The sequence below is a fragment of the Weissella sagaensis genome (assembly GCF_010306265.1).
In the GTDB taxonomy this organism is placed as follows: domain Bacteria; phylum Bacillota; class Bacilli; order Lactobacillales; family Lactobacillaceae; genus Weissella; species Weissella sagaensis.
In genome coordinates this window covers 57672-115342 of sequence record NZ_BLKA01000005.1, presented here as the reverse complement: position 1 = coordinate 115342, position 57671 = coordinate 57672, and the positions used below count along the sequence as shown (strand labels likewise).

General features: G+C 37.5%; 52 protein-coding genes, 1 pseudogene and 2 riboswitches (2 of these 55 cut by a window edge). Of the genes and pseudogenes, 7 read left to right on the top strand and 46 right to left on the bottom strand.

Translation table 11 applies throughout. From position 1 onward, the window contains the following. From wecB to G7Y65_RS06720, 15 genes and pseudogenes are all read right to left on the bottom strand, one after another. Positions 1 to 71, bottom strand: a pseudogene (gene wecB / locus G7Y65_RS06790) (non-hydrolyzing UDP-N-acetylglucosamine 2-epimerase) (its annotated part extends 442 nt beyond the left edge of the window); the annotation flags it as partial. A 118-nt stretch (positions 72 to 189) separates the two neighbouring features. Then, complete coding sequence (locus G7Y65_RS06785; RefSeq protein ID WP_042492854.1) at positions 190 to 1137, bottom strand: diacylglycerol kinase; 948 nt, start codon at positions 1135 to 1137, stop codon at positions 190 to 192. Between the two features lie 100 nt (positions 1138 to 1237). Beyond that, positions 1238 to 2683, bottom strand: coding sequence for an Asp-tRNA(Asn)/Glu-tRNA(Gln) amidotransferase subunit GatB (gatB, locus tag G7Y65_RS06780; protein ID WP_137600676.1), 1446 nt, complete (start codon positions 2681 to 2683; stop codon positions 1238 to 1240). Continuing rightward, positions 2683 to 4140 (bottom strand): Asp-tRNA(Asn)/Glu-tRNA(Gln) amidotransferase subunit GatA, encoded by a 1458-nt coding sequence (gatA, locus tag G7Y65_RS06775; RefSeq protein WP_147161751.1) that lies wholly within the window; start codon positions 4138 to 4140, stop codon positions 2683 to 2685. The genes gatB and gatA overlap by 1 nt, the downstream gene beginning before the upstream one ends. Beyond that, positions 4140 to 4451 (bottom strand): Asp-tRNA(Asn)/Glu-tRNA(Gln) amidotransferase subunit GatC, encoded by a 312-nt coding sequence (gene gatC, locus G7Y65_RS06770; protein WP_042492849.1) that lies wholly within the window; start codon positions 4449 to 4451, stop codon positions 4140 to 4142. Before gatC ends, gatA begins: the two co-directional genes overlap by 1 nt. A 265-nt stretch (positions 4452 to 4716) precedes the next feature. Next, positions 4717 to 5535, bottom strand: a complete 819-nt coding sequence (locus G7Y65_RS06765; protein WP_147161750.1) for a Cof-type HAD-IIB family hydrolase — start codon at positions 5533 to 5535, stop codon at positions 4717 to 4719. 13 nt (positions 5536 to 5548) lie between these two features. Next, positions 5549 to 7927 carry a Xaa-Pro dipeptidyl-peptidase gene (locus G7Y65_RS06760; protein ID WP_165314751.1) on the bottom strand — a complete coding sequence of 793 codons (2379 nt, stop codon included), beginning with the start codon at positions 7925 to 7927 and terminating at the stop codon, positions 5549 to 5551. Positions 7928 to 8148: 221 nt separating this feature from the next. Beyond that, entirely contained in the window at positions 8149 to 8964 is an 816-nt protein-coding gene (locus G7Y65_RS06755) for a DUF4097 family beta strand repeat-containing protein (RefSeq protein WP_042492846.1), read from the bottom strand. A gap of 1 nt (position 8965) precedes the next feature. Continuing rightward, positions 8966 to 9583: a DUF1700 domain-containing protein gene (locus tag G7Y65_RS06750; RefSeq protein WP_052348401.1), complete on the bottom strand. Its 618-nt coding sequence runs from the start codon at positions 9581 to 9583 to the stop codon at positions 8966 to 8968. Continuing rightward, complete coding sequence (locus tag G7Y65_RS06745) at positions 9576 to 9890, bottom strand: PadR family transcriptional regulator (RefSeq protein ID WP_042492845.1); 315 nt, start codon at positions 9888 to 9890, stop codon at positions 9576 to 9578. Before G7Y65_RS06745 ends, G7Y65_RS06750 begins: the two co-directional genes overlap by 8 nt. A 172-nt stretch (positions 9891 to 10062) precedes the next feature. After that, positions 10063 to 11457 carry an Nramp family divalent metal transporter gene (locus tag G7Y65_RS06740; protein WP_165314750.1) on the bottom strand — a complete coding sequence of 465 codons (1395 nt, stop codon included), beginning with the start codon at positions 11455 to 11457 and terminating at the stop codon, positions 10063 to 10065. Between the two features lie 528 nt (positions 11458 to 11985). Further along, positions 11986 to 17019 carry a MucBP domain-containing protein gene (locus tag G7Y65_RS06735; protein ID WP_165314749.1) on the bottom strand — a complete coding sequence of 1678 codons (5034 nt, stop codon included), beginning with the start codon at positions 17017 to 17019 and terminating at the stop codon, positions 11986 to 11988. 218 nt (positions 17020 to 17237) lie between these two features. Beyond that, positions 17238 to 17723, bottom strand: coding sequence for a DUF1456 family protein (locus tag G7Y65_RS06730; RefSeq protein ID WP_141926633.1), 486 nt, complete (start codon positions 17721 to 17723; stop codon positions 17238 to 17240). Positions 17724 to 17826: 103 nt separating this feature from the next. After that, a complete protein-coding gene (locus G7Y65_RS06725; RefSeq protein WP_042492841.1) occupies positions 17827 to 18816 on the bottom strand; it encodes an aldo/keto reductase in 990 nt (329 codons plus the stop codon). Between the two features lie 39 nt (positions 18817 to 18855). Continuing rightward, entirely contained in the window at positions 18856 to 19830 is a 975-nt protein-coding gene (locus G7Y65_RS06720; protein ID WP_042492840.1) for a ribose-phosphate diphosphokinase, read from the bottom strand. A 371-nt stretch (positions 19831 to 20201) separates the two neighbouring features. Between G7Y65_RS06720 and G7Y65_RS06715 the strand changes: the two genes are divergently transcribed. From G7Y65_RS06715 to G7Y65_RS06705, 3 genes are read left to right on the top strand one after another with little or no spacing between them, the layout of a single operon-like run. Further along, positions 20202 to 20765 (top strand): ECF transporter S component, encoded by a 564-nt coding sequence (locus G7Y65_RS06715; RefSeq protein ID WP_147161741.1) that lies wholly within the window; start codon positions 20202 to 20204, stop codon positions 20763 to 20765. 4 nt (positions 20766 to 20769) lie between these two features. Then, the gene (locus G7Y65_RS06710; RefSeq protein WP_165314748.1) at positions 20770 to 22185 is read left to right on the top strand and encodes an ABC transporter ATP-binding protein; all 1416 of its coding nucleotides are present in this window, start codon (positions 20770 to 20772) and stop codon (positions 22183 to 22185) included. Next, complete coding sequence (locus G7Y65_RS06705) at positions 22178 to 22846, top strand: energy-coupling factor transporter transmembrane component T family protein (RefSeq protein ID WP_042492837.1); 669 nt, start codon at positions 22178 to 22180, stop codon at positions 22844 to 22846. The genes G7Y65_RS06710 and G7Y65_RS06705 overlap by 8 nt, the downstream gene beginning before the upstream one ends. A gap of 172 nt (positions 22847 to 23018) precedes the next feature. Here the strand turns inward: G7Y65_RS06705 and G7Y65_RS06700 are convergent, their stop codons facing one another. The 12 genes from G7Y65_RS06700 to G7Y65_RS06645 all read right to left on the bottom strand — a co-directional run bounded on the left by G7Y65_RS06700 (position 23019) and on the right by G7Y65_RS06645 (position 33988). Beyond that, on the bottom strand, positions 23019 to 23720 hold the full coding sequence (locus G7Y65_RS06700) for a hypothetical protein (RefSeq protein WP_240006084.1): 702 nt from the start codon (positions 23718 to 23720) through the stop codon (positions 23019 to 23021). Further along, a complete protein-coding gene (aroD, locus tag G7Y65_RS06695; RefSeq protein ID WP_137600689.1) occupies positions 23710 to 24441 on the bottom strand; it encodes a type I 3-dehydroquinate dehydratase in 732 nt (243 codons plus the stop codon). The genes G7Y65_RS06700 and aroD overlap by 11 nt, the downstream gene beginning before the upstream one ends. Beyond that, complete coding sequence (locus tag G7Y65_RS06690) at positions 24401 to 24946, bottom strand: shikimate kinase (RefSeq protein WP_165314747.1); 546 nt, start codon at positions 24944 to 24946, stop codon at positions 24401 to 24403. Before G7Y65_RS06690 ends, aroD begins: the two co-directional genes overlap by 41 nt. 1 nt (position 24947) lies before the next feature. Beyond that, positions 24948 to 26240: a 3-phosphoshikimate 1-carboxyvinyltransferase gene (gene aroA / locus G7Y65_RS06685; RefSeq protein ID WP_165314746.1), complete on the bottom strand. Its 1293-nt coding sequence runs from the start codon at positions 26238 to 26240 to the stop codon at positions 24948 to 24950. 25 nt (positions 26241 to 26265) lie between these two features. Further along, on the bottom strand, positions 26266 to 27444 hold the full coding sequence (aroC, locus tag G7Y65_RS06680; RefSeq protein WP_141926626.1) for a chorismate synthase: 1179 nt from the start codon (positions 27442 to 27444) through the stop codon (positions 26266 to 26268). A 6-nt stretch (positions 27445 to 27450) separates the two neighbouring features. After that, on the bottom strand, positions 27451 to 28512 hold the full coding sequence (gene aroB / locus G7Y65_RS06675) for a 3-dehydroquinate synthase (protein WP_141926625.1): 1062 nt from the start codon (positions 28510 to 28512) through the stop codon (positions 27451 to 27453). Between the two features lie 4 nt (positions 28513 to 28516). After that, the gene (aroF, locus tag G7Y65_RS06670; protein ID WP_147161737.1) at positions 28517 to 29503 is read right to left on the bottom strand and encodes a 3-deoxy-7-phosphoheptulonate synthase; all 987 of its coding nucleotides are present in this window, start codon (positions 29501 to 29503) and stop codon (positions 28517 to 28519) included. A 1-nt stretch (position 29504) separates the two neighbouring features. Continuing rightward, on the bottom strand, positions 29505 to 30317 hold the full coding sequence (gene aroE / locus G7Y65_RS06665) for a shikimate dehydrogenase (RefSeq protein ID WP_042492826.1): 813 nt from the start codon (positions 30315 to 30317) through the stop codon (positions 29505 to 29507). Positions 30318 to 30422: 105 nt separating this feature from the next. Beyond that, complete coding sequence (locus tag G7Y65_RS06660; protein WP_165314745.1) at positions 30423 to 31100, bottom strand: VIT1/CCC1 transporter family protein; 678 nt, start codon at positions 31098 to 31100, stop codon at positions 30423 to 30425. A gap of 4 nt (positions 31101 to 31104) precedes the next feature. Next, positions 31105 to 31785 (bottom strand): VIT1/CCC1 transporter family protein, encoded by a 681-nt coding sequence (locus G7Y65_RS06655; protein ID WP_042492824.1) that lies wholly within the window; start codon positions 31783 to 31785, stop codon positions 31105 to 31107. Positions 31786 to 31956: 171 nt separating this feature from the next. Further along, positions 31957 to 32571 carry an ECF transporter S component gene (locus tag G7Y65_RS06650; RefSeq protein WP_137600694.1) on the bottom strand — a complete coding sequence of 205 codons (615 nt, stop codon included), beginning with the start codon at positions 32569 to 32571 and terminating at the stop codon, positions 31957 to 31959. 229 nt (positions 32572 to 32800) lie between these two features. Next, positions 32801 to 33988: an aminotransferase class I/II-fold pyridoxal phosphate-dependent enzyme gene (locus G7Y65_RS06645; protein ID WP_042492821.1), complete on the bottom strand. Its 1188-nt coding sequence runs from the start codon at positions 33986 to 33988 to the stop codon at positions 32801 to 32803. Positions 33989 to 34185: 197 nt separating this feature from the next. Here G7Y65_RS06645 and G7Y65_RS06640 point away from each other — a divergent pair, with 197 nt between their 5' ends. Further along, a complete protein-coding gene (locus G7Y65_RS06640) occupies positions 34186 to 34923 on the top strand; it encodes a M15 family metallopeptidase (protein WP_150189980.1) in 738 nt (245 codons plus the stop codon). Positions 34924 to 35049: 126 nt separating this feature from the next. Here G7Y65_RS06640 and G7Y65_RS06635 read toward each other — a convergent pair whose 3' ends face one another. The 8 genes from G7Y65_RS06635 to alr all read right to left on the bottom strand — a co-directional run bounded on the left by G7Y65_RS06635 (position 35050) and on the right by alr (position 43387). Then, on the bottom strand, positions 35050 to 36114 hold the full coding sequence (locus tag G7Y65_RS06635) for an aspartate-semialdehyde dehydrogenase (protein ID WP_137600696.1): 1065 nt from the start codon (positions 36112 to 36114) through the stop codon (positions 35050 to 35052). A gap of 88 nt (positions 36115 to 36202) precedes the next feature. Further along, on the bottom strand, positions 36203 to 37387 hold the full coding sequence (locus tag G7Y65_RS06630; RefSeq protein ID WP_137600697.1) for an aminotransferase class I/II-fold pyridoxal phosphate-dependent enzyme: 1185 nt from the start codon (positions 37385 to 37387) through the stop codon (positions 36203 to 36205). Positions 37388 to 37429: 42 nt separating this feature from the next. Beyond that, positions 37430 to 38170, bottom strand: coding sequence for a 4-hydroxy-tetrahydrodipicolinate reductase (dapB, locus tag G7Y65_RS06625; protein ID WP_147161735.1), 741 nt, complete (start codon positions 38168 to 38170; stop codon positions 37430 to 37432). Positions 38171 to 38175: 5 nt separating this feature from the next. After that, on the bottom strand, positions 38176 to 39051 hold the full coding sequence (gene dapA, locus G7Y65_RS06620) for a 4-hydroxy-tetrahydrodipicolinate synthase (RefSeq protein ID WP_042492816.1): 876 nt from the start codon (positions 39049 to 39051) through the stop codon (positions 38176 to 38178). 14 nt (positions 39052 to 39065) lie between these two features. Then, positions 39066 to 40217 (bottom strand): N-acetyldiaminopimelate deacetylase, encoded by a 1152-nt coding sequence (locus G7Y65_RS06615; protein ID WP_137600699.1) that lies wholly within the window; start codon positions 40215 to 40217, stop codon positions 39066 to 39068. An 18-nt stretch (positions 40218 to 40235) separates the two neighbouring features. Then, positions 40236 to 40946, bottom strand: a complete 711-nt coding sequence (gene dapD / locus G7Y65_RS06610) for a 2,3,4,5-tetrahydropyridine-2,6-dicarboxylate N-acetyltransferase (protein ID WP_137600700.1) — start codon at positions 40944 to 40946, stop codon at positions 40236 to 40238. A gap of 26 nt (positions 40947 to 40972) precedes the next feature. Then, the gene (lysA, locus tag G7Y65_RS06605) at positions 40973 to 42259 is read right to left on the bottom strand and encodes a diaminopimelate decarboxylase (RefSeq protein ID WP_141926617.1); all 1287 of its coding nucleotides are present in this window, start codon (positions 42257 to 42259) and stop codon (positions 40973 to 40975) included. Positions 42260 to 42271: 12 nt separating this feature from the next. Continuing rightward, positions 42272 to 43387: an alanine racemase gene (alr, locus tag G7Y65_RS06600; protein WP_165314744.1), complete on the bottom strand. Its 1116-nt coding sequence runs from the start codon at positions 43385 to 43387 to the stop codon at positions 42272 to 42274. Positions 43388 to 43478: 91 nt separating this feature from the next. Beyond that, positions 43479 to 43650: riboswitch (Lysine riboswitch) on the bottom strand. A gap of 107 nt (positions 43651 to 43757) precedes the next feature. On the opposite strand from alr, the gene G7Y65_RS06595 reads away from it, so the two are divergent. Continuing rightward, positions 43758 to 45113 (top strand): aspartate kinase, encoded by a 1356-nt coding sequence (locus G7Y65_RS06595; protein WP_137600703.1) that lies wholly within the window; start codon positions 43758 to 43760, stop codon positions 45111 to 45113. 106 nt (positions 45114 to 45219) lie between these two features. Here the strand turns inward: G7Y65_RS06595 and G7Y65_RS06590 are convergent, their stop codons facing one another. Both G7Y65_RS06590 and rbsR read right to left on the bottom strand, forming a co-directional pair. Beyond that, positions 45220 to 46242 (bottom strand): DUF3114 domain-containing protein, encoded by a 1023-nt coding sequence (locus tag G7Y65_RS06590; protein ID WP_042492808.1) that lies wholly within the window; start codon positions 46240 to 46242, stop codon positions 45220 to 45222. 39 nt (positions 46243 to 46281) lie between these two features. After that, positions 46282 to 47274, bottom strand: a complete 993-nt coding sequence (rbsR, locus tag G7Y65_RS06585) for a ribose utilization transcriptional repressor RbsR (RefSeq protein ID WP_042492807.1) — start codon at positions 47272 to 47274, stop codon at positions 46282 to 46284. 206 nt (positions 47275 to 47480) lie between these two features. Next, a riboswitch (THF riboswitch) is annotated at positions 47481 to 47574 on the top strand. A gap of 39 nt (positions 47575 to 47613) precedes the next feature. Between rbsR and G7Y65_RS06580 the strand changes: the two genes are divergently transcribed. After that, positions 47614 to 48153 carry a folate family ECF transporter S component gene (locus tag G7Y65_RS06580; protein ID WP_042492806.1) on the top strand — a complete coding sequence of 180 codons (540 nt, stop codon included), beginning with the start codon at positions 47614 to 47616 and terminating at the stop codon, positions 48151 to 48153. A 170-nt stretch (positions 48154 to 48323) separates the two neighbouring features. Here G7Y65_RS06580 and G7Y65_RS06575 read toward each other — a convergent pair whose 3' ends face one another. Next, positions 48324 to 48638, bottom strand: coding sequence for a hypothetical protein (locus G7Y65_RS06575; protein WP_042492805.1), 315 nt, complete (start codon positions 48636 to 48638; stop codon positions 48324 to 48326). 181 nt (positions 48639 to 48819) lie between these two features. Between G7Y65_RS06575 and G7Y65_RS06570 the strand changes: the two genes are divergently transcribed. Then, positions 48820 to 49476 carry a metal-dependent transcriptional regulator gene (locus G7Y65_RS06570; protein ID WP_042492804.1) on the top strand — a complete coding sequence of 219 codons (657 nt, stop codon included), beginning with the start codon at positions 48820 to 48822 and terminating at the stop codon, positions 49474 to 49476. A 126-nt stretch (positions 49477 to 49602) separates the two neighbouring features. Here G7Y65_RS06570 and G7Y65_RS06565 read toward each other — a convergent pair whose 3' ends face one another. The 8 genes from G7Y65_RS06565 to G7Y65_RS06530 all read right to left on the bottom strand — a co-directional run. Then, positions 49603 to 50238 (bottom strand): redox-sensing transcriptional repressor Rex, encoded by a 636-nt coding sequence (locus tag G7Y65_RS06565; RefSeq protein ID WP_042492803.1) that lies wholly within the window; start codon positions 50236 to 50238, stop codon positions 49603 to 49605. A 179-nt stretch (positions 50239 to 50417) separates the two neighbouring features. Next, positions 50418 to 51755, bottom strand: coding sequence for a DEAD/DEAH box helicase (locus tag G7Y65_RS06560; protein WP_165314743.1), 1338 nt, complete (start codon positions 51753 to 51755; stop codon positions 50418 to 50420). Positions 51756 to 51781: 26 nt separating this feature from the next. Further along, positions 51782 to 52774 carry a Gfo/Idh/MocA family protein gene (locus G7Y65_RS06555; RefSeq protein ID WP_042492801.1) on the bottom strand — a complete coding sequence of 331 codons (993 nt, stop codon included), beginning with the start codon at positions 52772 to 52774 and terminating at the stop codon, positions 51782 to 51784. 118 nt (positions 52775 to 52892) lie between these two features. After that, positions 52893 to 53441: a cysteine hydrolase family protein gene (locus tag G7Y65_RS06550; RefSeq protein ID WP_042492799.1), complete on the bottom strand. Its 549-nt coding sequence runs from the start codon at positions 53439 to 53441 to the stop codon at positions 52893 to 52895. A 213-nt stretch (positions 53442 to 53654) separates the two neighbouring features. Continuing rightward, a complete protein-coding gene (gene rlmD, locus G7Y65_RS06545; RefSeq protein WP_042492798.1) occupies positions 53655 to 55025 on the bottom strand; it encodes a 23S rRNA (uracil(1939)-C(5))-methyltransferase RlmD in 1371 nt (456 codons plus the stop codon). Between the two features lie 110 nt (positions 55026 to 55135). Then, a complete protein-coding gene (gene htpX, locus G7Y65_RS06540; RefSeq protein WP_042492797.1) occupies positions 55136 to 56023 on the bottom strand; it encodes a zinc metalloprotease HtpX in 888 nt (295 codons plus the stop codon). Between the two features lie 14 nt (positions 56024 to 56037). Then, positions 56038 to 56607 (bottom strand): LemA family protein, encoded by a 570-nt coding sequence (locus tag G7Y65_RS06535; RefSeq protein WP_042492795.1) that lies wholly within the window; start codon positions 56605 to 56607, stop codon positions 56038 to 56040. Between the two features lie 142 nt (positions 56608 to 56749). Further along, positions 56750 to 57671 carry the 3' portion of a phospho-sugar mutase gene (locus tag G7Y65_RS06530; RefSeq protein WP_042492794.1) on the bottom strand. Its footprint extends 803 nt past the window's final position, so the window shows 922 of its 1725 coding nt (coding positions 804–1725); its start codon lies beyond the right edge, outside the window — the gene reads right to left on this strand; the stop codon is at positions 56750 to 56752.

Genomic DNA, 57671 nt, shown 5'->3' with positions numbered 1-57671 from the left:
TTAATTGCAGTAAAAACATCTCGCATCGGTTGTCCTTGATTTTCACGTCGATGCATCGTTAATAAAATAATGACCCATGTGGACAGAATACTTGGTAATAAACTTTATCATCAATAATCACTAAATTAACAACACAAAAAAAGTTACTAGATTCTTCAAACCTAGTAACTTATAATATTTTTTATCTTTTTAATCATTCAATTCAACGGGTGCATCAATCAGCATATCACTGGCAGCATCATCAATATTAGCGACAATTTTAATATGCTGTTTATGATTAATAAACGTAACTGGTGCATCCCCACCATATTCACCATCAAGATTAATCATAATTTTGTCGTTCTTTAATGACGATACTTCAACACGTTCAGACTTTGCATAAATTAAATTAGGATTATTAATATGCTTTCCTTTTAAGACTTCAGTAATCAGATTCAAAATTTCTGCAAACTTAGTTGTCTTAACAATCAACAAGGTAAACTTACCATCATCTAACTTAGCATCGGGCACGATTTGTTCAAAGCCACCAACTGAATTAGTTAATGCCAAGAAAAACATGGCTGACTTACCTTTAAACTCACCATCGTCGTATTTAATATGCAAATCCATGGGTTTAATACTAGTCAACATTTCAGCCCCTTTTACAACATAAGCCAAGTAACCATACATTGACTTTAACTTAGAAGGAACCGAATACGTTAATTCTGATAAAGAACCACCTGCAGCAATATTAATAAAATACGAATCATTTGACTGACCAATATCCATTTTAGCAGCCCGCCCCTTTAAAATTACACGAGCTGCAGCTAACGGATCTTCACGTGGTATGCGCAATGCACGCGCATAATCATTAGTTGTCCCAGCTGGAATGATAGCCATCATTGGTCGGTGTTCCAACGGTGCAATACCATTAACGACTTCGTTTATTGTACCGTCACCACCTGCAGCAATAATTAGATCAAACCCTGCCTTCGCTGCACGAGTTGCCTCATTCATTGCTGAATTTTCTTCAGGGGTTGTTGCAAACGCACTCGTTTCATAGCCAGCTTGTTCATAAACATCTAAAATATCAACTAAATCTCGACGAATCGCCTCACGACCAGACGTTGGATTATAGATAATTCGAGCTCGTTTCATTACATTATTACTCCTATTGTTAGTATATGTATGAAATCAGACAAACTGTCTGATTTCTTAGTGTCAACATCATCAAACGATGTACAACATTATTTTTAGTTTATTCTGGCTTACGTGCTTGTAATCCAGCCATCAGTAACTTATTGACAACTGCTGGATTAGCACTACCTTTAGTTTGTTTCATAATTTGACCCACTAAGAATCCAACCGCACGATCTTTTCCATTATGGAAATCAATAATTGATTGTTCATTATTATCCAAAATGTCATCAATCAGCGGTGTCAAAATTGCCGGATCAGATAATTGTTTCAAGCCATTCTTTTCAACAAACTCAATTGGGTCTTCACCCTTAGTGATAGCTTTGAAAACCTTCTTGGCCATCTTAGTTGAAATCGTACCATCATCAATTAGCTTAATCATATCGGCTAAGTGAGCTGGTGTTAATGGGGTTTCTTCCAAATCAGCTTGTTGCTCATTCAAAAAGGCATTAACATCACCCATCAAATAATTAGCCGCACGTTTTGGATCAGCACCTTGTGCAACTGTTGCATCAAAGAAATTTGACATTGCCAATGTTTGCGTCAATACTTCTGAATCATAGACCTCTAAGCCAAGTTCATCAACATAACGTGCTTTACGAACACTAGCTGTTTCTGGCAACTTAGCTTGCACTTCTTCAACCCACTCATCGCTGATATGCACTGGTGTCAAATCAGGCTCTGGGAAGTAACGGTAATCATCTGCCGTTTCTTTAACACGCATCAAAACAGTTTCACCAGTTGCTTCATCAAAACGACGAGTCTGTTGTTGAATTGTACCACCTGACATATAAATCTTAGCATGGCGGTTCTCTTCAAATGCCAAAGCTTTACGTACATAGTTAAATGAATTCAAGTTTTTCAACTCAACCTTTGTACCGTATTCTTTAGCCCCAACGGGACGAATTGAAATGTTTGCATCAACACGCATTGAACCTTCTTGCATCTTAACATCAGAAATACCCGTAAACTGGATAGCTTGACGTAATGCTTCTAGGTAAGCATATGCTTCATCAGGTGATGAAATATCAGGAGCACCAACAATTTCAATTAAAGGCGTTCCTTGACGATTCAAATCAACATAAGAATAACCATCTGTTCCGTGGGTATTCTTACCCGCATCTTCTTCGACGTGTAATTCAGTAATCCCTACGCGCTTCTTTTGACCTTCAAATTCAATCTCCAACCAACCATTACGGCCAATAGGTTCTTGTTGTTGTGTAATTTGATATGCCTTAGGATTATCTGGATAGAAATAATTCTTACGATCCCAATGCAAATCACGAGTAATATCGGCATTCAAAGCCAAAGAAGCCATCATACCGAATTCCAAAGCACCTTTATTTGCTTGTGGCAAAACCCCTGGATAACCCCAATCAATAACGTTTGTATTGGCGTTGGGTTGTGCACCATATTGTACTGGAGAAGGTGACATTGCCTTAGAATTTGTTTTTAACTCAACGTGGACTTCTAAACCAATTGTCGTTTCAAAATTTGGAACTGCCATTAATCCTTACCTCCTGGTACTTTTTCAAACAAACGCGTTGCTTGCTCATACGCATACGCTGCGCGATAAATGGTTTCTTCTTGATAACGATTAGCAATCAATTGCATACCAACAGGTAAACCATCAACAAAGCCGGCCGGTACTGACATACCTGGTAACCCAGCCATGTTAACTGGAATTGTCAAAACGTCATTCATATATGTGACTTCAGGATCATCTTGGTTAGCACCAAAGTCATAGGCGACATTTGGTGTTGTTGGTGCAACAATCAAATCATAATCGGCAAATACCTTTTGGAAGTCATCATTCATCAACGTACGTACTTGCGCAGCCTTTTTAAAGAAAGCATCATATGAACCGGCTGATAATGAGTATGTTCCAAGCATGATACGACGCTTAACCTCATCTCCAAAGCCTTGTGTACGTGTTTGAACGTACAAATCTTCTAAATTCTTAACATTTTCTGGACGGAATCCATAACGAATACCATCGAAACGTTGCAAGTTTGAAGATGCCTCAGCAGAAGCGATGATGTAATAAGCAGCAACCCCATACTTTGTGTGTGGTAATGAAACTTCATCAACCGTTGCACCTAATTCACGTAACTTTTCAATACCTGCACGAACGGTTGCTTTGATTTGATCATCAATCCCATCAGCAAAATATTCCGTTGGTACGGCAATTTTCAAGCCTTTAATATCACCATCTAAATGTGCTGTAAAATCAGGTACGGGTTGGTCTGATGACGTTTGATCATTAACGTCAGTACCCGAGATCGTACGCAAGACGCTGGCATTGTCTTTAACATTACGCGTAAATACGCCCACTTGGTCAAGTGAAGATGCAAAGGCAATTACACCAAAACGTGAAACACGGCCATAAGTTGGCTTCATACCCACAATACCATTAAAAGCAGCTGGTTGACGGATTGAACCACCCGTATCAGTTCCCAACGCAAATGGTACTTGCCCAGCAGCAACTGCGACAGCAGAACCACCAGAAGAACCACCAGGTACCTTTGTTTGATCCCAAGCATTCTTAGTCTGCTTATAATATGACGTTTCAGTTGTTGAGCCCATGGCAAATTCATCCATGTTCAACTTACCAACCCCGATTGCACCTTGTTGGCGTAAACGCGATACAACAGTGGCATCATAAATAGGCTTGAAGTCTTGCAAAATCTTTGATGCAGCAGTTGTAGTAACATCCTTAGTAATTAAATTATCTTTAATACCATATGGAATTCCAGATAAAATATTATCCGGATCAATACCTGCTTCATCAATTGCAGCTGCTTCGGCCAAAGCCTTATCTGTCATTGTTGCTAGAAATGCATCATAAGTGGCATCAGTCTGTTCGATGTTTGCTAAAGTTTCTTTTACCAAATCAACAGCTGTTATCTCTTTGTTGACAAGCTTTTCATGCAACTTTTGAATATCTGTATGCAAAAAATCCATTAATCTTTAGCTCCCCCATCAAGAATTGCAGGCACCTTAATTAAGGTGTCTTGGTGTTCTGGTGCATTATGCAACAATTCTTGCGATTGGTGGGCATTATTAGCCACATCATCTCGTAAGACTGTATGCATTTCCGTAACTGAATACGTTGGTTTAACATTTTCTGTATCTACCTCAGCTAACGTTGTAACCACATCAAAAATTTTACCTAGATGATCTGTAAACATATCAGCTGCTGTATCCGTTAAAGCTAACTTTGCTAAGTTAGCTACATGTTCAACTTCTTCACGCGTAATTTGCTCGTTTGCCATGTTAATTCCTTTCATGCTTTGCTATAGCTATTTTACAAAAAATTTTACATTTAGTATATGTCATCTGGCAAATTTGCTAGATTATCATAGATAACGTGTCACTTACCGTTTAATTCTCACCCTAGTAAATGAGGCACGCATTCTTAATAAACGTTTTAATCAATATAATATACTTATTTTACACGTTTTTTTAGCTTGAAAGTAGTATTTTAAATATAAAAAACCACATGTTCAAAGCGCTATTAATAGTCCATTTTTTAGATACTTAAATAATTTTAGCTAAATACTTAGCCAACCCATCTTCATCATTAGTATATTCAGTCACATCATTGGCAATCGCTTTTAACTGTGAATTACCATTTTTCATGACAACACCGTGCGTGGCATAGTCAATCATTTCATAATCATTCATCTCATCTCCAAAAGCATATACATCAGCCTTATCAATGTTAAAAGCCCGTTGTAAAATCTGTAACCCAGTATCTTTAGCCACCCCAGCAGGGGCAATTTCTAGGACTGGTGAACTCGCACCCCATGTCTTAACCATTACCCGATCAGCACCATATCGATTTGTCACATATTCTTGGATCACGTTTTGATGCGTTTCATTTTGGGCCTCAATCAAAATTGAATTAATATTCTTTTTTAAATTTAATCGATTCAACATCTGTGTTGTTGCTTCATTTTGTGGAAAGAAAAAGGCCTCAGCTGGATTTTTGGGTGCAATTACGCTGTTTGTCCAAAATTCAGAACGATTTTCAGCAACAATCGATTTAATCGCCAAATCAGTTGCGTTTTCAATCAAATCAAACGCAATTTCACGATCTACTTTATAAGAATAAGCATGCTCCCAAGGCGTATTAGGAATTTCACCAAGTGCCCCATTAAAATTAACCATTGGCGATACAAGCCCCAACTGATGATAAATATCCATTGACAAACGCACAGGCCGCCCCGTTATAATGGCAACCACATGGCCCGCCTGCTGCGCCTTTTTAATCATTTGTTGCGTCATTAATGATACCTGTCCAGCGTCATTTAATGTTGTACTATCTAAATCAATCCCAATTAATTTTCGTCCCATTTATCTTTTCCTATTAATCTTTTGCATCTGCTAATGTCACAATTGGCACTAATAACTGACTGTGCTTTGTATCAATTGTATAAGTAATATTTTGATTGCCACGCACTGTCATTTCAAAATCAGTCCCGTAAATAACAACACCTAATTGATGGCCTGCTGTTAACTGATATAACGTTGGTTGCAAAGTTAAGGTTAAATCAACATATTCCTGTGGTCTTAAATCATTGACCCGCCATGGGTTTTCACGATTTTGCATATTTATATGACCAATCGTTATCATTTTAAATGGCGTTGCTTGTGCTAATTCAAATTCAACTAATGACGTTGGTTGCCAATTCTTGCCACGATCAATTTGTTCCCCTTGGGGCACAGGTTTAGTCGTTAAGCGTCGTTCTATCCCATAATCAACTAACATTGCACTGACCAAGCCAACATTTGCAGATGATTTCATGCGCAATTGCAAAGATACCTCACCATCAATTAACAAATCTTGCGCCTGTTTAGGTTGTAAAAACATAATGCGTGCATGGTCCAAATCATGCTTTTCACGATTCATCATTAACGAGCGCCAAGTTTGATAGTCTTTACTGTAAGTAGCATAAGCTTGCTTCGTTTGCTGATCTGTATAACTAACTGGTGTTTGCACATTAGCTAATGAAATAGCTGTTGGTGTTGTTTGCCCCCAACTAGCCTTTGTCTGCCACGTATCTGACTGTTGATTATTTTGCCATGTTATATCTGGTAATTGTGTTTGGGCCTGATTATTAACATCATATAATTTATAGCTTAGCCATAAATTCATTTGATCACTAAAATCTAATGACCGATTGTTATTAATATAAATATGCTGACCTTGATGTAAATATAACTTTTTGACAATATTCAACTCTTGTAATTTTTGGTATAAACGAAAGACCTGGCGTGGCTTCACGTTCCAATCATTTAATCCCTGTACCATAATTACATCAGCCTTGACGTTGGGAACATTTTTTAAATAATTACGTGCATCCCAATAGGCATTATAATTACCACCTACTCGATCCATCTCTTGAGCAGTTTGCACTTGTTTTTGATGCCATTGCGCTTTAGTCCGATGCCAGTCACCTGCATCCTGCATTCTTGAATATACTAATTCTGCCAAAACATCCATATCCTCACCAGGAAAACCACCTGGTGCAATCGTTAAACCATTGTCACGATAATATTGATACCAGTCAGAAATTGCTGCTTCAGAAATAACCGTTTCTAGACCAGCAACGCCTGTTGTCGCTACCGCTGTCGCTAACGTCCCCAAATAGGATTTACCAGTCATAGCAACTTTACCATTCGACCATACCGCTTTAATTGTTATACCGCTTGTTTTGTCAGTAAATGCACGCCGATTACCTGCCAACCATTCAACAACCGCCTGCATACTAGCTACTTGTTCTGGTGAACCAGTATCTTGCATACCATCCGAATCACGCGTTCCCACCCCAGACGAGTACACAACTGCAAAACCACGCGATAAGAAATAGTTATTTAAATCAACATGTGCCGTTGGATAAAATGTTTTGGTGGCTACCGATGTTTCGCCATTTTTTTCATGACTTGCCAACACGTTAGTTGGTGCTGCTTGATAGGCAATTTCGTCATACGTAACATGGTTTGGTCGCTTTCTTTCTAGTGGTACATTAACCTTATGCATTTTTTGATCACTAATAGCATCATTTGTTCCTTGATAATATGGAGATGCTGTAAACAATACAGGCACTAACTGGTTCGTTGTTGGTCGAATAATATCAACACGGACCAAATCTTTTATACCATCATCATCCGTATCTAAATCAGTTTCAACGTAAACAACTTCCTTTTTTAATGCCTTTGTATCAAAAGTCACCATTGCTTTACCATTAAAAAATAGTGATTCGTTAGTGGTTTTAAAGTAGCCATGACTCGCCAAAAAATCAATAAACTGAAGCCCATTTTTAGTATGGGTCGTTAATAAGTCATACCATGCTGATAACAAATCATTAGTTGACCAAACTCCCGGTATATTAGCCAACGGCAATCCCAGTGCCTGAACGCCTTTCATTGGTTCTGCTAATGTGTAGTCAACATTTTCTGTAAATTGTAATAATTGTAGTGCAACACTATCAAATTCTTGCATTGTCAACGTTGTACAAGTGGTCAAAAAATCAGCTAAGTTTTGATTTTCATTAACCATATAATCAGAAAATTCAGTTGTTACAGCCGTTTTTGTCGCTGCTTGCTTCATTAATGCTGCAAATAATGTTATTGGTCCCTGTTGAGCAGCTAATTTAATTGGCGCATCATAAAAACCAATCGCCGTTAACTCTGTTATTTTTTGTTCAAAAGTTGTCTCAATAATCCCAAATTGATTTATCTTCATGTGATCATCTCCATTTCAATGTTTATATTATAACAAACATTAAAACAGAATGAGAACCAGCTCAACCTCAAACAATATCGTTTAAACGATGACCCAAATAATTCAATCAAAAAATATGGCCCATATAAAAAAAGGCATGTTAATCTACCCTTCAATATAGTAGATTGACACACCTTAAACTTATTTCAAAAAATAAATTCTTAATGTAACGTAGCAAAATTTTAATGATTAATCGTTATTGACCCCTCTTCACCAGCTATCTTCAATGCTTTGTTTTGATCACCAGTTATGTAATCCGTTTCACCCTGATCTTTATCATTTACTTCAAGGTCACTATCACTATTAATCACTCTCATCCCCGGCACAACGACATTATTCAATTTAATATCTGAATTATCACTCTTAATTTCACTAGCTTCCTTAAGTGTTAGTCGGTTAGCATTAAAAGCAACGTCATCGCCAGTTACATGTAATTGATTTGCACTAACATTTTTTAGACGATAACTACTTGATTCACCATTCATGTTAATTTTATCTGCATGTAGTGATTGTAAACGAACACCACCATAATAATTTGTAATGACGACATTTTTAGCTGAAATGCCTTTCGTAATAACACCACTACCCTCGGTTCTAACCGCTAATTTATCTAAATCAATCCCTCGAGGTACCGTAATCGTTAACTTTTGACTTGATGGTTCAATCCCTAAGATAAATCGATCACGATCATGCATGGTGATATTCAAATCATCATTATCGGCATGCAATTTAAACTGGTCAATATTTGTATAATGACCTGAAATATGCCATTTATCGCCTTGTACTAAGTTAATAATACTATTTGAACCACCATTAATAGTTAGTTTTTTGTATTGATGGTCTGCAAGTGTCTTATTAAATTTATGCGTCTCAACAATTTTGGGGCCGTTATCCCAAGTAATAGCTGTATTAGCACCTGTAGATAGACCAATCACTACCATTGCGCCACCAACAACCATGACGCTACCACCAGTGATTAATGCTGCTTTTAATCCCATCTTAATGTGCCCCCTTTACATTATTTTTACTCAAATAACGGTTACCTACCCATTTGATAAATGTTACTAACATTTCAAATAACCAGCGTGTTACACGCCAAACGATTGGTGCAAAGAAGATAACAGCACCAGTCAACAGCAACCCTGCTCCAATGTAAAAGACGCCGGTCGCAACTGATTGCCAAAGTAAAATAACACCGTTAACAAAGGCGATTAATCCCCCTGCTAATACACCAATAATACCAACATAAATACTAAATAAAATGCCCAAGAACAAAATGATTGCTGATATCAAAATACCAATCACACCAATCGCAATTGGAATTAAGAAAGGTGACGCAAATAACCCTAAAACGACTAACCAGACAAGATTCATCCGATTTTTAGTTCGTGTACTACGTGGTACCGTATCATCAGCTACTTCATCATTTTCAATGAAATACTCAATTTTTAAAGAACGAGCGAATTGTTTCGGTGTCCCATATTTTTCTTCAATATCTTGTATTGAGTAGCCCGCATCTAACATTTGTTCTTCGTAAAATTGTAATAATTCTTCCCGTTCATCAGTTGGTAAATCTTTCAAATAAGATCTCACATTATCTAAATACTCTTTAATCATTACGCTCCTCCAATAATGAATTAACTGCCTCTCTAAATGACGCCCATGAGTGAACAATTTCTTGCAGGTGACTTACTCCTAAGTCAGTTATGTGGTAATATCGTCGATTACGTCCTTCAAATGGTTTATCGTATGTCTCTAGATAGCCATCTCGTTTTAGCCGTCTAAGTACCGGATACATGGTGGATTCGCTTACCCCCAATAATTCTTGCATTGCTTTGGTAATAATATAACCGTAAGTATCCTCTTTAGTTAATACTGCTAATACTGAGCCATCTAGTACCGTAGTTGGCACTTGAATATTCATGGCTTTTCTCCCTATTTTTCAATGTTATATTTCGTATACCATTATATTATACGACATATAATGGTATGTCAAGAAAATGCTTATTTTTTAATAGTCAAAAACGCACGGATAATGAATAAACCATTATCCGTGCATTTAATTTTTGATTTTAATAGTTAATCTGATTAACTACTTAGCTAAATATTTGACCAACAATTTGGAATACTAATTGGAGATTTAATGCTGTTAAGACAATAAATACAAGCCAAGCTAACCAAGTCATCCACTTTGGATTAGCAAAATCTTCACCCATAACCTTCTTTGACGAAGTAAAGGCAATTAGTGGTGCCATCGCAAATGGCAAAGCAATTGATAAGAACACCTGTGAATAAACAAGCAATTGATCAAGCTTTCCCTCGTCTCCACCATATATTAATGTGAAAGCGACAACCGGAATCAAGGCCAAACCACGTGTAATCACACGACGTAGCCACATTGGTACCTTCAAGTGTAAGAAACCACCCATGATAACTTCACCAGTTAGAGTTCCAGTAATTGTTGAATTTTGACCTGACGCTAACAAAGCAACAGCAAACAAAGTCGATAGAATTGGTGAAGCAATCGCTCCAGCAATTGTACTATCACTCAAAGCACTGTACATTTGTCCAAATGTTCCAACTGAGTCACCGTGACCGAAGAACAAAGAAGCTCCTAAAATCAATAGGAATGAGTTAATAACAAAGGCTAGTGACAATTGGATATTTGAATCCCATGTCATAAAACGAACACCTTCTTTTAGCTCTTCTTTGTTATCACGATTAACATTACGTGTTTGTGAAATTGATGAGTGCAAGTACAAATTATGTGGCATAACAGTTGCTCCAATAATTCCTAACGTCATCAAAAGTGGTGAATCAGCACCGTGAATACCAGTTGTGCTAACTGCTTGAATTTGTGGTAGATAACCACCAAACAATGCTACCATGTTAGGATCTGATGATACGACCAAGTATCCGAAAATAAATAAAATCGTTAAAATAAGTGTGACAACAATAGCTTCGATTTTTCGGAATCCAAAACGCATCAATAGCAACAACAAGATAACATCTAAAGCAGTAGTCAAAACAGATGCAATCATTGACCAACCAAACAACAAGTGTAGCGCAATCGCTCCACCAATAACTTCAGCAATATCCGTAGCCATCAAGGCTAACTCACTGATAATCCATAAAACAATACCACCAGTTTTATTCGTACGGTTTCTAGTCGCTTGAGCTAAGTCTTCATGCTTAACCATTCCCAACTTACCAGCCATATATTGTAACATCATTGCAATCAATGATGAAATCAAAACAACTGATAATAGGGTGTAACGATAAGTTGCTCCACCGGTAACTGAAGTTACCCAATTACCTGGATCCATATACCCTACGGCAACTAATGCTCCTGGACCTGAAAAGGTCCATAATTTACGCCAAAATGAACCACTTTTAGGTATTTCTACCGAGCCATTCACATCGCCCAGACTAGCATCATCTGCTGCGCTTTGAATTAAGCCCTTTTTTTCTGTCATTTCTTTCTCAGACATGACAACCTCCTAAGATAAATAATTGTCGTCGTAAGGTCATCCCAGTGTACTATTTACTTTTTGTATATAGTGCTAAATAAAATTCATAAAGATTTTCGTCCAACTTGGTTGTTGAAAGCTTATGACTTTCACTTAACCGGGAGTTTTCTCACCCGCAAAGAACATCTTACTCCGTTGCTAGCTAAGATGCAACCATTTATTTTCTTTATTTTTATTTTTTTTATGCAGCATTGTCAAAAAGTTTATTAATCAATTCAATATAATTTTACCGTAAACAAAACTATTTGCGAAAAACAATTAAACAAATTTTATCTTAAAGTTTTACATCACTTAAAAACTTACTAATCGGTTAAAAATATCTGGTATTTAAATCATAACGAAAGATCATCATATGAGAAACTAAATTAATTGAATTTAAAAAATAAAACCTCGTCAGTTAGCGTTACCCAACTGACGAGATTCAATTTAAAATACTATTACATCAAAATAATTCGATAAGAATATTTTACTTGTAAACATTTATAAACACTACTTTTTATTTTGCTTACGATAAACTCCTAAAGCTCCTATTACACTGCTCAAGACAAGCAAACCAATTACAATAACGTTAGTATTCACAGTTCGTTCATTCGTAACATTTGTTTGCGGTAACATAACCTTATCATGTTTATTATTTATTTGTTGCACATCCTTATTAGTTGATGTGCTTGATGAACTTATCATAGCTGTATCAACAAGCTTTGACGACGATTTGTCTACCATATTTACTGGTTGATTACCAGACTGATCATTTGTAGCCGTCTCATCATCATTTGTTGGTTGATCATCATTTGTTGGTTCATCATTCTTATCTGCCATATAAACATAGGTTATATCAATACTATCATCAGAGAAGACACCGTTAGCATTTACCGGCACTTTAATTAATACATAACCTGGAATTTGCTTACCTTGAGTAGTATAGCTAGTTCCCGTATTACCAGTTAAAGTATCACTTGTTGCAATAGCGTTACCGTGTTGATCAACATAATGAATAATGACCTGACCATTTACAACTTTATTTAATACATATTTAATCGTTGTATCCTTCGTTGGATCCGCTGGTGTAATTACTGTTCCGGGAGCCACAACATTACCCTCACTGTCTATCGCTGTATATCCTGGAATTTCTGCTACCGTTACCGTTCCAACTTTAGCTGGATCAGTGTCATCATTTGGATATGTTATTGGCGTTTGAGCTGGGAAGTTTGGATCATCTGATGTTGCAACTAAGGCACCAACTGGTGCATACGTATAGGTCACATCTGTCTGTCCTGTCGTTACTGTTCCCGTACTATTTGCAGGTGTTTCAACTAACACATAACCATTAATTACCGGTGCTGTTGTGGTGTAGTTATCACCTTGGTTACCCGTAATTGTTGTACTTGGTGCTAATTCATTACCATCAGCATCTACATAATGTGTGACAACTTGACCTGTTACTGCTACCGGTACGTAATTAATCGTTGTATCCTTCGTTGGATCCGCTGGTGTAATTACTGTTCCGGGAGCCACAACATTACCCTCACTATCTATCGCTGTATATCCTGGAATTTCTGCTACCGTTACCGTTCCAACTTTAGCTGGATCAGTATCATCATTTGGATATGTTATTGGCGTTTGAGCTGGGAAGTTTGGATCATCTGATGTTGCAACTAAAGCACCAACTGGTGCATACGTATAGGTCACATCTGTCTGTCCTGTCGTTACTGTTCCCGTACTATTTACAGGTGTTTCAACTAACACATAACCATTAATTACCGGTGCTGTTGTGGTGTAGTTATCACCTTGGTTACCTGTAATTGTTGTACTTGGTGCTAATTCATTACCATCAGCATCTACATAATGTGTGACAACTTGACCTGTTACTGCTACTGGTACGTAATTAATCGTTGTATCCTTCGTTGGATCCGCTGGTGTAATTACTGTTCCGGGAGCCACAACATTACCCTCACTGTCTGTCGCTGTATATCCTGGAATTTCTGCTACCGTTACCGTTCCAACTTTAGCTGGATCAGTGTCATCATTTGGATATGTTATTGGCGTTTGAGCTGGGAAGTTTGGATCATCTGATGTTGCAACTAAAGCACCAACTGGTGCATACGTATAGGTCACATCTGTCTGTCCTGTCGTTACTGTTCCCGTACTATTTGCAGGTGTTTCAACTAATACATAACCATTAATTACCGGTGCTGTTGTGGTGTAGTTATCACCCAAAACACCATTAGTTGTTGTACTATTCGCAATTTCATTACCATTTTCATCCACATAATGCGTCACAATAGTACCGTCAGCTTTAACATATGTTAACGGTGTATCCTCGCCTGGATTATCAATTGCTATTACGGTACCAGATAATACAACATTACCATTATGATCAATAGCAATATAACCAGGTACTTCTGGTACAGTTATTGATAATACTTTACTTGGATCATTAGGATCATTTTCATAAGTTATATTACCAGGATTTGGAAAATCAGCATCTGTTGAACTAACAATCACTTGACCAACCGGTTCATAAACGTAGTTAACATCAATATTACCAGCTTCGTATTCACCCGTATTATTTGCAGGTACTGTCTTTAACACATAACCATTGATAACTTTAGCATCACTAGTATATGTGTCTCCCGTTCCACCCGTTGTCATATCTGAATCAGCTAATTCATTTCCATTTTCATCTACATAGTGAACCGTCATCGTACCAGTATCACGCTGATAAATAATTGGTGTATTCACTGATGCATTAGTTGGTGTAATAACTGTTCCCGGTGCCAATTCATTTCCATTACTATCAAAAGCTGTATAACCGGGAACTTCTGGTACGGTCACTGAGCCAACTTTTGTCGGATCACTAGGATCATTAGGATAAACAATATTATCTATATTTGGGAAATTAGGATCTGTTGAACTTGGTACTAATGCACCAACTGGTTCATACACATATGTGACATTCGTTTCATCATTACTAATTGATCCTACTGCATTTTCAGGAACAGCATCTAAGACATAACCATTAATAACTTTAGACTCAGATTGATAATCGTCACCAGTATTACCTTCAATAATAACAGAATTATCAATACTATTACCTGCTTTGTCTACATAATGAACAATAACTTTACCTGTATCTCGAACGTAATGTATATTCGTATTTTCACCACGATTTGTTGGTGTAATAACATCACCTGGATTTAATTTATTACCATCAACACCGTAAGCTGTATAACCTGGTACTTCTGGTATCGTGACTGTACCAACTTTTGTTGGATCACTAGAATCATTAGGATATGGAACTGCGTCAACTCCTGGGAAATCAGGATCATCTGATGTTGCAACTAATGATCCAACAGGGGCATACGTATACGTAACTGTGGTCCCTGCTTTATCAATAACGCCTGTCGCATTTCCCGGTTGAGCCGTTAAATAATAACCGTCAATAACAGGTGAATTTGTTTCATAAGTATCTCCAGTATTACCATTAATAACGACTTGATCATTTAAGACATTATTATCTTGATCAACATAGTTAACCGTTACAGTTCCAGTATCACGTTGATAGATGATGTTAGTATCTTCACCCGGATTAACTGGTGTAATAATCATACCTGGCGCTAGTTCATTTCCATCAGTATCAAATGCTGTGTAACCTGGTACATCTGGCAATGTTACTGAACCTACAGCAGTAGGGTCAGTTGGATCATTTGGATAAGTAATTGTCCCTGCATTAGGGAAATCACTATCAGGTGAACTCATGATAACTTGACCAACTGGTTCGTAAACAACTACTTGGTTAGAATCCTGACTATTTTCCGTTAAGCCATCAACTGTATCAATCTTACCAATATTCGCATAATAACCATCTACTACCGGAGATGATACCTCATCAAAAGAAGTATCATCATTAACTGGTTGCCAATTTCCAGTTGATAATATTTCACCTGTCACTTTATCAACAATCACATCTCGATTAAATGTTACAGCATCTGTAGCAGTCGGTGCTGCCGTTGTACCATCAGCAAATTGATAGTTAATTGTTTGTGAAACATTATGTGCCACTGAATTAAAATCCGTTCCAGGAGGGTAAACTGGACTGTTAGGGTCATTTACATTAATTGGGGCACCAGGGACTGCCGGATTAGCAGCATTAATCGTTGCTTGTCCATGAACTAAAATAATGTTAAATTCTTGATCCACTAATTCATCATTATCATAAACTGCATCTGGTGTTAACTCATTACTTTGTAATTCATATCCCTGATTAATATAATCATTGATTTTTTCATTTGCATCATAATTAATGGGTTCACCTGGCAATCCGTTAATTTCTTCAGTTTCCAGTTCTGCACCCGTTGTACCATCTATAAAATGAATAAGTGCATCTTCACTACCATAATAATCAAAGCTAGTTATTTTAAATAGATGCAAATTCTTTGCCCAACCAGTCGAAGCAGACATCATAAAGGCTGCCATATTATTATCATAATTATTAATATCAATTGTTTTACGCCATGTTAAAATACCATCATTCGTATCATATGTCACAACCAATTCATGTGTTTCACCATCATAATTCATTGTAAAATCATGATATTGGCCATCAACTGAATCATTACCGATTACCTGATAACCATCTTCACCTTCATTTTGAGCTGTTTCTGGCCACCAAACTTCAGGAAAATCTTCATTATCATTAGGGTGTTTATATGTTGTTGTTACAAAGCTACCAAACGGTTCACCATTTGTATCAGGATCTGGCGATGTTCCAAACTTATCTGAATCAGAAGTAGCATCAGGATTTGGATCTGCAGCATCATTATGCCAGGTATCTAATTTAAATCCTACTGCATGCTCAAGATGTCCCATACCATTACTACCACCAGACACACCAATATCTGAAGTATTTCCATTATGGAATGCTAGTCCAATACCATCAGCACCATTAGAATCATCACCTAAATTAACTTGACCTACTAATTGAAAGCTTTGATTTAAATCAATTTTATTCTTTAGTGTAAAATTACCAACTTTATCATTTTCATCTGGTACAAGTGTTACAACACCAGTTGCTGGATCATAAGTTGCATCCCCATCTAAATCAAAATAATCCAAAAAATTAGCTTGTGTGACATGTGTTATTTCATTAGCCCTTACACCAACTCTTTTTAAAAAAGTTTGATAAGATACTGAAACTACACTATTCTGTGTAGTTCGTTGCTTTTTTATTTCGTTTTTTTGAACCTGTTGCTCATGTTTTTGAGTGTTATTTTTTGGATTATTTTGATTAGCAACCATGCTTGATGCTTGTGTTTGATTAATCTCAGTTGCATCAGCACTTTCGTCGACTTGCGATGTGGCTGCTATACTATCATTATTGCCTGTCGATTGTGATGTAGCTGCTTCACTACTATCACTCACCTTATTATTATCAGCTGCTTGTGATGTAGCTACTTCACTACTATCACTCACCTTACTATTATCAGCTGCTTGTGATGTAGCTACTTCACTACTATCACTCACCTTATTACTGTCAGTCGATTGTGTGGTGGCTACCTCACTACTATTAGACTAATTGACAAAATTATATATATTTGTTTATTGTTTTTTATAGTTAAATGTTTTTTGTCAAAAAAATAATCATTATCCAATAATTAAAAATTATAGACGACACAATAACTCAAAAAATAGGCACACACCAGAAGTATCCTGATATGTGCCTATTCATAATAAAACAATTTTTAACGCAAAGTTTCTGCCATCCCCATTAATAACTTACGCATAAATTGATCCCCTGCAACCAAATATTTAGGATGTGATTTACGACGAAGCATTGCGCCTACTTCACCCTTTGTTACTTTAAAATCTGCAGCCTGCCAAAAAGCTAACAAATCTTCAGTTGTATACGACATCGCAATTTTAATTTTTTTAATCACAACATTATTAATATCATTATCACGTTGCATACTATAATCTTGTGGTGCTAAAGAACCATCTTCATTTTTCTTATGCCCACGTTGTGACACAATTAAACCATTCATAAATTTTTCTAAATCATGCCGTGATAATTGCGCATCACGTGCACTTTCCGGGGCTGGCTTGGCAATAATGGCCAAAAATTCAGCCTTCGTTAAATCCAAATCACCCAATTTAAAAATGGCTAACATATCTTTACTACTAATATTAAAAATATACTGCAAACGACGAACGATATCATTATTATGCATTTACTAATTAACTTCTTTCATTTTTGAGATTATAACAACTTATTTGCCAATAAAAAAACTGTTTATTTCCATAGTTGTTACTTTGAAAATAAACAATTTTAACTTATCCTTTTAGAATTTGATCAATTTTACTTAATTCTTCTGTTGATAACGTCATATTATCAGCAACTTTAACATTATCTAATAAATGGTCAACTGAAGAAGCACCAATTACGATTGACGGTACCCGCTTATCTCGTAACAACCAAGCCATTGCTAATTGGGCCAAAGTTTGACCACGGTCAGCAGCAACTTTATTTAGTGCATTAAGCTTGGCAACTGCACCCTTAGGATCTTCTTGAATAAATGCATTTGTTCGATGTAATGGCATGTCAGCTGGAATGCCATCCAAATAGCGATCAGTCAACAAACCTTCTGCCAATGGTCCATACGCAATTAAGCCAGCATGATGATCATCTAAAGTTGACAACATATCACTTTCTTCAGCTTCACGATTAAACATGTTATATGACATTTGATTACCAATAAAAGGCGTATGTAATTCATCAAATATTTTTGAAATCTCAGCCACTTGTTCAGTTGTGTAATTAGATACACCAACATACAAAGCCTTGCCTTGACGAACCATTAAATCAAGGGCTTGCGCTGTTTCACGTAAATTAGTGTTAGGATCCCAACGATGTGCATAAAAAATATCTACATAATCTAAGTGCATCCGTTGCAATGACAAATCCAAGGCAGCTGTTAGGGTTTTCTTACCCGAAAATTCACCTAGTGGCCCTGGCCACATATGAAAACCAGCCTTTGTTGTAATGACTAATTCGTTACGATATGGTTGTAAATCTTTTTGGTACACCGCCCCAAATGTCTCTTCAGCAGTCCCATCTGCTGGGCCATAATTAGAAGCATTATCAAACGAAAAGATCCCGTTATCAAATGCTTTTAAAATAACCTCACGTGAATTTGATAGTGGCATTTGATCACCTAAATTACGCCACAAACCAAAAGACAGTGCGGGTAAAATTAAACCGGAATCTGATACGCGACGATATGGCATAACATCATACCGGTTATCTGCTGCTGCATAAACCATGTTTGTACCTCCCAAATTTGACTTCATATTAATTTTAAATTAGTAAATGTTAACGTCAGGATTGTTACTTGAACGCAATAAGACGTCAATCCGATCGTTATCGTGAATACGTTGAATAGCCTCTGCTAATAATGGTGCAATTGATAATACTGTAAACTTAGGATTCAACTTTTCTTCTGGAATCTGAATTGTATCTGTGAAAATATATCGTTCAATATTATCATCAGTTGCTAATTTATCAGCAGCATCTCCTGATAAGACTGGATGAGTAGCAGCAACATAAACTTCAGTTGCGCCATTAGCCAAAAGTGCACGAGCTGTCATTTGTACACGGTAACCTGTATCCACGATGTCATCTACAATTACAGCACGACGACCATTAACATCGCCAACGATTGCATCTGGTGACTCTGGATTTGTCATGGCGATATTATCATTAACAACACCCCATGGTGCTTTCAAAATATCAGCAAATTTACGGGCGCGACCAGCACCAGTATGATCTGGTGACACAATTACCAAGTTATCCGTCATATTACGACTATAAAAATAGTCTGTTAATAATGGCGCTGCTTTTAAATGATCCACTGGAATATCAAAAAATCCTTGTATTTGCTGGGCATGTAGGTCAATTGAAACGACACGATCAACACCATTCATTTCAATTAAAGAGGCCACCATTTTAGCGGTAATAGGTTCACGAGACTTTGCTTTGCGATCTTGACGTGCATACCCCATATATGGCATAACCACAGTAATTTGTCCCGCCGATGACCGGCGCAGTGCATCAACGACAATCATGATTTCCATGAAAGCATCATTTACTTCTTCTGCAATCGGCGCAATAACATAGACATCATCTCCACGAATGCTTTCTTGAACTCGTTCATAAATTTCACCATCAGCAAAACGCTGAATATCTACTGGTGTCAATGGTATGTTCAGCTCTTCAGCCACAGATTTTGCTAGAATATTATTGGTACTTAACCCTAACAATGTTATTTGAGATTCCACGAACGAATGCCTCCATTTCTCATCCTTACTTCTTGTCTTCTTTATTTTACCAAAATAAACAACGTTACGGTATCTTTTATCTATATATAATCTCGCTAAAATTTATGATAAACCTAAGTTTAATTTGCAAATAGATTTAATTACCCATATACTAAAACAAGCGAATCAAATAAGCTGGGGTGCCAAGAGCTGGCTGAGAAAATACCCATAGAACCTGAGCAATGTAATTTTGCTAGGGAGCTTCTTGTTTATCATGACAGTAAACAATCCCAGTGCCCACAAAGACATGTGTCTTTGTAGTGCTGGGATTTTTTTGCTACCAGAGCTTTGGCGATTCGACGATATTATTTTAAGGAGGTTTGCAATTTATTATGCAAACAGTTAATGAGTCAAAGACAAAATGGTCACTACGGGATGTTATTTTCCTAGCAATCATCGCCATATTTTTTGGGGTTATTTTTGAGGTGTGGAGTGCTGCTTATTATGCTGTAGCAGCAACGCCTTTGAAGCCATATGCCAATGATTTAACGTTAGGCGTTTGGTTAATGGCCGCCCCACTTGCTGGTGCAATTTTACAAAAAGTAGGTAGTTCACTACTAGGCGAAGTCCTAGCTGCTGCTGTTGAAATGATGCTATTTTCAAGTTGGGGTGCCGCTAACTTGATTTCTGGCTTTGTTCAAGGTGTGGGAACTGAATTAGGCTTTGCCGCAACTGGTTATAAAAACTGGGGTAAACTTGGTTTGACTTTTTCTGTCATTACAACCACTATCGTCACGTTTATCTGGGATTTGTTTAATAGTGGTTATGCAGACTATAAACCTAGCTTGATGATTACACTATTTATCATCCGTTTAATTTCAGCTGGGTTCTTTGGCGGCGTTTTAGTGTATTACATTCAAAAGTTAGTTGCCAAATCTGGTGTCTTAAAACATTAAGCTTATGACAAATTTAAAAGTTGAAAATTTTAGTTTTGCGTATGCTGATAATCAACAAAATATCTTAAATCAAATTAATTGGCTACCACAACCCGGATCATTTAACCTATTAATTGGTCCTTCAGGTTCAGGTAAATCAACCCTCTTAAAATCAATGGCTGGTTTATTGCCAAAATTTGGTGGTGTCATTACCGGTGGCCAAATTTTATTAAATAATGAGCCCATCCAACCCATTGTCCCATTTGAAAGAGCACGACGTATTGCTATGCTCTTTCAAAATCCAGATCGCCAATTTGCAATGCGTACTGCCCGTTCACAATTAATTTTTGCATTAGAAAATCTTCAGCTATCATTAGATGTCATTAATCAACGGGTCCCATTGGCTCTTGAAGCACTCCACCTAACTGATATTGCTGATCAAGAATTATTAACATTATCAGGTGGTGAGAAACAGCGTGTCGCCTTGGCTGTTGTGTTGGCAATGGATAGCGATATTATTTTATTAGATGAACCTTTTGCAAGTGTTGATCCGACAGCCCGTTTAGCCTTGTTAGCTGATTTAAAAAAATTACAAGTTGAACAACATAAAACAATTATCATCTCAGATCATGATTTATCTGGTTATGAAAAATTAGTTGATTATTTATATGCCCTTGATACTAAAACTGGCACATTGTCCCAACAACCCTTAACAAAACTAGATAACTTACCGGTCATCACACCGTTTTATGGTGTACCTCATCCCACAGGTCATCTTAGTTTTAACCAACTCACGTTAACTGTTGCTCAGCAACGGACTTTGTTAGCTGAAAGTTCTTTCACCTTACCTAGTGCCCAGATTGGCTTATTATCTGGTGCCAACGGCATTGGTAAATCGACTTTATTTAAAGCATTAGGTCACCAAATAAAGTATGCCGGTCAGATTAATTGGGACGGTCAAGACACCCGTAAAATAAAGTTAAAAAATTGGACCAAACAAGTTGCCTTAATTTTCCAGTCGGCGACAGACCAATTTGTCAAAATGACCTTACAAGAAGAAATCAATTTATCGCAACGTCATAGTTTAGCTGCGTCTTATTGGACAAATGAACGTATTCAAGGCGCTTTAACGACCTTGCATTTAGATCAATTATTAGATCATGTTGTTTACCAACTGTCCGGTGGCCAACAGAAAAAATTGCAGGTTTTAAGTATGTTGATTATGGGACAACCTGTTTTGTTACTTGATGAGCCATTAGCCGGTCTAGATAGCAATTCTGTTCAAGCTATTATGCAGTTAATTAGTGATAGCATTCAGGCAACCCAACAGAGCGTCTTAATGATTTCTCACCAACGTACTGGCTTGGCTAACTTTATTGATTATGAATTAGTCTTCAAGAATAAATCACTCATCTTAATTGGGGAGGCCAACAATGTTTAGACTAAATCCAACAATTTTAGTTGCCATCATGCTTGGCATTGGTATTGAAACATCATTTGTTCGCTCAATTATTTTAAATGGTGTCGTTGTTTTGATAAGTGGTGTTTATCTGCTGACACAGCGTCCAAATTTTAAGTTAATTGGCTTGATGATTTTGATTTCACTCCCCCTTGCTTTTGGGACGTGGTGGTCATTCATTGCCTTTGGAACTGGTGACACACACCATTTAGCGCTCGTCTACGCAACCCGTTTGTACGCCTATTTATTCTTAGGTGCTGCTGTTACGCTGACTGTATCTGTTAAAGATTTACTGATGAGTTTAAATCAACATGCTAAAATATCTAATACATTTACGTATGGTTTATTAGCTGCTTTTAATTTGGTACCTCGCGTACGCCGCCAAGTCCAAATCATTCGTTATGCTGGTGCCTTGCGTGGTGTGACGTATCATTTATGGCAACCACAAATTTACTTTAAAGCAATCCTAAGTGCTTTGCATTGGTCTGATGATTTGGCTATCGCCATGACCTCTCATGGTTTTTCAGAAGGCTTTCCTCGAACACAAACTGTTACAGACCATTTACCAAAATGGGAATGGCTTTTACCAATTGTTTTTGTCCTATTATATTTATTAGTTGCCATCATCTTTAAACCTTGGTAACAAATAGCTTGCGAAGAACGTAACCACTTACATGGCATCACATTAAGGCTTAAATCTTTTAGAACACATTTAAGGCCTAAATCCAAATAATGGATTTAGGCCTTTTTGCGTATTGCGTATAAAATCATTTATTTTTAATTTATGATGCTTTAATGAACGATATCAACCATAATCAATTTTCAAAATCCGCAATTAGTATGCGATTACTTGCTACTGATTGATCAGGATCTACTTTTCCAAAAGCAGCCCGAGTTAACTGTAATTGATTACTTTCTACACCAAAATAATCTTGAATTAAATCACCTATAAAAACTAACAGGGTTTGACTATCTAACTCAGTATCATGACGTAATAATGACCCACTATTTTTAAATGGCCCTGCATTACGCAAATCATCAACTTTTTGTTCTAAGGCTGGTAATCCTGCTACTAGATGATACAAAACATGATTTTCATGCTGCCACTTAGTTAAGTGAATAACATGACGTAAATCTGTTAACCCAACTGGTAAAATCATATCAGCACCAACTGCCACTAATTGCATTGCTTCATGACTATAATTGGCAATAGAGGCCGTTAACGCATTTATTGATAACGTAAAATTCCCGTTATAATCAAACATTGCTTGACCTAAAAGCATTTCAGTACGTGTCACATACCCAATGCGATCAAAATTTTCATCTACTTGTAATGCGTTGTTTAAATAAGTTTTAAAAACATCAGGCGCACGCCAATCTAAACGTAATCTAATATTGTCCATCCCAATATCATCCCCGATACCATGAAAAGTTACTAAAGAGTAACTCATGGTTCCTGGAATACTGGCAATCAGTGCTTGTCGTTCACTTTCAAAAAATCGACTTTTATATATCATAACTTGTTCCCCATTTTTGCAATAAATCTGTCAGCAACAATTGACCAGGTGCAGAACTGCTAATGACAGTTGCAAATGTTAACTGTGAGCCATATTCCCTGCCAATTATACGAGAAGGTATCCCCATGGTGCCCATTGCCATTGTAATCAACGGTTTTTTTGCATCTTTTGCAACCTTTTTTGTACTCGTTAATAAAGCAGCAACATCACTTAATTGTTGCGGCATAACTGCCAATTTAACAATATCAATTGGTAAAGTGTCCATTTTCTCTAATAGTGGCACTAAATTAGTGGGTGTTTTTGTAAAATAATGCTTTGACCCAATGATTTGCACATCATTGGGGATTTTTTGTAATAAATTTTTCTGATCTGCCAATAAACTGATTTCAATGTCTAAAGCGGCAACACCTGCTGAAATGGCATTTAAATAAACATTTTCATATGTCTGTTTACGATATGTTTTTTGGCCACCTTCCGCCTGCGTACGCCAAGTAAAAATAACAGGCTTATTGACTGCTTGGCAAACCTTTTGGATATGCGTAACCATTAAATTATCTAACGCGCCAAGATAATCCACCCGCCATTCAGCAACATCAACTGCACTTTCTTTGAGCAAACTGGCTTGTTGAACTGCTTGTTGCCAAGTATTAGCTGTAATAGGCGCAGCAATTAATGGCCGATCAGCTGTTGCTGTGACTGCCCCTATTTCTAACTGTTTCATCCCCAATATCCTTTAAATATGCAATAATTTCATTGGCTACTTGCTCTGCACTTTTATTATCTGTGTAAATTATTTTGGTTGCAATAGCAGCATATTTTGGTAATCGATCTTCCCAGAGTTGTGCTAACTCAAGTAATGATTTATTTCGCACAATTGGCCGTGAATTATCTTTAACTAAGCGTTCCATTGTTTGTCCAAATGAACCAGACAAATAAATAACTGGCACTGGCATCTCCGCTAACAACTGGCGATTTGCACTTAATTCAATAATGCCACCGCCTGTTGCAATGATGCCTGGTTTATTGACTGCTGCCATTAAAATTTGCCGTTCAATTTCTCGAAAGCCATTTTCACCAATTGTTGCAAAAATGTCGCCTGGTGTTTGCGACGTCTGATCAATAATTAATTGATCGGTATCTAGTAAAGATTGCATTAGTTTAGTCGCTAATAATTGACCAACTGTTGTTTTACCAGCACCCATAAATCCAATTAAAATAACTTTCATTTTATGATAAAACCTCATCTAAATCTTTGAAAAATTTAGGATATGAAATATTAACAGCATCTGCTCTAGCTAAAGAAACATCACCGGCCGTAATTAAAGCAGCAATTGTCAACATCATACCAACACGGTGATCACCACAAGAATCGACAACAGTTGGGGTTGTCACATGTAATGGCGTATCGCCATGCACATAAAAACCATCTTCTTTCGCTTCAATATGCGCACCTAATTTATTAAGTTGTGTCGTCACAGTTGCAATACGATCAGATTCTTTTACATGTAACTCACTAGCACCAGTAATCAGTGTGTCACCTTTAGCCTGAGTTGCTGCCAAAACAATCAAAGGCATTTCATCAATCATCGTGGGTACATCAGTCGCTGTCACAGTCGTCCCGCGCAGTGTTTGTGATTGTACCCGAATATCAGCAATTGGCTCCCCAATTGTCTGTTCGGCTTTAAATTCAAACGACACTCCCATCCGTTTCAGGATATTAATAATCCCCATTCTTGTCGGGTTCACACCAACCTGTTTTAGGGTTAAATCACTATCTGGCACTAATAAAGCGGCAATTAACCAATAAGCTGCTGATGAGATATCACCTGGAACCTGAATATTGGTTGCTATCAGGTTCGTTTGTGGCGCAACAATCACGCGATTATCAACCCGCTTTATGGAAATACCAAATGCAGCCAGCATACGTTCAGTATGATCTCGTGTGGGAATAGGTTCAATAATGGTTGTTGTTTCATCAGCCTGTAATGCAGCCAAAATAATGGCACTTTTAACCTGAGCTGAGGCCACTGGTAATTCATATGATATCCCTTTTAAACTTTTAGTAGCCAATTTTGTTACTGGTAAACGATCATTTTTCGTAACAAAACTAACACCCATTGCCATCAGCGGTTTGATTACCCGTGCAAAGGGGCGTTTAGACAAACTACTATCACCACGAAAAGTTAAAGTGAACGGTTGTTTCGCTAACAACCCCATTAATAAACGAGCAGAAGTTCCCGAATTTTCCATGTTCAATACTTGTTTTGGCTCAGTTAACGTGTCTAATGATTTACCATGGACAATTAAGTCATCACCATCATGCTCAAAAGTCACACCAAGGTTGGACATTGCTGTAATTGTACTGTTAACGTCTTGTGAATCTAATAAATTGTGAATTCTGGTATCTCCTGATGCAATGCTTCCCAACATCACTGCACGATGTGAAATACTTTTATCACCAGGCATTATTAGTGTTCCCCGCAGATGCCGCCCCATTGTTTGTAACTTCAAATTGCCCATTATTTAACCTACAATTCTTTTATCATTAAAAATTCTTAATTTCCTCACGATACGCAGCCACTTGTTCTTGCAAGCGTGACAAACTATCCGTATCAAATTTATCTAAGATGGCTTTTGCCAATTCAATAGCCACCATTGCTTCAGCAATAACTGCCGCTGCTGTGACTGCGGTTGTATCAGACCTTTCTGTTGACGCACGATGATCTTCATGTGTATCGATGTCAACACTTTGCATTGGCTGATATAACGTTGGAATTGGTTTAACAACACCACGAACAACAATCATCTCACCAGTAGTCATACCACCTTCAAAACCGCCTAGATGATTAGCACCTCGGTAAAAACCACGAGTTGCAGACCAATAAATTTCGTCCATAACTTGACTACCATATTTATCAGCATTATCAAAACCACCACCAAATTCAACACCCTTAAAAGCATTGATGCCAACAATTGCACGAGCAATTTTAGCATCTAGTTTTTCATCAGCAGTAACATATGACCCTAATCCAGCCGGCACACCTGTTGCCATCACCTGGACAGTACCACCCACTGTATCACGGTTTCTTTTTGTTTGGTCAATAACGGCTTGCATCGCTTGATCATCTGCAGCAGTCATTGAACGTGTCGCAAAACTTTCAGTTACGGCACGTAATTCTGCCAAATTTTGATATTTAGTTAATTGTGTCAAATCACTCTTAACCGGACCTATGTTCGACACAAATCCGTGCACATCAATATCTAATGCTGCTAATAATTTTTTAGCAACTGCACCCACAGCTACACGCATAACTGTTTCACGAGCGGATGAGCGTTCCAACACATTGCGTAAATCTGCTTGATGCCGATATTTCATCCCCCCAACCAAATCAGCGTGTCCTGGTCGCGGACGCATGACTTTACGTGTACTATTTTCAATCGTTGCCGGTATATTAGGGTCCATAATTTTAGCCCAATGATTATGATCATCATTATGAACATTTAGGGCAATGGGTGAACCTAATGTTACCTGATGACGTACGCCTGCCATAATTGTCACTGTATCAGTTTCAATGACCTGACGTTGACCACGACCATAGCCATGTTGACGTCGTGCTAATTGTTCATTAATATCCTCAGCTGTAATCGTTAAACCCGCTGGAATTCCTTCAATAATAGCGACTTCTTCTGGTCCATGACTTTCACCTGCTGTCATATAACGCATTGCATATCACGCTCCTTGCATAAATTTGTTCATATCCGTTAATGCTTTTGGGATAATTAGTGGCTCACCTGGCGTTTTAATTGCGACTAACTGCAAGACACCTGCACGATTTTTCTTGTCATGCACTAATTGATGCAACATGTCTGGATTTTGCACTAACGACGAGTCAATTGGCAGTCCAACTACGGTTAATCTGTTGCGCAAATCATCCAAAAATTTTGCTGTGCTAATATCAGCTTTTACAAATCGTTGCGTAATTGCAATCATGCCAATTGAGACTGCCTCACCATGCCGTAATTTACCATGTGCCAATAACTCAATGGCATGCCCAATTGTATGTCCAAAATTAAGATATTTGCGAATACCCGCTTCCTGTTCATCTTGTTTAACAATCTCGGCTTTATATTGCACCGACTGGATAATTAACGTTAACGCATTCTCTAAAATATCGGCTTTTGATTGTATCTTACCAGTTAAGTTCCACAAAACGCCACCTGCTAGTGCACTCGTTTTTACAACTTCGGCATAGCCTTCCACTAAATCACGCGCCGCTAGTGTATTTAAATATGTCGGATCAATTAAAACTAAGTCGGGCTGGTAGAATGTTCCCATAATATTCTTAGTTTGACCTAAATTAATGGCCGTTTTCCCTCCTACGCTCGAATCAACTTGGGCAGTCAAAGATGTGGCAAGTTGAATAAATGCAATGCCTCGCATATACATTGCTGCAGTAAGGCCTGCCAAATCACCAATGACACCACCACCAAGAGCAATCACACCATCATCACGTGTAAAATGATTATCTGCTAATGTTGTGATTGCTTGTTCTAGATACGGTAACGTTTTCGTTTGTTCACCACCTGGAAGAACCAATGTTGTAACCTGATAGCCAACTGCTTCTAATTGTGCACGTGTTTCTGCTAAATAATAATGACCAACTTGTTCATCTGTCATAATAAGTATTTGCCGTTGTGACCAAATACTTTTAATTTGCAAACCAATCTGTTCACGTAATCCGTTTGCTATTTTGATTTGATAGGTTTTATTAGGAAGAGATACCGTTATCATGATTTTACCTCACTATGTCGTGAATGGCTTGGGCTTTCTCAAATAAACTAACCATTTGTTCTGGTGTTAACGCTTGTTTACCATCAACCAATGCTTTTGTTGGTTGATCATGAATTTCAATCATCAAACCCTGAGCACCAGCTGCAACGGCTGCCAAACCAGTTGCTGTCACATGTTCAGCAACTCCAGCAGCATGTGATGGATCCGCTAAAATAGGCAAATGTGTCAACTCTCTTAATACTGGAATCACACTAACATCCATTGTATTCCGTAAATATTTTTGATCAAAACTACGAATACCACGTTCCATCAGCATAATTTGCGTATTTCCCTCTGAGGCAATATATTCAGCTGCACTTAACCATTCATCGACTGTGGCGCTCATGCCTCGCTTTAATAATACGGGTTTGTCCTGTTGACCAACTGCTTTTAGTAACGCAAAATTTTGCATATTACGCGTACCTATTTGGAATATATCTGTGTACTGACCAACTAAATCAACATCAGCAGGACTCATAACTTCTGTCATCATATCCATTCCTAAAGCATCTGCAGCTATTCGATGCCACTTAAGCCCTTGTTCACCTAATCCCTGGAAACTATATGGATTAGTTCGTGGTTTATATGAACCACCGCGTAAAATAGTGGCACCAGCTGCTTTAGCAGATTTTCCCATTGCTAAAACATGTTCAGCTGATTCAATAGCATCAGGTCCCGCAATTAAATTAAAATTATCGCCACCAATTTGACTATGAGCCGTTTGAATCATGGTATCATCGGGATGAAATGTTCGACTAACCTGCATTGCTGCTGGATGTTCAGCAATTATTTCAATAACATCATCTTGATTAATGAACGATAACGCTGCACTATTTTTAATATCAGCAAAACCAACGCGATTTTCAAAGCGATAAACATGGTTTAATTGGAAGCTCTTAGCTTGTGTTACGACAGTCTGTGCTGCTTGTTTATCTTTCATTACAATAATCATTTTAATTTCTTCTTTCTTTTGAAATCGCCGCCAACATACGTTGTTGATCAGGGAATATACCCGTCCAAGCGGCAAAACTTAATGCCCCTTGCCCGGCTAACATAGCTAGTCCATCCGTTGCTGCTCGATTAGCTTGTTTGGCTGCTGCCACAAAAGGTGTATCGTCTGTCTTATAAATAATATCAACGACTTTTGCTTGCCGAGGTGTTAAAGAAAATTGTTGCGGTGATAACAGTGACGGTTCACCATTCATCCCCACACTTGTTGCATTCACAATTAGATCAGCTGTTGGCAGGTACTGTGTAATGGTTGCCAAGTCGTGCAATGGTTCTTGCATAAAGTGCGCTAGAGCATCTGCCTTAGCAACAAATTTTTCATTCATACGATTGAATACATGCACTTGTGTCGTTTTCGGGGCACTTGCAATAATTGCTTGCGCTGCACCACCTGTCCCAATAATAATCGTCTGTTTAGGTACTTGCTTTATTGTCGTCCAAAATCCCTGTCCATCAGTTGTATCACCAAATAAACGACCATCACTAATGGTAATCGTGTTAACCACACCAAGCCGTTTAGATAAATCCGATAGTTCATCCATATAAGGCACAACTGCCTGCTTAAATGGCATCGTAACATTTAGTCCTTTGATACCTTTAGCAACTAATTGTGGTAATGCTGTTGCTAAATTTTGCGGTGCAATAGGAAATAATTGATAATTTGCATCAATCCTTGCCAGACGAAATGCTTGGTTTTGCATCACTGGTGATTTTGAATGTTCAACCGGATAACCAATTAAGCCATAATAATCTGTCATTAATCTCTCCGGGAATTTTATATTTTTAACAAGCAAAAAAGAGACTAACAAGAAGTAGTCTCTTTTTTGTTACTAAACTCTTCTCAACTAATAAGTTTACTAAAATCAGAAGAGCATTCCAATACCGTAATGAATTGCAATTGTTATTAAGCCAATAATAATATTACGAATAATAGCCCGTTTAGGCAGACCTTGTCCTAATTTAGCACTTAAAAAGCCAGTTAAAGCAACCGCAATAATTGTTGCCCCAATCGTTGCTAAAAACTGCCACTTTAAGGGTGCTAAATACATTGCCGCAAGCGGTAACATCCCACCTAAGCTGGCACAGATTAGTGAAGAAAATGCTGCTGACCAAGGGCTAACGTAATGGCCCAATGTCATGTCATATTTCACTTTTAAAATCGTCTCTAGCGGAATTTTATGCATCAACTCACGGGCAATTTTATGGGCCGTTATTTCAGTTAATCCTTGATCGTAATAAAATTGATAAATGTCTTGCTGTACTTGCTCAGGTTGTGATTTGATGCGCCTTTTTTCATCTACAACCACAACTTTTTGTGCATCTGATTGTGAACTAACCGAAGCATATTCCCCTGATGACATTGATAAGGCGCATGCTAATAAATCCGCTAGGCCGGCCAATAAGATTGTAAATTGATTGGTCGTTGCAGCGCCTACTGAAAAAAGCACCCCAACTACTGTTAAAATACCATCATTTGACCCCAAAACGCCTGCTCGAATTGTGTTCAATTTTTCTGACATGATGCTTGCTTTTTTTGTCATAATACTAAGCTCCTATCAATGAACCAATTAAATAAGTAATAATCATCGTAAAAACCCCTGCCATAATATTACGGATAGTCGCTTTTTGTTCATCTGCGCCTGATAAACGAGCCGCCATAAATCCAGTAATTCCTAGAGCAATTAAAACAGCAATACCTGTTGCCATAATACGTATGTGCTCAGGTAATAAGGTAATCGCCAACATTGGCAACAATGAGCCCAGCGGAAAAGCAATCATTGAGGCAACCGCAGCCGATACAGCTGATATTTCATGATGTTGTGAAAAGCCATAACGTTCTTTAATTGTTGTTCCTAAAGGATCTTGATTCATTAATTCAGTCGTGGCAGTCAACGCTAATTCTTTAGAAATGCCTTGTTGCATATAGCGTTCTTTTACAAAATTAAATTCTTCTTGATATCTATCTTGTAGAGCTGATTTTTGCTGTATGATTGCCTTCTTTTGGGCATCATTTTCTGAGTGCACGGATACATATTCACCCATGGCCATGGAAACCGTTCCTGCTAAAGCCCCTGCAAATCCAGCAATAAATATTGCAAAGGAGCTTGTCGTTGCCCCTGCAACGCCAATAACGATACCAGATACAGATAAAATACCATCATTAGCGCCCATTACCGCAGCTCGAATAATATTATTTTTTTGTGCTAAATCTTGTTTTGTTTTCATGCGATAGCCTCCTCCCAATAATCTTAATTATACACGTTAAAAAATCAAAAATGTTTTTGACTTAAAGTAAGAGTTTTTGCAAAACAAAAAATACTCCCATAAATCAGACAAAATAAAAATTCGTTTATAACCACACGGATTATAAACGAATTTTAAAGACAATTCAGCTGTTTAGAGTTGCCTCTTCATATAAGTTAAAACTGGCATACCAATCAATGGCACTAAAATAGCACCAACAATTATTTCAAAAATACCGTTAAAACCAGCAATTGAAACAATCAACCACTGCGCTAAATTAGTATGAGGAATACCCGTAAATGACGTATCCATTATTGTAAAACTAATCCAAGTAATCGCTAATACTAAGGTCGTATTAATCAAGGCAGATAGTCCACCTAAGATACTTAACCAAATACCTTGCTGTTTAAAATCACGTTGTTGCACAAATCGATGATACAAATAACCAATCAAAAAGCCAACCATTATTCGTGGCACGAGTGCCGTAACCGGATTACGAAAAATTAAAGCACCAATACTCGGTACGCTTGACCAGGCGTGCCACAGTGAATATGCGCCCCATACAAATCCTAATAAGGCCCCGCCTTTTGGTCCTAAAACCATGCTACCAATTGCGACTGTATAGGTAATAATTGTAACAGCTGCGCCAATGGCAAACGCCCCTAATGGTAAAGTGCCTAACCAAGGGACAATTGATTGTAATAAAACAATCCCAATGAATAAGGCAGTTAAAACAAGTTGTCTACTTTTATTCATACGCGGTTGCATCAGTGTTCCTCCAAATTTATTGTTTATGTTTATAAAATATTCATTAATTATCATACAACAAATGTTTGAAATTATTACACAAAATCTTTTAAATTGTTTAAAAAAGCAATTATATGGTCAAAAAAATAGCCTTTCAAACTAAAAAATAGTAAAGACCTGATTAATAGGCGTTTACTACTTTTTAAACGTATATCAGCAAGCAATAAGCTACATACGGTTTTTTAATATTTTATTGATTTGCACGTTTCTTATCAAAATAAATATTCATACGGCGAATTGCTTCTTTTAAATCTTCATCCGATGCGGCATATGAAATACGAATATATTCTGGTGTATATTCAGAAAAAGCAGCCCCTGGAATGACAGCAACGTGTCCATTTTCAGCTAAATCTAACGCAAAAACTTCACTGTCTTGATTCATGTCAGCTGGAATCTTAGCAAAGATATAAAAAGCACCTTCTGCCGGTACAACTTCAAAACCAAGTGCTTCTAATTGCGGTACCATCCAATCACGTCGCTTTTTGTAAATATCGCGCATTCCCTCAGCAACATTAGCTGATTTTGTTAAAGCAACGGTTGCACCATCTTGGATAAACTTAGGTAAGGCGAACGTTAGCGCCTCATGTACCTTTTGTGCCTGATCAACAAAGGCTTTATCAGCAATAATAAAGCCAATACGATACCCTGTCATCGCATGTGACTTTGATAAACCAGTCATTAAAATTGATTGTTCTGGCAAAAGACTAACCATTGAAACATGCTCTTGATCATATGTTAATTGTGCATAAATCTCATCAGAAATCACCCATAAATGGTACTTTTTAAAGACATCTGCAAGCGCTTCCAACTCCTCGCGTGTGTACGTAACACCAGTTGGATTAACTGGATAATTAAACAAAACCGCTTTAATATTAACATCAGATTCTTCAACAGTTTGCGCAACTAATTCTGGTGTTAATTTAAAATTAGTTGGTCGTGTATTAACGGCAATTTTTTGACCATGTGCCAAATCTAAAGACGCTGTATACGGTGCGTATGCTGGTTCAGGAATCATTAAGCCTTCGTTTTCATTTAGTAAAGTCATAAAAATCACATTGATAGCTTCTGATGCGCCCACAGTTACAATGACATTCGTTTCATCATCAAATGGTAAATCATAGCGTGAACTATAATACGCTGCTGCTGCTTGACGTAAATCACGTTCCCCTTGCGCATCAGCATAGTGTGAATTATTATTGGCAATTGATGACATGACAGCTTCTTTGATATTTTCATCAACATCAAACCCCGGTTCGCCAAATGTTAAACGTAACAAATCTGGTATGTCACGCACTTGTTTTTGAAAACCTGTTAACCCATCAGGTGCTAGATTCGTGATTTTGGCATTCAACGGTTGTACAAATTCATTTTGCGTCATTTTCATTCACTCACATTTCTATTTATTTTTTAATTTAATATCACAGTGATTATTAAATTTAAAGTCCATTTTACTATCTTTTTCTACTCTAACACAACTAGTAAATCAGTTTATTATACTAAATTCATGATAAAATAATCATATACCATTCTCATAAAACAATGTTTTTTTAATCATTAAACTAAAGGAGGCTTAAAATGTTAGATTTTACTGACACGCCAATTGAAGCACCCATTCAAAATTGGGACTGGGCACCTATTAAAGAAGTGCCAATTACAGAAAATAACGAGCCCTTAGTTTCATTAAGTTATTTACCTGAAAAGATGATTGTTAGCCCACAGTATTTTATCCAAAATTTACCTGGTACCTACCCTGAACTATTTGCTCGGGCACATGTACAAGAAAAATTAATTGAAGCAGCGCGTAGACTACCTTACGGCTATAAATTTGTTGTGTTTGATACGTGGCGAAGTATTCCCACCCAACAAGCCTTATTTGATCAAATGAAATTATTTGTTAAGCGTGACCATCCGACTTATTCTGACGAAGAAATTCAACAAGCAGCTTTACGGATTGTCGCCTTACCTTCTACTGATGAAAAGAAACCTTCACCGCACAACACTGGGGGCTCGGTTGATTTATCAATCATTGATGAAAAAGGACGTCTATTAGATATGGGTAGTCCCTTTGATGATATAAGTCTTCGTGCCAAGACGACTTATTATGAAGTAGATGATACTTCTGAAAAATATGAGGAAGCACGCCGTAACCGACGTTTGCTTTATCATATTATGATTCAATCTGGCTTTACTAACTATACTGAAGAATGGTGGCATTTTGACTATGGTAACCAAAATTGGGCAAAATTAAGTCATCAAGATCACGCCTTATATGGTGCTACTAAACCAGTATTCCCTTGGGTAAAAACGTATTAATTATATTAATAATTTGTCATATACATTCTAAATATCAAGATTAAAAAACAACAAACTGCTAGATGTCGTTTGTTGTTTTTTAATTTTATGCATATTAATTATGGGATATTTATTGCTAATCCAAATTTATGCTTGGCTATGAATTAAATCACGCTTTGCTAATTCTTCAGCAATTTGAACCGTATTCCAAGCCGCCCCTTTTAAAAGATTGTCAGAAACAACCCACATATTAAAGCTACCTGGATTTTCAACATCCGCCCGCACACGACCCACAAATGTTTCACGCTTATTCACGGCGTTTAACGGTTGCGGGTAGATTTGATGTGCTGGATCATCTTCCAAAACAACACCTGGTGCGGTTGCCAAAAGTCGTTGTACATCTGCGCGTGTTGCAGATTCATCAGCGACAGTAACATAAACCGACTCACCATGACCAACTGGTACTGGTACACGAACCGCCGTTGCTGTTACCTTAACTTTAGTTGATGTTGGATCACCAAACATAATTTTCTTGGTTTCTTGCATCATTTTTTGTTCTTCATACGTATAACCGTCATCTTGGAACGTATCAATTTGGGGTAACAAATTAAAGGCTAACGGATAATGTTTTACATCACCCTTGGTTGGTAAAATATCAGCTGTTTGGGTTTCACCATTTAAATGTTGTTGTGCTTGTTGTAATAATTCGTCCCAAGCGCGCTGCCCTGCTCCTGAAGCAGCCTGATATGTCGAAACAATCACTTGTTTTAGACCATAAGCTTTACGTAGTGGTTCTAATGCAACAACCATTTGAATTGTTGAACAATTAGGATTAGCAATAATGCCATGATGATCAGCTAATGCATCTGCATTAACTTCAGGTACAATTAATGGTACATTGGGATTCATGCGCCAATGTGATGAATTATCAACAGCAACAGCCCCACGTTTGACAGCTTCGGGTAACAATTCTCCTGCAAGGCGTCCACCTGCTGATGCCAATACTAAATCTACCCCGTCAAATGATGCTGGTTTCGCTTCTTCAATTGGAATAACTTGTCCTTTAAATTGCCGCATTTGACCAACCGAACGTGCTGATGCTAACAATTTCAATGATTTTACTGGAATTGTTGATTGTTCTAACTGTGCTAAAATACGCGTACCAACTGCACCAGTTGCACCTAAAATTGCAACATGATATCCTTCATTCATCTTCTTTCCCCCTCATGTGATTGGTTCTAACCAAAAATTTGCTACATTAAAAGCACAATGCTGAAAAATCCAGTTGTGCTTGCAATGATTATTTATTTTTTAGTTCAACATAATGTTGCAAACGTGTCATAGCTGTTTGCAAATTTTCTGTTGAAGCTGCATATGAAATACGAATATACCCTTCACCACCAGCACCAAAAATTGAACCAGGTGCGATTCCTAGTTTGACAGTTTCTGCTAAGTCATAAACAAATTCCAAATCATTAGTATTTAACGATGCTGGAATTTTTGCAAAGATATAAAAAGCGCCACCTGGTTGTGCAGCAGTGAAACCGGCCTTAGCTAAACCTGCTAAGACCAAATCACGCCGCTTTTGATAAACTTCTCGCATCGCAACAGGATCTTCACGTCCGTTGCGTAAGGCTTCAATAGCACCAGCCATCATTGGCCCCGGGGCAGTTGCTACCATTGATTGATGCGCTTTACCTACCTGAGCCATTAATGCTGCTGGCCCAACTACGTACCCAATTCGATAACCTGTCATGGCATGTGATTTTGATAAACCGCTAATCAAAATCGTCTGTTCTGGTAATAGTTTAGCCATTGATGTGTGTTTTTCATCATAAACAAGTTCTGCATAAATTTCATCAGAAATAACTAACAGGTTATGCTCACGCAAAATGTCAGCTAAGGCCGCTAACTGTGCAGCTGAATAGGTTACACCCGTTGGATTTGATGGATAATTCAATAAAATTGCTTTTGCATTAGGATGCTCTGCGATTGTTGCCGTTAACTTTGCTGGTGTCACAATAAAATCAGGTGCTGTATTTAAACCAATTACTTCAATATGATTCATTTTTGCAACTGATTCATAAAGCGGAAATGTTGGCGTGGGAACAATTAATTCGTCTCCAGGATTAAATAATGCCTGAAAAGTCGCATTGATGGCTTCAGCGGCACCCACAGTAACGCTAATTTCAGATTGTGGCTGATATTTTGGTGTATCAAATCGCTCTGTCAAATAATCTGAAATGGCTTCACGCAATGCCATTACACCTTGTGATGGTGAATAGTGCGAATCATCAGCTGCAACGTCAGCAATAATTGCTTGCTTGATATGTTCAGGAGCTGAAAAATCAGGTTCACCCAATGTTAACTTTAAAATGCCGTCTATTTTTGAAAACTTATCATCAACCACCCGAATTGGTGATGGGACAATCTTAGCCAATGTTTTATTGAATTGGCTAACCAACGCTTCACTCACTTCAACCATCTTTACTTCTCCTTGGCTTATCCGCCCACATTCTTTTATTTATTATAATACCTTGTCTAATCCTGTTTGTAATCCTTTAACAGTATTCACACGGCGAATGGCTAATGCAACGCCACCCATGAATGATTCACGCGTAAATGACGTTTGTTTAATACGCAACGTTTCACCTGGTGCACCAAATATCACTTCTTCTTCCGCAACATACCCTGGTAAACGCATTGCATGAACTGAAACGCCATCTATTTCATCTCCACGCGCTGTATCAGCATGATCAGTTGAAACAGGTGTTTGTATTCTAGCTTTTGCAATTGCTTGCGCTGTTGCACGGGCCGTTCCTGAAGGGGCATCCACTTTTTTTGGATTATGAATTTCTAAAATTTCAGCATCTGGTAAATATTTAGCAGCTTGGGCTGCAAATTGCATTAACAAAACTCCCGATAACGAGAAGTTGGGTACAATCAATCCTGTTTGACCATTCGCTTCACTAAGCTTTGCTAATTGATCAATTTGATCTGCTTGTAAACCACTAGTCCCAACCACTAAATTAAAACCATGTTGCAGGGCATATTTTCCATTATCAAAGGCGGCATCTGGCTGTGACACATCTACCCATACATCAGCCGCAACGTCAATATCAGCCAAATTTGTAAAAACTGGCACATGACTTTGACGTGGTGTACGCGTCAAAATACCAACAAGTTCTAAATCTGTTTGTGTCGTTATTAATTGTTGAATAGCTTGTCCCATTTTGCCGAAGCCACCAGCTAAAAATACAGTTATCATGTGTTCTATCCCTTTCGCTCAAGCTTCTCTAAAACATCTTGCGTCTCAACATCATCTAATGGCAAAATTGGCAAACGGGTCACATTTTGTAATTCCCCTTGATGCGCCAAAACGGCTTTGACAGGTGCTGGGGATGGATAACTAAATAAAGCAAGCATCTTAGGGGTCAACCAACGCTGTATTTCACCTGCTTTAACAATATCACCCGCAGCCAATGCCGCAAATAAATCTGTCATTTCCTTACTATATAGATGTGCAGCCACTGAAATTGTTCCAGCTGCACCAACCGCTTTGGCAGCTAATGTTTGTGAATCTTCACCTGTATAAATTTTAAAATCTGCCGGCGCATTTGCCACCAAATATGCCAAATCATCAATACTCGTCACTTGTTTAACTGCGTTAATATTTGGATGTTTTGCTAATTGCAAGACACTTTCATTCGTCAGCCCAACAACTGATCGTCCAGGAATGTTATAGATCATAACCGGCACGGTTGCAGCATCGGCAATTGCTGTAAAATGAGCAATCATGCCTTTTTGATTGGGCTTACTATAATACGGCGTTACAGCCAAAACAGCATCAATTCCCGCAATACCACTGACTTCTTTAGCAAAAGCAACTGAATTCGCAGTATTATAATCACCAACATTGGCAATTACCGGACCAAAATCCCCTACTTTAGCCGCAAAATAAGCATATAGAGAAATCTTTTCATCATGTGATAAGGTTGGCGCTTCACCTGTCGTACCGCCAATCACAAAACCTTGTGTACCTTCAGCAATTAAACGACCCGTTAAAGAATCTAAAGCCGGATAATCAATGGTATTTTCTTGCGTAAATGGCGTAATAATTGCCGTAATTAACGAAATATTTTCATACATTTTATTCACACTTTCTATTGTTGCATTCGCCAATTCAAAAACTTCGTAATTGCTCTAATACCTGGTTCAATAGCTGATTCATCAGGTGCTAAATGACTATCATGTAAACCATGCTCAGCATCACCAACTCCTAACCAAAACATTGTACCTGGAATTTGATTAATTAAATAACCGAAATCTTCACCTGTCATTGCCGGTTGTGACACTACAAAATCAATTTCTTTATCTTCTTGCATAAATTGCATAAAATTTGTTGTCGTTTTTGAATCATTATTCACCGGCCAATAGCCACCTTGGTTTAATTCAAGGTCAAATGTAACACTATACATAGCCGCAGTACTTTGTGCAATCTCACGCACACGTTGCTGCATCATTTCTAAATCAGCTTGCTCAAACGCACGAATTGTTCCCGCTAATTTGGCTTCATTAGGAATAACATTACCAATCGTACCAGCCTGTAATTTACCAATCGTGATGACCCCACCACGAACTGGATTCACATTACGTGAAACAATTGTTTGTAGTGCCATCACAAATGAGGATGCTGCAACAATCACATCTTGCGCTTGGTGTGGAAATGCTGCATGACCGCCACGCCCTTTAATCGTTAAGTGAATTTCGGTAGTACCTGCAAATAATGTTCCTTGCCGTGTCGCAATTTGCCCAGCCGGCATTGCTGGTTGATCATGCAATGCATAGAATTCATCAGGCCGCCACTCATTCACAAATGTTCCCAACTCATATAATTGTTTGCCCCCTGCTTGTTCTTCTTCAGCCGGTTGAAACAAAAAAATCAGATTATCGACAGGTTGATGTGTTGCAAAATATGCTAACACACCTAATGCAACCGTCATATGAATATCATGACCACATGCATGCATCACCCCAGGATTCTTTGACGCATATGCTAAATCAGTTTCTTCATTAATCGGTAGCGCATCAATATCCGCTCGATAGCCAATGGTTCTTGTTGGCTTGCTACCCGTTAACCGAACCAACAAGGCTGTCGGTACAGCTGGAATTTCGCGAATCGTTAACCATGATGATTGCCACGACAAAATAATTTCTTTGAGATATGCTTGTGTTTTAAACTCCGCCATTGATAATTCCGGATAGGCATGTAAATGACGGCGAATCGCTATTAAATCTAGATCAGCTATAGCCATTACTCCTCCTCCTTTGATTTACAATGAGCGCAATGCATCAACTAATGCCGTTTTTGCTTGTGTCTTTTCATCAATTTGTTTAATAACCTTGGCTGGAACACCTGCAACAACAGTATTAGCCGGCACATCCTTGGTAACAATCGCACCTGCTGCAATAACGGCATTGTCACCAACCTGTACACCCTCAATCACAACAGCATTTGCCCCAATTAAAACATTATCACCAATCGTTACTGGTGTGGCTGAAGCAGGCTCAACAACGCCTGCCAAAACGGCTCCAGCACCAACGTGACTATGAGCACCAACGATTGCGCGGCCACCTAAGACCGCGCCCATATCAATCATAGTCCCCGCACCAATTTCAGCACCAATATTAATCACAGCCCCCATCATAATGACAGCATTATGACCAATCGCAACTTGATCACGAATAATGGCACCTGGTTCAATACGAGCAGAAATATTTTCATAATCCAACAAAGGTACCCCACTATTACGGGCCAACAATTCAACATGATAGTCAACAATCTTATCGCCAGCAGACTCAATAACTGGTTTAATTTCTTCAAAATCACCAATCACAACACCTGTCTTTGTTTCAATAAATGATTGTACCGTTTCTGGCCAGATAATCTGAGTCAAATCGCCTGCTAACGTAACTCGGGCTGGTGTTTTTTTAGGGGCAGTGGCAATGTAATTAATAATTTCTTGTGCATCTAGATTATTCATATTTTCTTCTCCCAAAGCGTTCTTTTTTAGTGATAATGCTTATCCAAACGTAGCATATCAGCATACGTTTCACGTTCAACAACTAATTGATCCTGGCCATCCTCAACAAAGACAACAGCAGGTCGTGGATTACGGTTATAATTTGAAGCCATTGAATAGCCATATGCACCAGTTGCTAGCACAGCTAAGATGTCGCCTGGCTTCGTTTGTGGCAAAGCTTGTTCCCAGACTAACACATCCCCAGATTCACAATACTTGCCAGCTACTCGGACAACCTGATCAGAAGGTGCCTGTGGATTATTAGCTAATACGGCTTCGTACTTTGCTTCATATAAAGCTGGGCGAATGTTATCACCCATACCACCATCAACAGATAGATAACTCCGAATGCCTGGCACATCTTTTCTTGCACCAATTGTATATAAATTATAACCAGCAGGCCCAACAATGGCCCGCCCTGGTTCAATCCAAATCGTTGGCATTGCCATCCCATATGCAGCAGTTTTTTCAGTAATCGTATCAATAATGGCTTCAACAAATTCAGTTGCAGGTAATGGTTCGTCTTCCTTCGTATAACGGATACCAAAACCGCCACCTGTATTGATAACTTGTGGTTCAAAGCCCCATTCGTGGACCAAGTCAACCAGCTTAGCAGCAGCCATTTGAAAACCTGTCACGTCAAATATTTGTGAACCAATATGAGCTGAAACTCCCAAAACATTCAAATAAGGATCAGCTAATGTTTGTTCTAGCGCTGCTTGTGCTTGGCCACTATTAACATCAAAACCAAATTTACTATCAGTTTGTCCGGTTGAAATGTAATCATGTGTATGTGCTTCAACACCTGGTGTAATCCGCAATAACACATTTTGCTTTTTATTACGTTCGACTAATAGTTCATGTAATAGATTAATTTCATAAAAGTTATCAAGAATAATGGTCCCTAAATCATGATCAATCGCCATACTTAATTCTTCAACAGATTTATTATTACCATTGAAAGAAACGTGTGCCATGGGAAAGTTAGCAGCCAAGGCCGTTTGAATTTCACCACCAGAAACAACATCTAAATGAATGTCTTCTTGAGCAGCAACCTCATACATCGCCACATTCGCAAATGCTTTCGAAGCATATGAAACAGCATAATCTATGTGCCGATTAATGAACACGGTCTTAAATGCACGCATTTGATTACGAATGCTATTGACATCGTACACATACAATGGTGTTTGATATTTTTGTGCTAATAATGTAGCGGATAGCCCCCCAATTGTTAGTTCACCAGCTTGATTCACTTGATATGGTACTGCCATAATTTTTCCCCTTTAATCTGCTATTACACGCAATAAGCGCTCTTGTAAGCCTGTTGCGACAACCCATGGCGCTAATCCCACATGCTGTGCAACATCTTCTAATGTATTTTCATATTGTCCTTGTTGACCAATAATTGTCACAACCGTTCCAACTGGTAATTCTTCTGGTAACGAAATCATCATCTGATCCATTGCTAAATTACCAACAATGGGAGCCTTTTGTCCATTGATTAACACTTCGAATCCTTTTAATGATCGTGGTAATCCGTCGGCGTAGCCAATAGGTAAAGTCCCAATCCATTCACCCTCTTGCGTATGGTATGTATGTCCATAACTAATGGCAGCATTGGCTGGCATTTTTTTCACATAAATCAGTTCTGTTTCTAGCGTCAATACCGGTCTTAAATAATCGTCAGCAAGTACTGTTCCTCTTGATGGTTCCATCCCATAAATAACCGTGCCAGCACGAATATAATCTGTGGGTAATTCATCTGCATGATATAACGCTGCTCCTGAGTTAGCCAGATGCACCATTGGTGGCATAGGTAACCTATCTGTTAAAGTATGCCAATTCGCTAACTGCTCATGAAAGTAATCATTGTTTACTGAATCTGCTTCAGCAAAATGCGTCATAATACTTTGATAATTAAATGGTGTTTTAGCGTCTTGAACGTATGTTATTGCTTGAGCTAATGCCTCACGTTTCCTAAAGCCAATGCGACCCATGCCGGTATCAACACCTAGATTAACTTGTAATTTGTTAGCCGTATGTTCAAGATTATGAGCTGCTAGTTTCAGCCAATCCAGATCACTTACGGTTGCGATTAAATCATTTTCAGCCATTATTTTAGCGTATTGAGGTAATGTAATGCCCAGAATTAAAATCGGTGCCGTAATGCCGGCTTGCCGTAATGCCAGTGCTTCATCTAACACAGCAACCGCCAGGCCATCAACACCACCTTTAATGGCTGCTTGAGCCATCGTTTGCAACCCAAAACCATAAGCATTGGCCTTCACTGCCAAAAACATAAACTTGGCACCACTTATTTTTCTAGTAACCGAAACATTATGCGTAATTGCTGATTGTGAAATTTTAATCCTAGTTGGTCTTGTTATTGCTACTACCATGTTGTAAACCTCTATTTTAATTTCTGACACAAAAAACCGGTCGACAGGCACTACTGCACTGTCAACCGGACATAAATTTATCCTATAAGACTGTGACAATAGCTCCCCGCTTATTAGCGACAGTCTAATAGTTATTAGCTATTATCCCAACAATCCAAATGGCACAATTTAAATTATTTCGGCAACCGCTCCTTTTACTTAGTTTCTTAACCTGTGCAGGCTCCACTAAGCGACTCTTATTGGTTGCAACCTCTATTAATCATTAACGTAACATTAGAATATATTAATTTTATTACTATGTCAACACTTGACATTAATCTTTTTTTCACTTTTAATTAGTGCCAATTAGAATTTTATTTGGAGGAGAAAAATGAAAGTCGTAAAATTTGGTGGTTCATCTCTCGCAACCGGTGAACAAGTTCAAAAGGTTTTTAATATTATCCAAGCCGATGAGGACCGTAAAGTCATTGTTGTATCAGCACCTGGAAAGCGTTTTTCTGGTGATATTAAAGTCACTGACTTATTAAAAACTTATGCTGACCAAACCATCGCTGGGGATGACACAACCAATATTGTATTAACAATATTGGACCGTTACCAAGCTATTGCCGATTTTTTTGGATTAAAAGAAAATAAGATTATTCCGCAAATAAAGCAAACATTATTACAATTAAACCGCGTTCACTACCCTTCATTTGACCACTTATACGCTGCTTTCATGGGGCATGGTGAATTACTTAATGCACAATTAATTGCTTATATTTTACAAGAAATTGGCCAACCTGCGGGTTTTATTTCTCCTACTGATTTGGGGATGATTGTGGCAGGTTCTCCAAGAGCTGCTCGCTTAGATGCAGCGAGTTATGAACGTATGCACAATTTCCAATATAATCCTGATAAATTATTAATTGTTCCTGGTTTTATTGCCTATACCAATGACGGTTATGCCGCAACTTTTAGTCGTGGCGGTTCTGACATTACAGGAGCAATCTTGGCCCGTGGGCTACAAGCTGATTTATATGAAAATTTCACTGACGTTTCAGCCATTTATGCTGTCAATCCCAGTATTGTCCCACATCCAAAATCGATTGAAAAAATGACATATCGAGAGATGCGTGAATTATCATACGCCGGGTTTGCCGTTTTTCATGATGAAGCCATCATTCCTGTTATCGAAGCGAATATACCAATTAACGTCAAAAATACTAATGATCCAACAGCACCCGGTACACTAATTGTGCCTAATCAAGCAATAACACCCACTTATCCTGTAACTGGTATTGCCAATGATGATCGATTTGCAGCATTATATTTACATCGTTATTTGCTTAATCGTGAAGTTGGTTTTACATTAAAAATATTACAAATTCTTGCATCATATAACGTCAGTTATGAACATATGCCTTCTGGAATTGATGATATGACAATTATATTTGATAAATCACAATTAACCCCCACTATCAAAGCCCACATTAGTCATGATTTATATCAAACAATTGCACCTGATGAATTAGAATGGCTTGATGATTATGCTATTATTATGATTGTTGGCGAGGGGATGCAAAGAAATATTAGTACCCTTAACAAAATTACAGATGCATTAGCTCAAGCTAACATTAATCTTCCAATGGTTAATCAAGGTGCTTCTCAGATTTCAACAATGTTAGGTGTCCCTGTTGACCAAATGAACGAGGCTGTTAAAGTCATTTATGAAGCCGTTTTTTAAGCCGCCATTTTATAAAATGCCAGCAAATAGACATCTTTCATCTAAAAAAGTCGTAAATTACCAATAATTTTGGTAATTTACGACTTTTTAAATATATGATGGTTTATTAAAATTTACTTTTAGCATAATTACGTAAAGCTGATTCTAAACCAGCATGCCGATTAGCTGGTTTGACATCTAGTGATTGATGAATTTGGCCACCCGCATTGGCATAATTAGTTGATTCTGTATTCGCAATCATTTGTAATTCAGATAATGAATAATCTGCTTGTACTTCAGAGAACACTAACGCACCACTTTTTGTGACCGTTTGATGTTCTTCAAGCGCTGTCCACATTGATATAATGGCACCTTCGGCATTAAAAATTAGTTCCAAATGGTAACCTGGCATGGCCATTTTGACATTACTATTATCAGCGACACCACGATTATGAAAATTAGCCTTTGGATATGAAACTGGCGTACCCGTTAACTGTACTATTTTTTCAGCAACATCAGCTTGTGTCAACTGTTCACGTTTTATTAAATCAACCACTGGTTTACTTAAATAATAACGTAATTGATTATCAATCACTTTATCTAATTGATGACTTGTTTCATATTTAGAACGAATCCCGTTCCAAGTATGATGCTTTAAACGCATCATAAAAGCAACTTGTTTAACAAATTCTAAATAGTCTTCAAATTCAGCCATATTTTCGATATGCAAGTAATACAAGTCAGCATTTTTATTTTCAAATCTAGTTGGCCAATGTCCTAATTTTGTCATTTTAACAAAGTTTTCTGAGCTAACTGTCATCCCCAAAAGCGCATATAGCATTTCTAAACGATCTGTTGCTGGCACACCACCACGGTGGAATCCGGCAACATACATCTTGGTAAATAGATTAGAACCAACACGATGTGCTTCAAGCCATGCTTTTGATAAGATAGCTTGCATGGTTTCATCACTTAATTGTTCATCATTAAAAATTTCATCAACATACGCTGCAATTGATTTAGGTAGCCAACCATCATTCATAAGATGCGTTGTTTGCGTTGATAAAGTTGCTGTCATTAACGTCCGACGCTTATCCACCCCATTCGGTGACTTTATTAACTCTCGCGTTCGTTTAAACAATCCTGTCATTACAAAATGACCTCCTCGCTACAAATAGCTTACCATATTTTACATTAAAGATGCAGTTGATGAACGTATAACTAATGTTGTATCAAAGGCCGTTACTTGACGTGCCATATCTGGTTGTTTAATACGTTCTATGACTGTTTTTATTGCTGCTTTAACAACTAATTCAACTGGTTGTTGAACTGTTGTTAACGCTGGCGTGAAGAATTCAGCATAATCTGTATCATCATAGCCAACGACAGATATATCTTCTGGTACTCGAATGCCATGTGCATTTAAACCTGATATTAAGCCAACTGCTAATTCATCATTGAGCGCAAAAGCTGCCGTCGCCTGTGTAATTGAGACTGCCATTGCAGCTGCCCGACCAGCATGCTTTGTTAGATTACGCGTCGTCACTTCACTTACTTTTGCACCTGCAGCTAACATGGTTTCTTTAAAAGATGCTGTTCGGTAAAGTAAATTATCGGTATATAGTTGATTTCCTAATAGCACCACATGTTTATGACCTAATGATATTAGATGCTGCGCTACTAGACGCCCCCCTATTTTATCTGAGGCATAAACAGCATCAGCATCAGATAATTCATCATGGTTTTCTAATACTACTAGCGCAATTCCCCGTTTTTTCAAACTTTGCGCAATGGCAACTGGTTGTGTCAGTTGACTAACAACAATAATCCCGTGAGCGCCTGAATTAACCAGTGTTTCAATCGCTTGATCAGCAGCTCCCCGATCAGCCGTCATAATTGATAATGACGTATTTTCAGGTAAATGTTCTTGCATTTTTTGAACAATATTCCCAAAAAATTGTATCTGTAAACTAGGTACTACCACACCAATCAGCATGTTAGCACCTCGTTTTAAACTGCGTGCGCTGGCATTCGGCACATAACCTATTTCATCGCGCGCAGCCAGTACTTTAGCCTTCGTTTTTTCAGAAAAACGCCCGCCCTTACCATTTAATACTTGTGAAACAGTAGCAATAGATACACCAGCTAAACTGGCTACATCTCTAATTGACACTTTTCCCATTTAAACACCTCTATTCCATTAATCAAATTGTAACGTGACTAGCCATTCTTTTACAATTAAAAACAATGGATTATTTTTAAATTTAGCTAATATATATTAAAACATTTTACCAACATTTAAACGATTTAAAAACCTTTTTAACTTGTTTATTTAAAATACTTGTTTACTTTAACCAGAAGAACAGTATAATATACTCTTGTAAGTCACTCAGGGTAGATTAAGATGCGTCAAGTGCTGTGGAAACGGAATGTGGGCCACAGACGAAGGATTTTCCGCGATATCTTAATCACATTCACTGCAATAAGTGAAACCCTCCAATTTAAAAGGAGGTGTTTTCAAATGAAAACATTATCATATGGATTACCACAATTACGCACAAAGCAACTCGCTATGCTGGGCATTTTGATGGCATTACAACTTGTCATTAGCCGTTTTTCATTGGGGACTGCAACAATCAAAGTTGGGTTTACTTTCTTGATTGTTGGGATCATCGCTAAATGGTACGGGCCATATTGGGGGATGTTAGTTGCCACATTTATGGACGTTATTAGTAGCTTAATGAATGGTTACGGTTATTTTTGGGGATTCACGATTTCAGCTATCATCGCAGCTGGTATCTATGGCTTTTCGTTTTATAATCGTCAAACTATTTCCATCCTTCGTGTTGTAGTAACTGTTTTCTTCGTATTACTTATCGTCAATGTGATTCTCAATACATTATGGGTCACATTAATTGGTAATATTCATAATATGCAAACTATCATGTCTCTACTGTGGTTACGTATTATCAAACAAATTGTCTTTTGGCCAATTCAGAGTATCCTATTGTTTTTATTACTTAATAATAAAACAATTGAAACGCTCCATAAAAAAATCTAATACGAAAATATTTAGGATAGCTATAGGTATCCTAGTTTAGAAAAGCAGTAAATTCACCAATTTATTTTTGGTAAATTTACTGCTTTTTCATATGTTTTAAAAAATATTTATCCCATGATAATCATCAAAATTACTAATTATAGAAATTAGAAATAGTTTTTAACCTATTATTAGTAACTTCGATGCACGGTGAATCCAGCATGACAACACGCCGCTTCAAATGAACTTGCAAATTTATTACGCACAGCTGGTGTTGCAAATACCAATTTGGTTTCAGTATAAATATCACCACAACCAATCCGATAAACACAACTGTCATATACTTGGCCAACAAATATTTCAGGCTGACATGTTAACGTATTTTCTAATGAATTAACTAATTGCTCAACCATATGATCCGGAATATCTCGTGTATTCTTCAGTAAATGATGAATGCTTGCACAGCCTGTTGACTTATGATGATAACTTGTTTTAATTTCTGGCATGATTAACCTCCACTTATTTTACCAACAACTTATACCTATTAACTTCTATATTTTTATCATAACTAATCATTTTTGTTTTTTCAAGCATATAAAAATATTCATACTCGAAAAGAATATTACTGGAGATTTATGGTATAATTAACCCTATTAATCAATATACAAAACGAGGAATTTTTACACTATGACCGAATCCATTTCGAAAACACAGTATCTACAGACTATATTGGAATTAAGTGGCGGCGATGAATCAACCAAAATTTCAAATAACCAAATTGCTGAACACTTAAATGTTACACCTTCATCCGTATCAAATATGCTGGCAAAATTACAAGAAGCCGGTGAAGTTAATGTCGTGCCTTATTATGGTGTTACTCTAACAAAACCTGGTCGTGAAACTGCCCTACGTTTAATTCGTTCACACCGATTAATAGAAACTTTTGGTGCGACTAAACTTGGATTATCAATTTCTGAAGCACACTCAAACGCCGATAACCTAGATCACGATGCTGACGATCAATTCATTAATGCCCTCGATAAATATTTAGGTTTCCCAAACCTAAGCCCACATGGTCTCGTTATCCCCGACATCAAACACCACTACTCACCTAAATCATTACGTTCATTACGTGAAGCTAGTGACGGTGAAACTGTTAAAATTAATAGTTTTACTGAAGACTTAGAACTCTTGCAATATACAGAGACACTTAAGTTAGGACTTAATACAGTTTGGACAATTAAAGAACGTCTACCATTTGACGGGCCATTAGTGCTAGTATCAAATGATACAACGTTACAAGTAACCCAACATGCAGCCGACTTCATTTATGTTAATGATTAACTAACAATTATAGACAAAAAGGACACTAAGCAACCATTTTTTAGATGGTTAGCTTAGTGTCCTTTTTATAACGCTGTTTATTAACATAATTGATAGTCTGCGTATATGCAACGTCACAGTTTTGGTTTATTTCTCACCAAAATTATTTATAAAATACAAAAGCGTTTGCAATTCGTTTGTTAAGTCCACGTTTTGTACACGAACGCTATTAGGTACATCTAAACGTAATGGCGTGAAATTTAAAATGCCACGAATACCAGCATTCGCTAAACGATTAGCAACATCTTGTGCCACATCTGCTGGTACTGTTACAATTGCAACATCAATACGTTGGTCCATAATTTGTTTTTCTAAATCAGCTAAACTATAAACTGGAATACCTGATTGAATGGTATTTATAATTTCTGGTTTAACATCAAATGCTGCTGCGATACGCGCATTAGAACTTTGATGAAAGTTAAAGTTTAATAATGCTTGTCCAAGATTTCCAACACCAACTAATGCAACTGAAGCCAACGTATCCTGATTTAAAATTTCACCAAAGAAATTCATCAAAGCTTCAACATCATAACCATACCCACGTTTACCTAATGCGCCAAAATAAGAAAAATCACGTCGAATTGTTGCAGCATCAAATTTTACCGCTTCAGATAATTCGTTTGATGAAACGCGAACAGTCCCAGAATCAAGCAACAAATTTAAATAACGATAGTAAATTGGCAATCGCTTTGCCGTTGCTTTAGGAATATCATGTTCAACCATTTGGTTCGACCTCTTTTTTCAAAATTTAACAAGTTTCACAAGCAAAAAATAACATTGTGAAACCAATACTACCTATTATCATAACATATGCAGTAATTTTTGTGAACTAAATAACAATTAATAATTCACAAATAAGCGTTATTTTGTAAGCGGTTTCTAAATATTGGTATATCTATCGGCTAGTGTTTTAGCTTTCCCTTATTCTTACGGTGCTTTCTTTTTGCATGCTTTTCTTTGGCTAATCGATCTTGTCGTGATACCGTTGGTTGCGTATTAACTGCCTTCTTAACCGTCTTTTTTGACTGCGTATTTTGAGTTGGTTCGTCATTATTTTTTGTATCGTTAACTACTTTACGAGCCTTATCACTAACTGTATTTTTAGTTTTAGAACCCTTATGTGCTTTATCTGCTGATGAAGTTAATGCCTTCGTTTTATGCGATACGATCGTTTTAACACCAGTAACTGTTTTAATATCAACAGCAACTAATTTCTTTAAATCACGCTGGTCATGATCATTACCAAATGAAATCACTAACCCTGCTTTACCCATACGGCCAGTACGACCAGCACGATGTGTATATGTTTCACCATCACGTGGCAAATCAAAATTAATAACTGCTGGTAAATCAGGAATATCCAAACCACGAGCAGCCACATCAGTCGTTAATAAGAATTTTGCTGTCCCCTTACGAAAATTATCCAACGATTTAGCACGTGTTGTACTGGAATCACCACGTACCAAAGTTGCCATTGCCACATGTTCATGGGCTAAGAAACTAGCTGTAATTTTTAGTTGCTTTGTCGTATTAAAAAATACCATTGCTTGGAAATGTTTTTGCGTTGCTAACTGACGTAAACGCTTTTGGCGTTGATCACGTGCTGTTGGCCAAAATTCATGCTTAATTGCTGTTGGAATTTCTACATGTCGCTGATCAATGCGTAAGAAATCTCGTTCAAAAAGACCACTCGCTTTTGTCTTATCAACTTCTGTTGCCCCAAACAAAGCAACTTGTACGTCTTCGTCTGCAATTGTATCCCAGATTTGATCAATTTGATTTGCTGTATCATCACGTAGTAATTCATCAGCTTCATCAAGAATCACCGTTCGTAAACGCTTTAACTTTAGTTTACCGTTACCAATGAGTTCGCTAACACGACCTGGTGTCCCAACCAAAATTTCAGGATGCTTTTTTAATCGATCTAATTGATGTTTAACATTAGCACCACCCGTTAATGATAATACCTTTAGTGACAAAATATTTGCCCAGTCACGCACAACTCTTGTTGTTTGCATGGCTAACTCTTGTGATGGCGCTAAAATTAATAATTGTTCACCATCATTTGGTACTATTTCTGGCAATAATGGCCATGTAAAAGCTAGTGTCTTACCAGTCCCAGTTGGTGCTAAAGCATCAATTGATTGTCCTTCTGCTAAAGGCTTAGCAACTGCCTCTTGTATCGGTGTTAAAGTTGTAAATCCAACACTTGTTAAACGTTCTTCAAAACGGGAATCCATGTTTTCTCCTTAATATCTAACCAGTGCTACTTGTCTGCAGGAAATACAATACCTGCATCTTGTCGTAAGTCAAATAGTACTTGGTTAACAGTTTGACTTAGTGTCAATAATGTTTCGTATGCTTCCTTAGTTTCTGTTTTATTAGTCATCATATTAGCAAACAGCTCTGCTTCGGCAATCATTGGATTAACCGCAGGTGCTTGACTTAATTCATGGGCGACCTTATCTGCATCATAATAAGTAATATCTAATACTTCTGCAATATCACCAATCACTAATGTATCACGTAACCCTAAAATTTCTGAATTTAAATGACTGTTAGATCCTTTACCAAATTGTACTGTAACATCAAAATCTTGGTAACGTAAGATTGCTATCCCACGACCATCGGCACCATTGCGTAATGGCGTTGCAAAATAATGACTTGATTGCGGCTTTCCAAACAATTTAATTGTTGCGTAAATTGGATAGATTCCTAAATCAGTTAAAGCACCTGCACTAAATTGGCGACTCAAAACATTCGGTTCATCACCTGCTAAATATTCGTCAAAACGTGATGAATATTTTTCATAAACAAAAGTCGCCCCTGAAATTTTTGTCATTTTGGCAACTTGCTCTTCAATAATTTTAAAATTAGGTTGTTGAATATGACGTGCTGCTTCAAACAGGCGTACATTTTCATGTTCTGAAAGTAATTGCATAATTTGTGCATATTCACTCGGATTTGAAAATGCTGATTTTTCTACAATTACGTGAAGATCATGCATAATAGCTGTCTTAACTTGTTCAAAGTGAACACTGTTTGGTGATGCAATGTAAACAACATCAATACCACTATTATAAAAAGTTCCTAAGTCAGTATAAACAGCGTCAACATTAAAATCTTGACCAAATTTTTGACCAGTCGATTCGTGACGAGAATAAATAGCTGTTAATTCATATTGACCTGACTCATTAGCTGCTTCAACGAATTGCTTAGTAATCCAGTTTGTTCCAATGATTCCCAGTTTGTATGTCATAATACATCTCCTTTTAATCCGTTCTGTACGATTAGCCACTGTTTATTATACCATTTACAACAGTGAAAAAAGTTGCCTTAAACCATATAAACGATAAAACGCAACTATTTTTCATTATTTAAATAACGTTAATACCCAAACTATTCTTAAAATGCTCTAACGCCCATTCTTGGCCATGTTCAGTAAAAGTGGCTACCCCATCTTTTAAAACGGTTAATTGATAATTTAAATTGTATCCATAAATAGCTGTATGTAAAACACATATGTCCGTACATACTCCTACCAAGCATAAATCATTAATTTGTCGTTCTCGTAAAAAATTATCTAGGTTTGTATTCTGAAACGCCGAATACCGATTTTTGTCAAAACGATAGACTTTTTCATGATGTTGATTAGCTAGATACCACGATTGTAATTGTCCATAATATTGCTGGCCCCACGTCCCAATAATATTATGTGGCGGAAACATTTTGTACTCAGGATGATAAATATCGTTTTCAAAATGTGTGTCTGTTGGCAAAATAACATAATCGTCATTATCTAAAAATTTTTGTGCTTGTTCCACAATATATGATTCCAATGCTTGTCCTGATTTACCACAAGTTAGTGTTCCTTCATCAGCAACAAAATCGTTTGTATAATCAATAATTAGCAGTGCTTTTGTCATGTCTTGTCACCCCCATACATTGATTGTATCATGCTTTTAGGGAGAAAAATACTTTCGTTGTCACTACAAATAGCATTAAAATAGGCCGTCAAGCTGCCACCATTTGAAATGGTGGCAGCTTGACGGCCTTCAATATTTTAAAGATTAGTATCTACTACCATAACCAAGATAAAGTATGGTTATGGTAATTTTATCCTATCTCTAACCATACAATTAATCTTTACGCTCAAGTACAGTAACTGATTCAATATGTGTTGTTTGTGGGAATTGATCAACAGGTTGTACATCGCCCTTAATTGCATAACCATTTTCTTCAAATTGCACAATGTCACGTACTAATGTTGCTGGGTTACAACTAATGTAGACAATCTTCTTTGGTGCCATTTTTGCAGCAGCATCAATTAATTCAGGTGTTAATCCTTTACGTGGCGGATCAACGAAGATCACATCCGGTTGCAAACCATCTTGTTGCCAAGCAACCATCTTTTCTTCAGCCTTACCTAGCTCAAATTTAACATTATGCACATTGTTCAAATCTGCATTACGCTTAGCATCATCAATCGCAGCAGGGACAACTTCAACCCCTAGAACTGACTTAACCTTATCAGCAATCGTCAATGAAATTGTTCCAATACCCGAATAGGCATCAATAACGGTTTCATCACCAGTTAATTCAGCTTTATCAGCTGCTAACTTGTACAAAACTTCTGTTGTTTGTGGATTAACTTGATAGAATGAATTTGGACCAATAGCAAATGTCTTATCAAACAAAGTATCTTTGATGACCTTGTTTCCCCATAGGACGTGGTTAACATCCCCTAAAATAACATTTGTTTTATCTTGATTAACATTTTGAATAATTGACGTTACTTCAGGTAATGCATTCTTGATCTCTGGAATAATAATATTAGCACCTGGAATACGCTTTGAACGAGTTACCAAGACAACCATCATTTCGTGTGAATAGTAACCACGACGAACCATAATATTACGAATAACACCTTTATGATGAACCTCATCATAAGCAGCCACGTGGAACTTACGCAAGATATCACGAATAATCACAATAGCCTTATCAATTTCTGGATCTTGAATATAGAAATCTTCAATAGGCATCAAACGATGTGAGCCACGACGGAAAAATCCGGTCGTTAATTGACCCTTAATTTCACGTGCAGGAATTTGCGCCTTATTACGATAACCGGTTGGATTTTCCATACCAATTGTTGGTGCAACATTCACATCAACGTGTTGTTTACGGAATAATTCACTAATTTGTTGTTGTTTAAATTTTAATTGCGCATCATATTTCAAGTGTGCTAATGGTGCAATCCCTGTTGTTAGGGCTGCACTATTCACATCATTATTACGGTTTGGTGATGCTTCCAGTGTCTTAACAACACGTCCAAAAGCATAATTAGTTGTAACTTTAGTAATACCTACCCGAATTTTTTCTCCAGGTACTGCATTTGTTACGAAGATGGGAAAATCATCAACTTTAACCACACCATTACCTTGATATGTTAAGTCAATAACTTCAGCATCAAATTCTTGATTTTTAACCACTGGGGCTTTCTTCTTCATTACTTTCTCCTTCTTTGGCCTTTGCGACGACCAACAATCATTTTATTGTATCACAGGCGACTACAAACAAAAACACTTAACTACCAATTAATAGCCAAGTGTTTTTAAAACTACATTTTCTTTAATGCCGCAATCCGTTCTGACATTGGTGGATGGGTTGAAAATAAATTCGTTAGTTTTTTTGTTTGCAAGGGATTTGAAATATAAAGCGCTGCACTTTCAGGTGAAACATTTTCATCTGACATAGGTTCACTATTAGAAATCTTATTTAATGCCTGAATTAAACCTTGTGGATTTCGTGTTAATTCGACTGCACCAGCATCTGCTAAAAATTCACGATTTCTAGAAATCGCTAATTGCACCATCGTGGCTGCAATTGGTGCTAAGAATAACACCAAAATCGAAGCAACCATCGCCACAATATTGCCCTCTTTATCATTACTACGACGATTACCACCAAAATACCAAAAATGCGTTCCAAAATTGGCAAGCATGGCAATTGCTGATGTCATCGCCACAGCAATTGTTTGCAATCGAATATCATAATTACGCACGTGTGTCATTTCATGCGCCATAACCCCTTCTAATTCTTCACGAGTTAATGCTGATAAAATACCCGTTGTTGCTGCAACTGCAGCATGTTCTGGATCATTACCTGTCGCAAACGCATTAGGACTTGGATCATCAATAATAAATACTCGTGGCATTGGCACATTGGCAACTAAAGCCATATCTTCAACAATGTGCCATAAATCAGGCGCTTGATCTGAATTGGTAATTTCGTGTGCATGATTCATGCTCATCACAACATCGGTTGACTGACTAAACATATATCCGGCATAAACAACTCCCGTGATGAGTGCAATCACCACGCCAGGAATCCACGCACTTAACAAGTAATACCCTAACGCAGCACCAACAATTCCCATGAACAAAAAGAAACCAACAAATAGCACAATCGTTTTGCGCTTATTCTTTGCAATTTGTTCAAATAACATTGCTCATTACCTCGTTATAGTCCTTTGTCATCAAATGACACATTAACAACTTCACGTTCTTCAGCCGGTGTTTCTAAGAATTCACTTGGCTTAAAGTTGTGTAATTTAGCAATTAAATTTGTTGGGAAAGACTGTAACTTTGTATTGTAGTTTGCTGTAGTTGTATTAAATAATTGACGAGAATAAGCAATCTTATTTTCAGTGTTACTTAATTCTTCCATTAATTTATTATACTGATTAGATGCCTTCAAATCAGGATATGCTTCTGCTACTGCAAAAATTGACTTTAAAGTACTGGTCATTTGATCAGACAAAGCCATCGTCTTTTGGTGATCATCAGTTGGTACTTGTGTGATGGCATTACGTAAATTAACAACCTTTTCTAAAGTACTCTGTTCAAATTTAGCTGACCCTTTTACCGTTTCTACCAAATTAGGAATTAAATCATTACGGCGCTTCAACTGTACATCAATTTGACTCCATGATTCTTGTGTTCGCATACGTGCTTGCACAAGTCCATTGTAGATTCCCACCCACAACAGAATTAAAACTACTACTATACCGAAAATTATCCATCCAATCATCGTTTTCTCCTATCTTGATAAACTAGTTTCAAAACACTACTTTATTTAAATATATTGTACCATGTATAAAAAAGACTTGAAATTTTAAAATTTTTTATTCAAAAAAAGCCGGGCATTTCTGCCTCGACTTCTGCTATTATATTTACTTAACGTATTCTGCAAGAGATGCTTGAATAGCTGCTAATTTTTCGTCAGCAATTGTTTGCGTATCACCTTTAGTCCCAATATATAGCTTAATTTTTGGCTCAGTACCAGAAGGACGAACGGCTACCCATGAACCATCAGCTAGCCAATACTTCAACACATTAGCTTTAGGTAGCGTTAGTGTTGTTTCGATACCTGTTTGTGTATCCGTTTGTACTTGTTGTGTAAAATCAGCGACCTTAATAACCGTAATATCACCCAATGTGACTGGTTGTTCCGAACGGAATTTAGCCATTAAATCAGCAATCTTGTCAGCACCATCAATTCCCTTAAATGTTAACGATTGTGTGTTCTCAACAAAGTAACCATACTCATTAAATAAATCTTGTAAACCATCATACAATGTCTTACCTAGTGATTTATAATAAGCAGCAACTTCTGCCAATAAAACAGTTGCCTGAACCGAATCCTTATCGCGTGCAAACGACTTTACCAAGTAACCATATGACTCTTCAAAGCCAAACAAGAAAGTATGTTCCTGCGTGTCTTCATAAGATTGAATTTGTTCAGCAATATATTTAAAGCCAGTTAACACATTGATTGTTTCAATATTGAAGCTCTTAGCAATATCTGCCGCAAATTCTGAAGATACAATTGACTTTACCAATACCCCATTGGCTGGTAATGTTCCCGCTGACTTCTTAGCTGTTAGTAAGTAATTTAGTAGTAACGCACCAATTTGATTTCCTGTTAATAATTGGTAGTCACCTGAAGGCAAGCGCACTGCAGTTCCCATACGATCAGCATCTGGGTCAACCCCAATGACAACATCAGCTCCTTGTTCTTTAGCCAAGGCAATACCCATAGCTAAAGCAGCCGGATCTTCAGGATTTGGCAAAGCAACTGTTGGGAAATCACCA

Coding starts and splice junctions, on each gene's coding strand:
- G7Y65_RS06785 (WP_042492854.1), bottom strand. CDS start 1,137: ATGAAACGAGCTCGAATTATCTATAATCCAACGTCTGGTCGTGAGGCG.
- gatB (WP_137600676.1), bottom strand. CDS start 2,683: ATGGCAGTTCCAAATTTTGAAACGACAATTGGTTTAGAAGTCCACGTT.
- gatA (WP_147161751.1), bottom strand. CDS start 4,140: ATGGATTTTTTGCATACAGATATTCAAAAGTTGCATGAAAAGCTTGTC.
- gatC (WP_042492849.1), bottom strand. CDS start 4,451: ATGGCAAACGAGCAAATTACGCGTGAAGAAGTTGAACATGTAGCTAAC.
- G7Y65_RS06765 (WP_147161750.1), bottom strand. CDS start 5,535: ATGGGACGAAAATTAATTGGGATTGATTTAGATAGTACAACATTAAAT.
- G7Y65_RS06760 (WP_165314751.1), bottom strand. CDS start 7,927: ATGAAGATAAATCAATTTGGGATTATTGAGACAACTTTTGAACAAAAA.
- G7Y65_RS06755 (WP_042492846.1), bottom strand. CDS start 8,964: ATGGGATTAAAAGCAGCATTAATCACTGGTGGTAGCGTCATGGTTGTT.
- G7Y65_RS06750 (WP_052348401.1), bottom strand. CDS start 9,583: ATGATTAAAGAGTATTTAGATAATGTGAGATCTTATTTGAAAGATTTA.
- G7Y65_RS06745 (WP_042492845.1), bottom strand. CDS start 9,890: ATGAATATTCAAGTGCCAACTACGGTACTAGATGGCTCAGTATTAGCA.
- G7Y65_RS06740 (WP_165314750.1), bottom strand. CDS start 11,457: ATGTCTGAGAAAGAAATGACAGAAAAAAAGGGCTTAATTCAAAGCGCA.
- G7Y65_RS06730 (WP_141926633.1), bottom strand. CDS start 17,723: ATGCATAATAATGATATCGTTCGTCGTTTGCAGTATATTTTTAATATT.
- G7Y65_RS06725 (WP_042492841.1), bottom strand. CDS start 18,816: ATGGTTTATGCAGCAGCAGATAACCGGTATGATGTTATGCCATATCGT.
- G7Y65_RS06715 (WP_147161741.1), top strand. CDS start 20,202: ATGCAAACAGTTAATGAGTCAAAGACAAAATGGTCACTACGGGATGTT.
- G7Y65_RS06710 (WP_165314748.1), top strand. CDS start 20,770: ATGACAAATTTAAAAGTTGAAAATTTTAGTTTTGCGTATGCTGATAAT.
- G7Y65_RS06705 (WP_042492837.1), top strand. CDS start 22,178: ATGTTTAGACTAAATCCAACAATTTTAGTTGCCATCATGCTTGGCATT.
- G7Y65_RS06700 (WP_240006084.1), bottom strand. CDS start 23,720: ATGATATATAAAAGTCGATTTTTTGAAAGTGAACGACAAGCACTGATT.
- aroD (WP_137600689.1), bottom strand. CDS start 24,441: ATGAAACAGTTAGAAATAGGGGCAGTCACAGCAACAGCTGATCGGCCA.
- G7Y65_RS06690 (WP_165314747.1), bottom strand. CDS start 24,946: ATGAAAGTTATTTTAATTGGATTTATGGGTGCTGGTAAAACAACAGTT.
- aroA (WP_165314746.1), bottom strand. CDS start 26,240: ATGGGCAATTTGAAGTTACAAACAATGGGGCGGCATCTGCGGGGAACA.
- aroC (WP_141926626.1), bottom strand. CDS start 27,444: ATGCGTTATATGACAGCAGGTGAAAGTCATGGACCAGAAGAAGTCGCT.
- aroB (WP_141926625.1), bottom strand. CDS start 28,512: ATGATAACGGTATCTCTTCCTAATAAAACCTATCAAATCAAAATAGCA.
- aroF (WP_147161737.1), bottom strand. CDS start 29,503: ATGATTATTGTAATGAAAGATAAACAAGCAGCACAGACTGTCGTAACA.
- aroE (WP_042492826.1), bottom strand. CDS start 30,317: ATGACAGATTATTATGGCTTAATTGGTTATCCGGTTGAACATTCAAAA.
- G7Y65_RS06660 (WP_165314745.1), bottom strand. CDS start 31,100: ATGACAAAAAAAGCAAGCATCATGTCAGAAAAATTGAACACAATTCGA.
- G7Y65_RS06655 (WP_042492824.1), bottom strand. CDS start 31,785: ATGAAAACAAAACAAGATTTAGCACAAAAAAATAATATTATTCGAGCT.
- G7Y65_RS06650 (WP_137600694.1), bottom strand. CDS start 32,571: ATGCAACCGCGTATGAATAAAAGTAGACAACTTGTTTTAACTGCCTTA.
- G7Y65_RS06645 (WP_042492821.1), bottom strand. CDS start 33,988: ATGACGCAAAATGAATTTGTACAACCGTTGAATGCCAAAATCACGAAT.
- G7Y65_RS06640 (WP_150189980.1), top strand. CDS start 34,186: ATGTTAGATTTTACTGACACGCCAATTGAAGCACCCATTCAAAATTGG.
- G7Y65_RS06635 (WP_137600696.1), bottom strand. CDS start 36,114: ATGAATGAAGGATATCATGTTGCAATTTTAGGTGCAACTGGTGCAGTT.
- G7Y65_RS06630 (WP_137600697.1), bottom strand. CDS start 37,387: ATGGTTGAAGTGAGTGAAGCGTTGGTTAGCCAATTCAATAAAACATTG.
- dapB (WP_147161735.1), bottom strand. CDS start 38,170: ATGATAACTGTATTTTTAGCTGGTGGCTTCGGCAAAATGGGACAAGCT.
- dapA (WP_042492816.1), bottom strand. CDS start 39,051: ATGTATGAAAATATTTCGTTAATTACGGCAATTATTACGCCATTTACG.
- G7Y65_RS06615 (WP_137600699.1), bottom strand. CDS start 40,217: ATGGCTATAGCTGATCTAGATTTAATAGCGATTCGCCGTCATTTACAT.
- dapD (WP_137600700.1), bottom strand. CDS start 40,946: ATGAATAATCTAGATGCACAAGAAATTATTAATTACATTGCCACTGCC.
- lysA (WP_141926617.1), bottom strand. CDS start 42,259: ATGGCAGTACCATATCAAGTGAATCAAGCTGGTGAACTAACAATTGGG.
- alr (WP_165314744.1), bottom strand. CDS start 43,387: ATGGTAGTAGCAATAACAAGACCAACTAGGATTAAAATTTCACAATCA.
- G7Y65_RS06595 (WP_137600703.1), top strand. CDS start 43,758: ATGAAAGTCGTAAAATTTGGTGGTTCATCTCTCGCAACCGGTGAACAA.
- G7Y65_RS06590 (WP_042492808.1), bottom strand. CDS start 46,242: ATGACAGGATTGTTTAAACGAACGCGAGAGTTAATAAAGTCACCGAAT.
- rbsR (WP_042492807.1), bottom strand. CDS start 47,274: ATGGGAAAAGTGTCAATTAGAGATGTAGCCAGTTTAGCTGGTGTATCT.
- G7Y65_RS06580 (WP_042492806.1), top strand. CDS start 47,614: ATGAAAACATTATCATATGGATTACCACAATTACGCACAAAGCAACTC.
- G7Y65_RS06575 (WP_042492805.1), bottom strand. CDS start 48,638: ATGCCAGAAATTAAAACAAGTTATCATCATAAGTCAACAGGCTGTGCA.
- G7Y65_RS06570 (WP_042492804.1), top strand. CDS start 48,820: ATGACCGAATCCATTTCGAAAACACAGTATCTACAGACTATATTGGAA.
- G7Y65_RS06565 (WP_042492803.1), bottom strand. CDS start 50,238: ATGGTTGAACATGATATTCCTAAAGCAACGGCAAAGCGATTGCCAATT.
- G7Y65_RS06560 (WP_165314743.1), bottom strand. CDS start 51,755: ATGGATTCCCGTTTTGAAGAACGTTTAACAAGTGTTGGATTTACAACT.
- G7Y65_RS06555 (WP_042492801.1), bottom strand. CDS start 52,774: ATGACATACAAACTGGGAATCATTGGAACAAACTGGATTACTAAGCAA.
- G7Y65_RS06550 (WP_042492799.1), bottom strand. CDS start 53,441: ATGACAAAAGCACTGCTAATTATTGATTATACAAACGATTTTGTTGCT.
- rlmD (WP_042492798.1), bottom strand. CDS start 55,025: ATGAAGAAGAAAGCCCCAGTGGTTAAAAATCAAGAATTTGATGCTGAA.
- htpX (WP_042492797.1), bottom strand. CDS start 56,023: ATGTTATTTGAACAAATTGCAAAGAATAAGCGCAAAACGATTGTGCTA.
- G7Y65_RS06535 (WP_042492795.1), bottom strand. CDS start 56,607: ATGATTGGATGGATAATTTTCGGTATAGTAGTAGTTTTAATTCTGTTG.